Genomic DNA, 57,671 nt, shown 5'->3' on the forward strand with positions numbered 1-57,671 from the left:
TCGGACCGAGGATCCCAGTTCCGGTCGCGCAAATTCGTGCAGACGCTGAACCGTCATCACCTCATCGGGTCGATGGGGAAAGTCGGTGCCGCCGGCGACAATGCGGCGATGGAGTCCTTCTTCGCCCTGCTGCAGAAGAACGTCCTGGACCGGAAGCGGTGGCGGACCCGCGACGAGCTGCGGATCGCGATCGTCACCTGGATCGAACGCAAGTATCACCGCCGCCGTCGACAGGCCCGTCTGGGTCGATTGACCCCCATCGAATACGAGACCATCATGAACCCCGCCGTGAGCCTCGCGGCCTAACACCCCAACTGTCACCTAACGGTGCGGCAGTCCCTCATCTCCGGAGCGGGTGTCACCGGTCTACGGAGACCTACATGGAACTGCTTTCAACCATCAGCAACTGGGTGTGGACGCCGATGGCGTACTTCGCCCTCGGCCTCGGTTTGTTCTTCACCTGGCTCACGCGGGGAGTTCAGTTCCGGCGACTGCCGGACATGATCAAACAGCTGCGTACGGGCAAGGCAGAGGAGGGCGGTCTGTCCTCCTTCCAGACGCTGGCGCTCACGCTCTCCAGTCGCGTCGGCGTGGGCAGCGTCGCCGGTGTCGCGACAGCCATCGCCGCCGGCGGGCCCGGCGCGTTGTTCTGGATGGCCGTCACCGGTCTGCTCTGCTCCACCGCGGCTTATGCCGAGGCCGTTCTGGCCCAGACGTACAAGCGGCGCGTTCGCGGTGAGGACCGCGGCGGCATGCCGTACTACGTCAAGTACGGCCTCAAGGCCCCCTGGCTGGCGGTGATTCTCGCGACGCTGGCCCTCGTCGGCTACGGATTCGTGTTCCCCGGTATCCAGGCCAACAACATCGCCTCCAGTGCCCAGCTCGCCTTCGGCCTGGACCCCTGGATCACCGGCGCGGCGATCACCGCCCTGCTGGCCGTGGTCATCCTCGGCGGCACGAAGCGGATCGTCAACGTGGCCCAGGCCGTGGTGCCCTTCATGGCCATCGGCTACATGCTGACCGCCGTCGTGATCATCGTGGTGGACATCGAGGACGTCCCGGCCGCCCTCTGGACCATCGTCGCCTCCGGTATGGGCATCGACGCGGTCTTCGGCGGCCTCATCGGCTACGCCGTGGCCTGGGGCGTGCGCCGGGCCATCTTCGCCTCCGCCACGGGCCTGGGCGAGGGCACCTTCGCCGCTGCAGCCGCACGAGCCTCCCACCCGGGCAAGCAGGGCATCATCCAGGCGTTCAGCATCTACATCGACGTGCTCCTGGTCTGCATGGCGACGGGCCTGATGATCATCCTGACCAACAGCTACCACGTGATCGATCACATCCGCGGCGGGTTCCTGGTCGACCACGTTCCCGGCAGCGTCGCCGGCCCGAACTTCGTCCAGAACGCGATCGAGGTGACGCTGCCGGGCTGGGGTCCGACCTTCGTCGCGGTCGCCGTCTTCATGTTCGCCTTCACGTCCCAGATCTTCTTCTACGTCGCCACCACCAACCTCGTCTTCCTCCTGGGGGAGAAGTCCAACCGGTGGCTGGAGGGCCTGCTCAAGGTGGGTGCCCTGACCATCTCCTTCGTCGGCGCCATGATCAGCGCCGACATGATGTGGGCCATCGGCGATATCGGATACGGACTCATCGCCTGGGTCAACCTGTGCAGCGTGATGCTCCTGATCCCCGTCGTACGCAAGATCGTCCGCGACTACGACCGGCAGCGCGCACTCGGCGTGGACCCGACCTTCGATCCTCAGGAACTCGGTATCACCGGAGCGGATTGGTGGGAGGAGCGGATCCAGGAGGAACGGGTCAAGAAGGGGCAGGGCGAGAGGGTCGCCAGCCCCACGACCGAGCATTGACCTCTTCCGCCTCCTGCCCGCCACACCGCGAGAACTAGAGAAAGCGAAGACCCCACCATGGAGTCCGTATTGGTCGGTGTCGACCACAGTGAGCCCTCCCGCCGCGCTCTGCGATTCGCCCTGAAGCGCGCCCGGGTCAGCGACTGGCGCGTCCACGTCGTTCACGTCATCAACTGGTCACGGTGGTACGACGTACCGACGTTGCCCCAGCTCGAAGGGCGCCCCATCAAGATGAAAGAGGAGCAGGAGGCCACCGAGAAGACCCTGTTCAAGCCCCTGCTGGAGCTGATGGGCCGGGAGGATCTGCTGGAAGGCCTGGAGCTGACCACGTCGGTCCACTTCGGGCGCCCGTCGGAGGTGCTGAGCGGCATCGCCGGGGCGGAGGGGTTCGACATCGTCGTCGTGGCCCGTACCGGTGATTGGAACCTCAAGCAGGCGATCTTCGGGAGCACCGCGAGCCGTCTCGTGCAGCACGCTCCGGTCCCCGTCGTCGTGGTCCCCTGACCAACCCAAGGAGAGCAACCATGTTCCGACGAACTATGGCAGGACTCGCGACGGCGGTCCTTGCGACGGCGGCCCTCGTGGCCTGCAGCAATTACGATTCCGACTCCGTGGCCGAGGACTGCGTGCCCGAGCATGAGTTCGCGACCGACACCGACGGGATCCTGAAGGTCTCGACGTACTCCCTGCCTCCCTACTCGGAGGTCCTGGACCGGGAGCTGTCGGTCGACGGCACCGCCTTCACCGTCGGCGGCACGCTGACGGGGGTCGACGGCGACATCCTGGCCGATTTCGCGGCGACCGAGTGCCTGGAGATCGAGGTCCATTCCACGGCGGCAGGAGCGGTCCTCTCGACCGTCCAGGCCGGCGGGGCGGATGTCGGTGCCGGCAACTGGTACCGGACCACGGAGCGTGCCGAGATCCTGGACCTGACCGAGCCGATCTATGCGGATCAGGTGGCCATCATCTCTCCCGACGGGGTCTCCGACTTCGCCCAGCTGCAGGACAAGCGGGTGGGCACCGTGGTGGGTTATCAGTACGTCGCCGACCTGCGGGACTACTTCGCGGACGGCCTGGTGCTCTACAACTCGCCGCTGACGATGTTCCGTGCCCTGGAGGACGGGGACATCGACGCCGCGGTCGACACCGTGGGCGTCGGCCGGGAGTTCACGAAGGAGAACGACCTCGTGGTCGAGGCCGCGGAGCCCTTCGACCAGGTCTCCGCGTCGCTCGAGCCCGGGCAGTCCGCGTTCGTCGTGCAACAGGGCGACGACGATCTACTCGCCGCCCTGAACGCCACGGTCGACCGGCTGCGCGAGAGCGGACGTCTGGCCGAGATCCTGGAGGAGAACGGCCTGGATCCTTCGGCTGCCGAGCCCGGTGAACCCCGCCTGATCGACGGTTAGCACTACGGCCTGCCGGCTTGGCCGAGGTGCACCGGGCCGGGCCGCAGACCCCAGACAGCACGAAGGCCCCGTCCGGAGAACCGGACGGGGCCTTCGTGAACTGGTAACGCTCTGTTCCCAGCACTACCTCATACGTGCGCGAGGGGGGAGTTGAACCCCCACGCCCTCTCGGGCACACGGACCTGAACCGTGCGCGTCTGCCTATTCCGCCACTCGCGCGTGGTGTTCAACGGGGACGGATCCCCGCTGGGCAACGACGAACAGCATACCCGTCCCTCGTCTTCTGCGCCAATCGGGAGATCGCGGAGGTGCGGACGACCCGGATGGAGGGGCGGATGCTGATAGCGGCATGACATCTCACCGTGCTGCCGAGTTCACACCGTGCTGCTGAGATCTCACCGCAGAGCGTGTGAACTCAGCAGCACGGTGTGAACTCGCGCCCGGGCCGCTCGTACCGACGGCGCTCCCTAGACGCCGCTCTTGGGTCGCCACGGCAGCTGTGTATCGCACCCGGGCGTGACCCAGGCCTTGAGGAAGCCCGCGGTCTGGTAGCCGTACTCCCGCCAGGTCGAACGGCTGAGGATCGAATAGTCGTCGTGATAGTCGAAGGTCGGCCACTGCGTCGTGCCGTCGAAGCACCGGCCGACGATGAGCTGGGCGCGTGCCACGTGCGGGCGGTAGGTCAGCACGATCACGTTCTCCCACCCGCGTTCCTCGGCGAGCTCCCGCAGCTTGATCGCCTCCCCCTGGGTCGTGGAGGGGTCGGGGGCGAAGCAGATGATCTCGTACGGAAGGTCGTCGTCGCAGAACGGTCGCTCGCGCATGAACTCCGCATCCGACGGCCAGGTGCCCTCCACCGGATCGGGGGTGGCGACCACGACGGTCGGCGCAATGCCCGAATCCATGAGCCTGGCGGCCTCCTCCACGCGGGTGGAGTCCGCCGGCCCCAGGACGAACACCGCATCGGCGGGCTGCGGGTTCTCGGTGACCCGGGGATGCAGCAGCACACCCGTGCAGATCAGCACCCAGGCGCAGGCCAGCGCCACGGCGGAGCCGACGGCGGTCCAGATGACGCGCCGCGGGTACCTGACTAAAATCCTCATCCTCAACCTTCCCCGGTGGGTTCCCCCGTAGTCCGCGTAGTGTTTGCCAAGCTGGGTGCGAGGAACACACGCGTGGACGCCCGATGGGATCCAGCCCGAATCATAAGGAGAGTCAGGGGTCGATGACGATGCCGGACGCGCTAGATACTTCTCACACTCGTAACCCCCATGACCTGGGCGAAGGCCCGGGGACGGTGGTCGGCATCCCCATGCGGTGGGGCGATATGGATCCCTACGGCCACGTGAACAACGTCGAGGTCGTGCGCATCCTGGAAGAGGCCCGCATCGCCGCCTTCGGGATCCCGGTGGGCACGGGCGACCAGGTGGTTCCCCCGGCCGTGCCCCTTTTCGACACTCTCCCCGTGGGCACCCAGGCCCTGATCGCCGAGCATCGCATCAAATACCTGAAGGCGCTCGAATACCGCAACGTCCCGGCTCCCGTGAGGGTATGGGTGGTCAAGGCCGCGGGGGCCGCGCTGATCCTGGGCATCGAGGTCCACGACGCGGCCACCGGGGAGGTCTGCATCCGCGCCCATACCCAGCTGGCCCTCTACGATCCGGCCGAGCAGCGCGTTCTGCGGCTCACCGCGCAGCAGCGGGAGGTCCTGGAACCCTGGGGAGGCCCGCCGCTGTTCCGCTGAGGCGTCTTCGGCCTCCCGGGCGCCGGCGTCATCCGGCGACGACGGCGCCGCTCACGTGCGCGCCGACCGCAATCTGTACTGGGCCGCCAGGCGGACCGGGGCGTCCTCCGCTCCGAATCCGCGGTAGCCGCGGCGCTCGACCACTTCCATGAAGACGTCCCCGAGCGTGCGGGTGTAGAAGTGCAGGAACTCCCCGTGCTCGTCGCGGTCGTAGAGCAGATTCAGCTCGCGCAGCTCGGACACCGTCTCCTCGTCCAGGCCGAAGCGCGTGACCAGGTCCTCGTAGTAGTTCTCCGGGATCTCCAGGAACTCCAGTCCCCGGTGGATCGCCCGGCGGGCGACCTCCCGGACGTCCTCCGAGGCGAGCGCGATGTGCTCCGGATATGCCACACCCACGAACGAGCCCTGCTCGGCGGCCGTGGGGGCCAGGTTCAGGGGGAGCCGGACTGCGTCGTCCGGGCTGCGCATCACCTGCGAGCGCACCAGCCCTGAGGGCCCGGGAACGTCCTGGGCCGGGGTGGATCCGAGGCCGAGGACCGACGTGTAGAACAGGACGCCCTCGTCGTAGTGCTGCCACCTCTGCGCCACGTTGACGTGGTCGATGCCGGTGATCAGGTCGCTCGTCCCGAGGGCGTCCTCCTCGACCCCGAACTCGCTCAGCCACCCCGGGGCGCTGCCGTCCGGGGTGGGACCGAAGAAGATCTCCGTCCCGTCGGGAGCCCAGACGCCCCGGAGGGGAGCCTCGCCGGGCAGCTCATGGCGGGGGACCGGGGCGGACCCGAGAGCGGTGGACCGCTGGAAGGCGGCGCCGGGATCGGAGAGCTCGAAGCCCAGGCCCGAGACCTCGGCGACGGAATGGGCGTCGGTGCGCTCGCGGGGGTCGATGTGGGGCTCGCGCCGCGTGCTCCCGCCGGCCTCCGACACCACGATCCGCGCCGAGCCCTGCAGCCACACCTGGACCTCTTTGCTGCGGTGATGCCCGCCCAGCCGGAAGCCCAGGCGGTGCAGCAGGCGGGTGGTGTCGCCCAGGTCGGTGGTGCGCAGTTCCACGAAGTCCCATCCGGAGGGCGCGGAGATCGCCGGCAGCGGCTGCAGCTCGAGCCGGTCCCGGGTCCGTCCGGAGCCGATCTCCGGGGCGAGCGCCGCCCGGGTGCGGTCCTCGAGCCAGCGCAGGGATCGCAGGCCGTCGACGGCGGTTCGGTGCACGTCGGCCTGGCGGAACGAGTCGTTGAAGATCTCCAGCGAGATCGGTCCGGCGTAACCGGAGCGCACCAGGCGTGCCATCACGTCGACCAGGTCGAAGTCGCCTTCGCCGGGGAAGACCCGGTGGTGCCGGGACCAGGAGAGCGGATCCAGGTGCATCAAGGGGGCGTCGGCGAGCTGGACGAAGAAGATCCTCCCCGGATCCATCTCCTCGATCGAGGACGGATCGCCCCCCGCCGACAGGATGTGGAAGGAATCGAGGCACGTGCCCACGTGGGGGTGATCGGCGGCGAGCACCAGGCGATGGGCGTGGTCGTGCCCGTTGACGTGCGTGCCCCAGGCCAGGGCCTCGTAGGCCAGGCGGATGCCGTGCTCAGCGGCGACGTCGCCCATCCGATGCAGCTGCTCGGCCACCAGGTCGTCGTCCGCGACGGCGTCCGGGGAGACGTTGGAGCACACCAGGAGGGTCTCCGTACCCAGGCGGCCCATGAGATCGCCCGTGCGGTGCAGCCGGCGGAGGGCGTCGTCGAACGCGACCGGATCCAGCTCCACGCCGTTGCGGAACGGCTGGTAGAGGTCCAGGGACAGGCCGAGGTCGCCGGCGCGCTCGCGCAACTCCTCCGGGGCCGTGGGGGAGACCACGAGGTCCTGGGTGAATATCTCGACGCCGTCGAAACCTGCCGATGCCACCGCCTCGAGCTTCTCCTCCAGCGTGCCCGACAGGCAGACCGTGGCGATCGAGGTGTGCATGCGTCCTCCTCCAGCAGGCCGTGTGCCGGGCGCTACCGCCCGGCACACGCGACCCTAGCAGGGGGCGCGGTTCAGTCCCGGCCGGTTCAGCTGGCCCGGCTCAGCGTGGACCCGAAGGCCGCGAGCCAGACGGTGCTGGAGGTCTGGACCAGGCGGTTCGCGCCCGGCAGGATCCGCCACGACCGCCAGAGGATCTCGTCCTCCTGGTTGCCGAAGACGCACAGCCCGGCGTCGTCGGCCCGTGCGCGGCTGGTGCCGCCCGCTTTCTCGCCCGCCCTGACCAGCGAGCCGCTGGCGGAGGCGCAGGTGGCCAGGGCGCGTTCCCGCTGCCGGCGCAGGCCCCGGGGGGAGTGCTCGGTGATCGTGCAGCGCGCCTCGTACAACAGCGAGCCGCTGACCGGATCGTCGCGAAGCTGGCTGATCGGCGGATAGCAGTCCTGCGTGCCGACGTCGGTGAGGGTCTCCACCCACCGCTGGCCGTCGACGTGCAGGACGACTTGGTGCCCCGTCTCCAGGAGGCGCAGCTCGACGCTGATCTCCTGGCTCCCGGGCACTTCCACGGTGGCGGACTCTATGGCGGGCAGCAGGTCTGGGCCGGGTTCGAACGTCATGGCCTTGACGTCGCCGGTGGACTGCAGAGCGCTGGGTGGTGCCGGTAGCTCGCGGTCCAGGTGGAGGGTGTTCGCTGGCATAGGGGACAGCTCCCCGAATCGAGTGGTCAAGAATTCTCCTCTCCCTGTGCAGGGCGGCCCGGGGAGGTCAGCCTGATGGCGGTCGCCCGCACGTTGGTCATTTGCAAATTACGTGCGCAGGCGAGTCGTCTGCAAGGGAGTTGCCTGCAAGTTCATGGAACTATTCCATGTTCCCGCAGGTCAGAGGGCATTTTATAATGAGGCAACGATTGCGGCGGGCATGTCTTTTTATGCAACAGTCCGGACGGTCAGGGGACGTCGTGGCCGCGCGCGCTGTTGAGCAGGGAGTACCAGTGCTCGTGGGTCATCCGGGAGACCACCGCATCCGCCTGGGCGCATGCGCGGATCCGGGCGGGGTTCGTGGTGCCGATGACCGGGCGGATGCCCTGCGGAAGACGCATGAGCCAGGCGAGCACCACGGCCTCCGGGGAGCAGCCGAGCTCGTCGGCCAGGCGGTGGACCAGCGTTGCGGTGGCGGCGTCGGGGCCCTCCCCCGGCGGCCGGGTATAGCGGCCGCGGTCCAGGGAGCCCCACGCCTGGAGCTCGACGCCCGACGCTGCGCATTCGTCCAGGAGCTCTTCGCTGAAGTCCACCTCGGTGGCCTCCGGGTGATCCCACAGGATCTGCCGCTCCACGAAGTCCCGGTGCCCCAGGCTCAGCTGGGACTGGATCGCCTGGACCGGGTGCTGCAGATGGCGCTGGAGCACCCTGATCCTGTGCCACGACACGTTGGAGATGCCCACGCCCTGGGTCAGGCCATCGTCGATCAGCCCGTCCAGGACGGCGGCCACCTCCGCCGGATCCGCCAGGGGGTCCCAACGGTGCACCAGGAAGCGATCCACGGAGTCCACTCCCAGCCGTTCGAGCGAGCCCTCCAGCCCGCCGCGCAGGGCGGTCTCATCCAGCCGGTAGTGGACGGGAGACCCAGCGGGCGCGGTGTTCCCGGGAAGGCGGATCCCCGCCTTGGTCTGCAACCGGACCCGGTCGCGCAGACCCGGGTTCTCCTTCAGCCAGCGGCCCACCACGGTCTCGGATTTGCCCGCGGTGTAGATGTCCGCCAGGTCGATGTCCCGGAAACCCGCCTCCACGGCGGTGTCCAGCGCCTCCAGGCCCTGGCTCACCTCGGCATTGGTGACCGGGGAGCTATCCCAGGACCCGCCCAGGCCCATGGCACCGTAGATCAGGAGTGTGCCGGGGCTCTCCGTGCGCCCGGCGTCGTCGTCGGGGACAATGGTCTCAGGGAAATCCGGATCCGTATCCATGCCGCCATTATGGCGGAGGGCCGGGCCGTTGCATGACCCGTCCTTCATCGTCCCGCATCCGTCCAGGAGGAGACTGCATGCTCGCGTTCATGCGCCATGGGCAAACCGATTGGAACCAGGCCGCCCGACTGCAGGGCCGCGCCGATATCCCCTTGAACGAGGTGGGCCGAGAGCAGGCGCTGGAGGCGGCCCGTCTCCTGCGCGACGCCGACCCCGGCTGGGACCTGGTGGTCACCTCTCCGCTGGGCCGTGCCCGGGAGACCGGCCGGATCGTGGCCGAGGAACTGGGCATCGAACTGGGGCCGGCCTACGAGGACCTGGTCGAGCGCTCTTTCGGCGCCAACGAGGGGCAGAGCGTCGCTGGCATCTCCCTGGAGGACTACGAACGCCTTCTCACGGTGGCGGAGCCCGAGGACGAGGTGGTGGCCAGGGGCGTCGGCGGCCTGCGCGAGGTGCAGCGGGAGTTCCCGGGGCGCAACGTGCTGGTGGTGGCTCACGGGACCCTGATCAGGTTCACCGTGGCGTTCCTGCACGGTACCGAGCCGCGGCGGGTCCGCAACGCGGAGGTGGTGCCCCTGGACGAGGCGCTCGTGGGGGTGCCCAGCCACTCCTGAGACCGGTTCCGCGGCCGGGAGGGATCCGGAGGAAGACCGAGGTGGGCAGGCCCTTGGCAATCGCGGAGAGAGGGCTAGTGTGAGAGGGGTGCTCCCCTGAGCATCTCGAGCCGCTCGCGGCTCTCCCTCCACCTCACAATCCCTCACAAAGGCGTGATCGAGTAGTGACAGAAAACCAGTACCGTGCAGAGGTCACCGACCGGACCGATGTGCTGCCCGCCGTGGGCGATCTCCCGCGTTTCACCGGCGACGAGGCGTGGATCCAGGCCTATTACGCCACGGTGTCGGAGGAGGACCTCGCCGCGCGCTCGCAGGACTCCCTGGTCCACCGGGCCCGGCACCACCGAGAGGTCGCCGAGCGGCGGCAACCGCGCCAGACGATCATCGACGTCGACCGTGAGGCCGAGCGATCGGTGCTCTACGTGGTCACCGACGACGTCCCCTACGTGGTCTCCACCATCAACACGCAGATCGCCCAGAACTGGGGCGGTGCGCGGCTGGTGGTCCATCCGATCCTGCGCGTGACCCGCAGCGAGCAGGGCGTGCTGAAATCCGTGGACGAAGTGCCTGACTTCGCGGCGCATTCCAGCGGCGACACCCAGACCATCCCCACCGTCGGGGGGCTGGGGGAGAGCACGGCGGTGGAGTCCTGGGTCCAGGTGGTCCTGACCCGCGAACTCGAGGATCAGGACGGTCGCCGGCTGGCCGAGGCCCTCGAGCCCATCCTGGGGGACGTCGCCGTCGTCGCCCGGGACCAGGACGCCATGCGCGAGGCGGTCGAGGGGCTGGCGGTGTCCCTGGATGGGCTTGCAGGCGGCGGTGCCGCCCGTGCGCTCGATCCCGGTGAGGTCGAGGCTGCGCGGGACTTCCTGCGGTGGATGCTCGACGCGAACTTCGTGCTCATGGGGGTCAAGGAATACGACCTCAAGGGCCCAGACGACCAGCTCTATCTGGTCTCCCGGCCCGAGACCGGCCTGGGACTGCTCGTCGAGAAAGGGGACCGTCCCGGCCGCCGGCAGCTGACCCCGCAGGCCCAGGAGCATGCCAAGGACGCCGAGACCCTCTTCGTGACCAAGGCCAACACTCGGTCGAAGATCCACCGCAACGAGTTCCTGGACTACGTCGCCATCCGCCGTTTCGACGGCGACGGGCAGGTGATCGGCGAGCACCTGATCATCGGGTTGTTCGCCCGCAAGGCCTACGCGACCCCGGCGCGGGAGACGCCATGGGTCAGGGACAAGATCGACACCGTGGTCCAGGAGTTCGGCTTCAGGCCGGACTCCCACTCCGCCCGCGACCTCCTGAGCATCATGGAGGAGTATCCGCGCGAGGAGCTCCTGCACATGTCCGTGCAGGAGCTGTCCGAGGCCGCCCGTGGCGTGCTCGGACTGGATGAACGGCGCGTGACCAAGATCTTCGTGCGCCCGGACCTGTTCGGGCGGTTCGTCTCCGCCGTCGTGTACCTCCCCCGCGACCGGTACAACACCTCGGTCCGGCAGCGCGTGGCGGATGTCCTGGTGGACACGTACGGGGCGAGGGACGTGGACTTCCAGGTCAGGCTGTCGTCGTCCTCCCTGGCCCGGTTGTTCCTGCGCCTGCGGCTGCCCAGCGATACCCCGCCCTCGGTGGACCTGCACGCCCTGGAGTCGCGGGTGCGCGCAGCGGTGCGCTCGTGGCCGGATGCGCTGGTGCGAGCCATCGGAACGGAGTTCAGCCGCGAGCAGGCGCGCGAATACGCCTCGAACTGGGCCGAGGCCTTCCCGCCTGCCTATCGCGCCGACTACGAGATCGACGAGGCGGTGGCCGACCTGCAGCGCTGCGAACTGCTGTGGAGCGAGGGCCCGGAACAGGCCGCAGAGGTCCGCGTGGCCACCCTCGGGGAGGGCGACGCCGAGCAGGTCCGGCTCAACGTCTATCTGACCAGGCGCCTGACCCTGACCGAGATGCTGCCGATGGAGCAGAACCTCGGCATGACCGTGCTCGATCAGAAGCCCTATGAGATCTCCCCGGCGGACGGGCGCGAGTTCCAGCTCTACGACTTCGGGGTGGAGCTGCCCGCCGGCGTGGCGCCGGAAGGGCCGGAGGATGCCCGCACCGAGGACCTGATCGAGGAAGTGCTGTGCGCGGTCCTCGCCGGTCGGTCCGAGTCGGACGCCCTCGACCGGCTGGTGCTGGTGGAACGCCTGCACTGGCGCACCATCGCCGTCCTGCGCGCCTATGTGAAGTACCTGCAGCAGCTCGGCGTGCCGCACTCCTTCGACTTCATGGCGGCCACGTTGCTGGCCTACCCCGAAGTGACCCGCGAGGTCGTGGCGCTGTTCGAGACCTCCTTCGACCCCGACCGATTCGTGTCCGGTGACGGACAACCCGACGACCAGGCACGTGCCGCAGCGCGTGAGGAGGTCCACGAGAAGGTCGCGGCCGCCCTGGAGGACGTGCCCACCCTGGATGCGGACCGGTTCCTGCGCACCCTGGTGGAGGCGGTGGACGCCACCCTGCGCACCAACGCCTATCAGCCCGACCGGCCCGCGATCGCGCTCAAGCTGGACCCCCGGCGGATCTCCGCGGCGCCCCTGCCCCGGCCGCAGTTCGAGGTCTGGGTGTGGTCGCCCCGGGTGGAGGGAACCCACCTTCGCTTCGGCCCCGTGTCCCGCGGAGGCCTGCGGTGGTCCGACCGCCGGGAGGACTTCCGCACGGAGGTGCTGGGCCTCGTCAAGGCGCAGATGGTCAAGAACGTGGTCATCATCCCCAGCGGAGCCAAGGGGTGCTTCTACCCCAAGCGGCTGCCCGACCCCTCCGCGGACCGCGCGGCATGGGCGGCCGAGGGCGAGGAGGCCTACAAGGAGTTCGTGGGCGCGCTGCTGGACATCACCGACAACCTGGTCGTCGGGTCCGCATCGACCGATGACGGCGCCGCCGAGGGCTCCAGCTCCGGCGATCGCACCGTGACACCCGAGCGGACGGTGCGCCGGGACGGCGACGACTCCTATCTGGTAGTGGCCGCCGACAAGGGCACCGCCCGGTTCTCCGACACGGCCAACGCGATCAGCGTGGAGCGGGGCTTCTGGCTGGGCGACGCCTTCGCATCCGGCGGATCGGTCGGCTACGACCACAAGGCCATGGGCATCACCGCCCGCGGTGCCTGGGAGTCGGTCAAGCGCCACTTCTTCGAGATGGGCCACGACACCCAGACGCAGGACTTCACGGTGGTCGGCGTGGGCGACATGTCGGGCGACGTGTTCGGCAACGGGATGCTGCTCTCGGAGCACATCAAGCTGGTGGCGGCGTTCGACCATCGCGACATCTTCCTGGATCCCGACCCGGACCCGGCGGTCTCTTATGCCGAGCGGGAGCGCCTGTTCGGCCTGCCCCGCTCCTCCTGGCAGGACTACGACTCCGGCAAGATCTCGGAAGGCGGTGGCGTCTACTCCCGGCAGGCGAAATCCGTGCCGATCTCGGACCAGGTGCGCGGTCTCCTGGATCTGCCGCAGGGTACCAGCGCGCTGTCGCCGATCGAACTGATCCGGGCGATCCTGCGGGCTCCCGCGGACCTGTTCTACAACGGCGGGATCGGCACGTACGTCAAGGGGACGGACGAGTCCCACGCGGAGGTCGGGGACAAGGCCAACGACTCCATCCGCATCGACGGCCGGCAGCTGCGGGTCAAGGTGGTGGGTGAAGGCGGCAACCTGGGTGCGACCCAGCGCGGCCGGATCGAGGCCGCCCGGAACGGCGTGCTGATCAACACCGACGCCATCGACAACTCCGGCGGGGTGGAGTCCTCCGACCGCGAGGTCAATATCAAGATCCTGGTGGATCGCATGGTCACCGCGGGGCGCCTGGACCCGGAGGACCGGGCGGAGTTCATCGAGTCCATGACCGACGAGGTCGCCGATCTGGTCCTGCGCACGAACGTGGCCCAGAACGTGACCCTGACCGTGGACCGGTGGAAGGCCGAACGCTACATGGTCACCTACGAGCGGCTCATGGGCTGGCTCGAGGAGACGGCGGACCTGGATCGCGCGATCGAGGATCTGCCCGATACGGACGCCATGGAGGAGCGGATCGAAGCCGGGGATACGCTGACCTCCCCGGAGCTGTCCGTCCTGACGGCCTACGCCAAGATCCAGCTCTCCGCCGCGCTGATCGACTCGGACCTGGCCGACGACCCCTGGACCTCGCACGTCGTGGACACCTATTTCCCCGCGCCGGTCCTGGAGCGGTTCGGGGAGGACCTGCAGTCCCATCCGCTGCGCGGGGAGATCCTGTGCACGCTGGTCGCCAACCACATGGTCAACGTGGGGGGCGCATCATTCGCCTTCCGCGCCATGGACGAGACGGCGTGCACGGCCGGGGACCTGGCCAAGGCGTTCCTGGCGACCGTCGAGATCTTCGACATCGACCCCTACCTCTCGTCCATGTCCGCCCTGCCCGCGGAGATCCCCACGGAACTGTGGGTGCGGATGATCCAGGACGTGCGCCGGCTGGTCGACCGCGCCGTGCGGTGGCTGCTGAGCCGGGGGGAGACGGCCGGTTCCATCGGCCAGCTCGTGGAACGGTACGGGCCCATCTCGGAACTGCGCAGCAGCACCACGGTCCTGCTGGACCAGGAGTCCGCCACCCGGGACGACGAGCTGCTGCAGATCGCCCTCCGGCAGGGCGTCCCGCAGGACCTCGCACGCGAGTGGTCGTGGCTGCTGGACTCCTACCCGCTGCTCGACGTCGTCCGCCTGGGATCCCAGGGGGAGGACGACCTGGAGCTGGTGGGCCGCGTCTACTTCCTGCTCTACGACCGCTTCGGGATCGAGACGCTGCTCAAGCGCATCGGCGACCTTCCCCAGGCGACCCGGTGGGAGGCCCTGGCCAGGATCTCCCTGCGCGAGGACGTCTACTCGACCCTGGTCTCCATGGCGGCTCAGGCGCTGCAGGCCGGGGGCGCCACGCCCGATGAGCGCGTGACCGCCTGGGAGGAGGCCAACGAGTCCCGGCTCACGCGGCTGCGCTCCACCCTGGAGGACATCGAGGCCAGCGCAGCGGGAGATCCGGCGGCGGATCTGGCTGCGCTCTCCGTGGCCCTGCGCACCATGCGTGCCGCGATCCAGGAGTAGGCCAACGGCTTCTCAGCCGAAACCGGAGTCTGGTCGCCCCTCAGCAGCCGAGGGACGACCAGACTCCGGTCTCGGCAGAGAGCGACCGGCTCACGCCTGGGTGCAGACCTCCGCGTAACGGGTCGTGGACAGGCGGTTGATCTGCTCCACGTAGTTGCGGGTCTCCCGGTAGGCGGGAATCCCGCCGTTCTCCAGGACGACCGTGGGCCCGGCGTTGTACGCGGCCAGCACCAGGTCGAGTTCGGCCTGCTCGTCGGCGGGGTTCAGGGGAGCCATCATGCGCCGCAGATCGCGCAGGTAGTGACCCTGGGCGGCGATCGAGGCCTCGGGGTCGGTGCGTTCGCCCTGGCCGTACAGCTCCCAGGTGTCCGGCATGAACTGGGCCAGTCCCACGGCGCCCACCGGGCTCTCGGCGTCCGGGTCCCACCGGCTCTCCGTGTCGATCTGCGCGGCGACGACGGACGACGGGAAACCTGAGACGCGTGCGGCGGCGGCGACGTCGTCGGCCCAGTCCTCGGGGATGGCCTGGTCTCGATCGGCGCAGGTGGGGTCCATGTTCTGGACCACGGCACCGATCGCGCCGATCACCAGCAGCCCGACCGCCGCCAGGGCGATCCAGCTGTCCCGGAACGGTCCACCGGGCCTTCCGCGCCGCGCCGGGCCGCCGGCACCGCGATTCGGCCGGGAGGAACCGGCGGGTTTTCTCGCCGGTGAGCCAGAGGGCTTACGGCCCTTCGGGTTCCCGCGCGATTTGGCTGAGGAGGCAGTCATCCCGGCCAGAGTAGGCCATGGACCTGAGAGCCCGGGCGGGAGGACATGCTATTCGGCTGTCAATGGGAACGCCGAGCGGGACCGGGTTGCCCGGCGACTGCGGTGGTGCTGCACTACTGGTGGTGCCCGTAGCGCCTCGGTCCGGAGCGGGCGCTTCGTCGCGGGGACCGAGCCGGACCCGAGGAGAGCCCCCGCAGGGCGGTGGAGGAGCGAGACCGTGGCCACGGATGCCGTAGTGGTGGGAGCGGGACCCAACGGCCTGAGCGCTGCCTGCATGCTGGCCAGGGCCGGTGTGCGGGTCACCGTGCTCGAAGCCCAGGGCACCGTCGGGGGCGCCGCCCGCTCGGCCGCGCTCCTGGGGACCGGCACGGTGGTCGACCTGGGGGCGGCGTGCCACCCCTTCGGGGCGGTATCACCGGCTTTCAGAGCCCTCGAGCTCGAGTCCCACGGCCTGGAATGGGTACGTCCGGACATCGCGGCGGCCCATCCTCTGGACGGCGAGAGCCCGGGCTTGCTCCATCCCGGCCTGGAGCCCACCGCGGAGGGACTGGGCGCGGACGGCCCCGCCTGGAGAGCCCTGCACCGAGGGCCGTATGCCAACCACGCCGAGATCGTCCGGGATTCGCTGGGGCCCCTGCTGCGCATGCCCCGTCACCCGCTCGCCATGCTCGACCTGGGGCTGCGAGCGCCCTGGCCGGTCACCTGGACCACCAGGTTGTTCGGCTCCGAGCAGGCCAGGGGCCTCTTCGCCGGGTCGGCGGCCCATGCCGCCCTTCCCATGTCCGCCCCGCTGACCAGTGCTTTCGCGGTGATGTTCAACGTGCTCGGCTTCGTCAACGGGTGGCCCGTGGCCCGCGGCGGGACCCAGTCGATCGTCGACGCACTGGTGGCGGACCTCTCCGCCCACGGGGGACGGATCGAGACGGGGCGATGCGTCCAGGACGTCCGGGAGCTGGGGGCCCCGCAGATCACGATGCTCGACCTGACCCCGCGGCAGATCCTGCGCCTGCGAGGGCTGGAGCTGCCCCGGCGGTATCGGCGCGCACTGCGCACCTGGTCCTACGGAACAGCCGTGCACAAGGTGGACCTCCTGCTCGACGGGCCCGTGCCCTGGACGGACCCCAGGATCGGGACGGCCGGGACGGTGCACCTCGGGGGCACCGTCGCGCAGATCGACCGTGCCGAGAAGCTGGCCGCGCGGGGCCGGCTGCCGGAGCGGCCTTTCGTGATGGTCACGCAGCCGTCCGCCGTCGATCCCACCCGGGCGCCGGAGGGCCGGCACATCCTGTGGGCCTACGCCCATGTGCCGCACGGATACCGCGGCCCGGACGGCAACCCGCGTCTCGCGGGGGACCGGGTGATCGAGCAGATCGAGCGGTCCGCACCCGGGGTGCGCGATCGCATCCTGCAGCGGATCGACCACAGCCCGGCGGACCTGGAGACGATGGATGCCAACCTCGTCGGCGGGCATATCGGCGGCGGCTCGCTGGGAGGGCTGCAGCAGATCCTCCGCCCGGCCGCCGTGCTCAACCCCTACCGCACCGGCGGGCAAGGCGTCTATCTCTGCTCGTCGTCGACCCCTCCCGGCGGAGGGGTCCACGGCATGGGCGGTTATCACGCGGCGAACACGGCGCTCCAGGACCTGACCCGGTTCTGAACCGGCGGCCGGGTCGGGGACAATGGCTGCCATGACCCCTGAAATCATCGCCACCATCGTGACGGTCGTGCTCATCGTGGTGGGCACGATCGGCATCATCCTGCCGGTCCTGCCCGGATCCATCACGATCCTGATCGGGCTGATCATCTGGGCCGTGGTGGTGCAGTCGGTCGAGGGGTGGGTCGCCCTCGCCCTGGGCGGGATGCTGGCGATCGCCGGGATGTCGGCCTCATGGGTGCTGACGGGGCAACGCCTGAAGAAGCGCGCGATCCCCAACAGGTCCCTGCTGTTCGGAGTCGTCGGCGCCGTGGTGGGCCTGTTCGTGATCCCCGTCCTCGGGCTGTTCATCGGCTTCATCGTGGGCCTGCTGGGCTCCGAGACCTACCGCCAGAAGAACTTCAACGCAGCCCTGGAGTCCTCCTGGGTGGCCGCCAAGGCCATGGGGATCGGCATCCTGATCGAACTGACCTGCGCGCTCGCAGCGGCCTCCGCCTTCGTGGTCTGCGCGGTGGTCTTCTTCGTCACCGCCTGAGCCCGGTCGCGGACCCGGCCGCCGTCACAGCCAGGGCAGCGGGACGGCGACGACGGTCCCGCCCCTCGGCACGCCGTCCGCCGGGATCACCAGGAGCACGTTGGCCTGGGAGAATCCGCGCAGCATGCTGGCGCCCGCATAGGCGAGGGCCGTGGCGGAGGGCAGCGGGGAGCCGGCCCACGGGTGCGCTGCGAGCGGGTCGGCTCCGAGCGCGGCGGAGGACATGGCGGCGAGCCCGGGCACGAGCCGCACGGCCTTGAAGGGATCGACGGCATCGGTGAGGGACACGGTCGTCGTCGGGGGCAGCGCCGCCCCGCCGAACCCCGCCAGCAGCGGACCGCCCAGCAGCATCAGCGCCGTCATGGCGGCCAGGGGATTGCCGGGCAACCCGAGCACGAAGGGGCCGTCCTCGGGCATGCGGGCCAGCAGGGCCGGGTGGCCCGGGCGCAGAGCCAGCTCGTCCACGATCAGGTGCGCCCCGGAGTCGGCGAGGGCCCTGCGGAGATGGTCGACCGACGAGCTGCCCGTCCCCCCGGTGGTGATGATCAGCTGGGCCCGGGAATCCAGGATCGAGTCCGCGCCGGTCTCCGGCACCGTCAGCCGCTCCGTGAGGACCTCCAGGTCGTCGCCGAGCCGGTGCACGGCATCCACGTGCCCTCCCAGGAGGTGGACGAACTGCGGAAGCTGCGGGCCGAAGGCATCGCGCACCCGGCCCGGCTCCGGGACCCCGGCCTCGTCCACCTCATCGCCGGTGAGCAGCAGCGTCACCCGGGGGCGGCGTCGAACGGGCAGCATGTCCTGCCCGGCGACCGCCGCGAAGGCGATGTGCGCGGGATTGAGCCGGGAGCCGGCGGACAGCAGCACGTCGCCCGCCGCGGCCTCCTCCCCGGCCCGGCGGATGTGGTCACCCGGGGCCGGAGCACCTGCGGGGGCCGCGTCGCCGAGCCGGAGCCGGCCCTCGGATTCCTTCCCCCATTCGCTGCGCAGCACCGCGGTGGTCCCTTCCGGCACCAGCCCTCCGGTCACGATCGCCGTGGCCTGGTGATCGCCCAGGGACTTCACCCGCCCCAGGGGCTCGTCCCCGGTGCGCGCCCAGGTGAGACGGGGGTCCTCCTCCTCGGGCTGCGGTGTGACGATCTCCCACGGGCCGTCGCCGCGCACGGCCCAGCCGTCCATGGCGGAGGAGGAGTAGTGCGGTACCGGTGCCATCGCGGTGACGGCCTCGGCCAGGGTCTCGCCCACGGTCTCGTGCAGCGGAAGCCATTGCGGCGGCAGGGGCCTGGCCGCCGCATGGGCGGCATACCGGGCCTGGTCCCAGGCGGCGTGCTTGACGGTGGTGTCTCCCGCGGGGTCGGGGAGAGGCGTCTGCGAGGGGTCGGTCATCGTCGCTCGGCTCCTTCGGGTCGTGGATGGCGGTCTCAGGGATGGGCCCCCGGGATCAATCCGAACCTCTCGACATCGTCCCACGTGTCCACGTCGTCGGTGGCCCCGGAGAGCTCGAGTTGCCGGTCCCACAGCGCTCCTACCAGCGATCGCACCGACCGGTCGACGGTGGCCTGCCCTTCTACAGCGGTCTCGAGCTCCGGGGTGCGGTAGATGCCCGCCAGCGGTTGCAGACGGCCGTCGTCGTTGACCACGATGCCCCTGGTGCCGGGCTCTGCCCCGGAGGCCGCCGCGAGCAGGGCGGAGACGGCCTCCCGAGCCCCCGGCATGTCGCACGCCAGGAGCAGTGTCCACGGAGCGGACGCCCCCGCATCCGCCAGGCTCGCCAGACCCGCTGCGATCCCCGCCGCGGGTCCCGAGAACGGCGGTTGCTCCCTGGTCACGCGGACCGGCATCCTCGGCAGGGAGGGCGGGCCGACGACGACGACCTCCCCGGCGTCCACTCCCAGGGACAGCAGGTCGTTCACGGCGGCTTCCACCAGGGTCGGCGCGCCGGCACCGGCGCGGAAGAGTGCCTTGGGCGTTCCGCCCAGCCGCGAGGACCGGCCGCCGGCCAGCACGATCGCACGCGCGGCAACCGGAACCGTCATCCAATCACCCGCCCGCGAACGGGGGGAGGATGTCCAGGGTGGCGCCATCGTGGATCTCCGCTTCCGGGGTGGGGCAGGACTGCCCGTCGAGCAGGAACGAGCAGCGCGCCAGCACCTCGACCAGCGGCGGTTCGCCGGCGGGAGGATCGGGGTGCCACTCGATCAGGAGGTTCTCCACGGACCCCCGGGTCGGGGGACCGTCCAGCTGGTTCAGGTCGATCTGCTCCATGGCCTTTCCCGTCGCGGCCTTGGCTGCCGCGAAGAACCGAATGGTCAGCATGCTCACCCTCCGATCGCTGACATCGAACGTTCCGGCTGGACGAAGTCCGTGGAATCCAGACCCGCGTGGTCCATGCCGTGGGCCGCGGGCTTGATCCACATGGCTGCCCGCCACCGGTCCGCGATCCGGTGATCGCGGTCGGTCTCTGATTCCCCCGTCTCCAGGGGGTCCCGTAGAAGATCGCGGAGCCCGAACTCCTCATGGGAGAACAGGCACGAGCGGACCTCGCCCTCGGCGGTGATGCGGGTGCGCTTGCAGTCACCGCAGAAGGGCTCGGTGACGGAGGCGATGATGCCCACCGTGCCCAGAGGGCGATCGTCCGAGCCGGAGAGGCCGCGACCGGAGGGCGTTCCCGGTCCCGCGCGGACATCCCACAGCTCTGCCGGGGCGCCATCGCGCTCGGCCGGGTGCGGCGACAGGGTGAACCTGGTGCTCAGCATCTCGCGGATCTCCTGGGCCGTGACCATGCCGTCGCGGGTCCAGCCGTGGTCGGCATCCAGGGGCATCTGCTCGATGAACCGCAGGGAGAGCCCGCGCTCGAGCGCCCAGGTGAGCAGGCCGGGGGCCTCGGCGTCGTTGATCCCCCGCATCAGCACCGCATTGAGCTTGACCGGCCCCAGCCCGGCGGCCACGGCGCCCTCGATCCCTTCGATGACGTCTCCCAGCCGGTCGCGGCGGGCCAGGTGCCGGAACGTCTCGGGGTCCAGCGAGTCCAGGGAGACGTTCACCCTGCTCAGCCCGGCGTCTTTCAGGCCCCGTGCGCGCCTGTCCAGTCCGATGGCGTTCGTGGTGATCGATATCGGCAGGCCGGGGTGCTGACGGCGGACCCCCCGGACGATCTCTTCCAGATCGGGGCGGATGAGTGGCTCTCCGCCGGTGAGCCGGAGCTCGCGGACCCCCAGCTGCTCGACGCCGACGCGGACCAGGCGGTGGATCTCCGCGGCCGTGAGCAGGTCCGGCTGGGGCAGCCACTGCATGCCCGCGGCGGGCATGCAGTAGGTGCAGCGCAGATTGCACTTGTCGGTGAGCGAGATCCGCAGGTCCGTGGCACGGCGCCCGAAACGGTCCACCAGCCCACGGGACGGGGCCGCTGGTGAGGGCTCCAGCCGCGTGCGGAGGGCGGGCATCCCCAGGGCGGTGGGCACCACGATCACCTCTCCTCATGGATCTGGCTGATAAATCCGTGACCGGCCGTATCCGGCATGCGCCGGTACCGACAGTCTACGAGCCAACTACTCTGGCCTCCATGACACCGCCTCATCCCCATCATCCGCAAGCGAGCGCCGGAACAACTGGCAAGGGGCGCCCCCGGACCGGGGGCCGCTCACATGGCGCAGCGGCGCGTTCCATCGAGGACCACGCCGGAGCCGTCGCGGATCTCCTGCGGCGCGGCCCGTGGCCGGAGAGGGAGGCCCAGTGGATTCCGCTCGAGCGCGCGACGGGCCGGGTCCTGGCACGGCAGGTCGTGGCCGAGGTCGACCTGCCGCCGTTCACCAATTCGCAGATGGACGGATACGCGGTGAGCGCCGCGGCCACGGCCGCCGATGCGGGGGCGACGGTGGTGCTGCGCGCGGGCGCCCCGGCCCCTGCCGGGCACGTCCCCGCGCAGCTCGAACCGGGTCAGGCGGTCCCCGTCATGACCGGTGCCCCCATGCCGCCGGGCGCGGATGCCGTGGTGCCGGTCGAGGAGTGCGAACCGGGAGGATTCCAGCCGGCGGGCCGCCCGGTGCGGATCCCCGCCGGGCAGAGCGCGGGACGGTTCGTCCGTCCGGCAGGCGAGGACGTCCGGGCGGGCGCGTCCGTCCTGGCGGAGGGAACCGAGCTGACCGCGCAGGCGGTGGGTGTCTGCGCGTCCCTGGGCCTGCGGGAGGTGCTCGTGCGTCCCGCGCTGCGCGTGGGCATCCTGACCACCGGCGACGAGGTGGTCCCGCCGGGGGCGGCCCGAGGCCCCGCGCAGATCTTCGACGCCAACGCCGCGATTCTGCGCGCTGCGCTGGCCTGCGCTCCGGTCGAGGTCGTCGGATCCTTTCACGTTCCCGATGACGACGCCGCACTGCGATCCCTCCTCCGCGAGCGGGTCCGCGCCGGCGAACGCGCTGCCGACCTGTGGGTCACCTCGGGAGGGATCTCGGAAGGGGCCTTCGAGGTGGTCCGCAAGGTGCTCTCGGACCCCGGGGCGGCGGAGTTCAGCGAGTTCCTGCATGTCGCGATGCAGCCCGGCGGACCGCAGGGGCTGGCCATGGTGGAGGGCATCCCCTTCGTGTGCCTGCCCGGCAACCCGGTATCCACGTGGGTCTCGGCCGAGATGTTCCTCCATCCAGCACTGAACACGGTCCTCGGGGGCCCGCCGCCGCGCGTCGTGATCCGGGTGCCGTCCGCCGATGACCTGCATCCGCTGCCCGGGCGGACCCGGGTGGTACGAGCTCACTGGGACGGCTCGGCGGTCCGCAGGGTCGGCGGTTACGGCTCGCATCTGCTGGCGGCCGCCGCCCGGGCGAATGCGCTGATCATCCTGCCGCCCGGTGCCGACCCCGTGCCCGCGGGGTCCGAGGTGGCCGTCCGGCTGCTGCCCTGACCCTCCACAAGGCCCGCCGAAACCGGAGTCCGGTCGGCCATGGGAGCTGATGGCCGACCGGACTCCGGTTTCGGCGAGTAGCTAGACAGGCTGGCTAGATAGAGGCACTATGTAGTCATGCACGAACGAGCCCCCAAGAGCGAATGGCTGCGCGGCGTCCTGGAGATGTGCGTCCTGCAGACCATGGTCGACGAGCCCACCTACGGGTACGCCATCACCACCCGCCTCGCCCGCGCCGGATTCGGCGAGCTCAAGGGCGGAACGCTCTATCCCCTGCTCGCACGCCTCGAGAAGAAGGGCCTGGTCTCCGTCGAATGGCGCGCCGGGGAAGGCGGTCCGGGGCGGAAGTACTTCGCGCTCACCCATGACGGGCGACTCGAGCTGGAGACGGCCCGCCGGCAATGGGGCGACTTCGTCGGAATCGTCTCGGACCACGTCGGGCAGGCCGAACGCACCCGATCGACTCAGGAGGTTTCACCGTGAACACGACGCGCGATACCCGGCAGGCCGATGACGGGGCGGGAGTCCCGCAGGAGGCCTGGGACCGGGGGTTCGTCCAGGTGCACCGCGCATGGTGCGATGAGCTGATCGTCGAACTGCGCCTGGCCGATGTGCCGGGTGCGGTGATCGGCGACCGCCTGGCCGAGGTGGAGACCCATTGCATCGAGTCCGGTGAGACGCCCGCCGAGGCCTTCGGCGACGCGGCCGACTATGCGCGTGATGTCGCCGCGGAGTCGGAGCGGGAGCGACCGGGCGAGGTCTGGACCGTGGCGGCGCTGAGCGTCGCGCAGGTCATGGCGCTCCTGGTGGGGACCTCCGCTGTGCCCCGATGGGCTCGGGGCCTGCCGTGGGAGTACAACGCGATCCAGGTCGTGTGCATGCTTCTGGCGGGCGGGATGCTGGTGATGCTGCCGGTCCTGGTGGGCCCGATCGTCAGGCGCCCCTGGGTCGTGGGGGCGCCCTATGCCATGGTTTTCACCGCCTTGGCTGTGGGGGCCGCCTTCGCCGGACAGTGGGAGCTGCCGGTGCTGCTGAGCTTGCCGGCCTCGGTGGTGGCCGTGGGACTGTTCGCGATCATCCTGGTCCTGAGCGTCCTGGAGTTCCTCGCCTTGCGCCGCGACGATCCCGTGACAACACCCCTCGGCGGCCCGGTTCGTGGGTCTGGGGGGCGGCCGGGCCGGAATGCCGGACCGTACATCGCGCTGGTCCTGCCCGTCGCCTACGTCCTCCTGGGAGTTTTCGGCTGGCTTGCGGCCTGAGGCGGCGGTGCCGCCTAGACTTGGGGGCCGGGTCCGCCGCACCCGGATCCGGCCCGTACCGCAAGCCGCACCGAACAGCCGCACCGAACAGCCGCAGGAGAAGTTCCGCATGAAGTCCGCTATTGCACCGGTTCTGCTCGCCGCCGCCGCGGTGGTCCAGGCGCTGGGGCGGTTCGTCTACCACCAGGACGCCATCGTGGTGACGGGCGAACTCTTCTTCCCGATCTTCCTGGCGGGCCTGAGCATCTTCTACGGGCTGCGCTCCAGGGGGGGCGCGTTCAGCACCGTCAAACTGGGGCTGGGCCTGCTCGCCGTCGTCGTGGCGCTGCTGACGGCATGGGGCTGGGGGATGGCGATGTTCTGGTTCTATCCGTCCATCTGGCTCTACTACGCGGCCTTCCTCCTCCTGGTGGCCCAGGCCGTGATCGCCGTGGTCTCGAGCCCGTCGGGCAAGGAACTGCGTGCTCAGCGAGCGCTCGATCGGGATCGGGAGGCGCAGGCCGAGGCCGCTCCGGAGGAGCCCGGCGACGGATGGCGCACCACCCGCCGATGATTGCCGAAAGGCCCGGCGGAATACGTCAGGAAAACGTTCGCGAATTGCCCTCCAGAATAAAACCGGTATAAAATCCCCGAATCGGGCCCGGTAATTCCCCTGGATTCTGCAATTCCTGGCAACTCGGCTTTTTCCCTTTAGTCGGCCGGATATCCCGTGGATAGCCTCGGGGGCATGACTACTTCTACGCCGAGAGGCGAAAGGCAGGAGTCTGCCCGCCTCGATGGCCCTGCCTCCAATGCCCTGCTGAACCTGGATCCACCGATGAGGGTGCCGGTGTGAGCGTGGCGTAGAACGAGAATGCCCTTGCTGGGCGGAAGAATCGGGCTTGCTGAAGGACCGATCTGACACTGAGCAAGGGACACCTCGTAAGTGAAAGCCTCTCACATGATCCGGCCTGTTTTCGATGATCCGAACGTGGTGTCGGACGCTGGCTTGGTGCCGGTGCTGCGGCTAGCGGAATCTGCCGGCCTGCACGATCTCCTCGATGACCAGTTGGGGGTTGCCTCGGCCAACGCGACAGTGAAGGCGACCAGCGTGGTGGCCGGGATGCTCGCCGGCGCGGACAGCATCGATGACCTCGACGTGTTGCGACACGGCGGGATGCCGCGACTGTTCTCCGGGACCCGGGCACCCTCGACGTTGGGAACGTTCCTGCGCTCGTTCACCCACGGACACGTGCAGCAACTCGACGCGATCGGCGGAGATCTCCTCGCGGGCCTGACCGGCCGGGTGCCCGGCCTCATCGCTGGCGGCGAGGCCGCCGACGGGTTCGCGTGCATCGACGTCGATGACACCATCGGCGAGGTCCACGGGTATGCCAAGCAGGCCGCGGCCTACGGCTACAGCGGCGTGCGGGGACTGAACATCCAGCTCGCCAGCATCTCCACACCCCTGGCCGCGCCCGTGATCGCCCGAGCCAGACTCCGCAAGGGAAGCACAGCCTCGGCCAAGGGCGCAGGCAGGTTGCTGGCCCAAGCCATCGGCACCGCCCGGGCGGCCGGGGTGACCGGTCAGATCCTGTGCCGGGCCGACTCGGCCTACTACGGATGGGCGTTCGTGGGGACCGCGATCCGGAAGAGGGCGTGGTTCTCCGTCACCGCCCGGATGACCAAGACCGTCACCGCTGCGATCACCAGCATCGACCCAGGCGCGTGGAAGGCGATCGAGTACCCCAACGCCATGTGGGAGGAGGCCGAGCAACGCTGGGTCAGCGACGCCGAGGTCGCCGAAGTCCCTTTCGTCGCGTTCACCGCACGCCGCAAGAGCCAGCAGGTGAGATGCCGGCTGATCGTGCGGCGCGTGAAGCGACTCCAACCACTGGCATCTGATGGCATCGAGCAGGGCGAGCTGTTCGCGACCTACCGCCATCACGCGTTCATCACCAACTCCGGGTTCGCGATGGTTGAGGCCGATCGGCGTCACCGTGAGCACGCGATCGTCGAGCAGGTCATCGCCGAGTTGAAGGACAACGCGCTGGCCCACCTACCCTCGGGCAAGTACACGGCCAACGCAGCCTGGGTCTCATGCGCCATGATCGCGTTCAACCTGGCCCGCGCCGCCGCCGTTGCCGCCGGCCTGGCCAAGGCACGATGGGCCAGCCTGCGACGCAAGATCATCCACGTCGCCGCACGGATCGCCTCCACCAGCCGACGACTCGACCTCCACCTACCGACCCACTGGCCCTGGGCCCAGAGCTGGCAGACCCTGCACGCCGTCGCGACCGGACCACCGCCTACCTCGACAACCTGACCACCCAGCCCCAGCGGGCGCGACCGAGGACCATGAAGTGGACGAGCCGGGCCAGCCGGCAGCCCAGCCACGCCCACGAGCCGGACCCCATCACGATCCACCAAACCCACCCATCAGGAATCAACCGTGGTGGATCCGGGCTGAAGGTGGGGAAATTCTTCTCCCGGTGGGACGAGACCGAGGACGGACGAGCCGTCTTCCGCGAAGGCGGTCGGTCGGGGGATTCCTTCTATCGCAGCCGCTGGAGCCATGACAAAGTGGTCCGCTCCACCCACGGCGTGAATTGCACGGGCTCGTGCTCATGGAAGGTCTACGTCAAGGACGGGATCATCACGTGGGAGGCGCAGGAGACGGACTACCCCTCGGTCGGTCCGGACCGGCCGGAGTACGAGCCGCGCGGCTGCCCCCGCGGTGCCGCGTTCTCCTGGTACACCTATTCGCCCACCCGCGTGCGCTATCCGTACATCAGGGGGGTCCTCCTGGAGATGTACCGCGACGCCAAGCGCGAGGCCGGCGGGGACCCGGTGGCGGCCTGGGCCTCGATCGTGGACGACGACGAGAAGCGCCGCGCCTTCCAGCAGGCGCGGGGCAAGGGCGGCCTGGTCCGCGCCTCCTGGCAGGAGGCGGTCGAGATGACGGCGGCCGCCCACGTCCACACCATCGCGCGGTACGGTCCCGACCGCTGCATCGGCTTCTCCCCGATCCCCGCCATGTCCATGGTCTCCCATGCCGCGGGAGCCCGGTTCATCAACCTCATCGGCGGGGTGATGAACAGTTTCTACGACTGGTACGCGGACCTTCCCGTGGCCTCCCCGCAGGTCTTCGGCGATCAGACCGACGTCCCGGAGTCCGGGGACTGGTGGGATGCCACCTATCTGATGATGTGGGGCTCCAACATCCCGGTGACCCGCACGCCGGACGCCCACTGGATGGCCGAGGTGCGGTACCGGGGCACCAAGGTGGTCTCCGTGTCACCGGACTACGCGGACAACACCAAGTTCGCCGACGAGTGGCTGCCCGCCCAGGCCGGGTCGGACGCCGCCCTGGCCATGGGGATGGGGCACGTGGTGCTCAAGGAGCACTTCGTGGACCAGCGCACCCCGTTCTTCGAGGACTACGTCCGGCAGTTCACGGATCTGCCGTTCCTGATCTCCCTCGATGCCCGAGAGGACGGCACCGTGGTGCCGGGCAAGTTCCTGACGGCGGCGGACCTGGGCGCAGCGGATCAGGCGGACGCGGAGTTCAAGACGGTGCTGCTCGATCGCGAGACGGGGGAGGAGTTCATCCCGCAGGGCTCGATGGGCTTCCGCTACAACGAGCAGGACGAGGGCCGCTGGAACCTCGACCTCCAGGGCCGGGTGCCGTCGCTGTCCATCGCCGACACCGCCGGATACGACGGAGCGGTGTCCCCCGTCTCCCTTCCCGCCTTCGTGGACGACGACGGCACGGGCTCCGTGCTGCACCGCGGCGTGCCGGTGACCCGGGTGGCGGGCAAGACCGTCACCACCGTGCTCGATCTCATGCTCGCCCAGTACGGCGTCGGCCGGGAGGGGCTGCCGGGCGACTGGGCGGAAGGCTACGACGACGTCTCGATCCCGTACACGCCGGCCTGGCAGGAGGCGGTGACCTCGGTACCCGCCGAAGCCGTGATCCGCGTGGCCCGCGAGTTCTCGCGCAACGCGGAGGTCTCCAACGGCCGTTCGATGATCATCCTGGGGGCCGGGATCTGCCAGTGGTACCACGGCGACGCCACGTACCGGGCCATCCTGGCGCTGCTCATGCTGTGCGGCTGCCAGGGCCGTAACGGCGGCGGCTGGGCGCATTACGTCGGCCAGGAGAAGGCCCGCCCCATCACCGGCTGGGCCACCATGGCCTCGGCCGGCGACTGGTCGCGTCCTCCGCGCTTCATGATCGGCACCGCGTTCTGGTACATGCACACCGACCAGTTCCGCCAGGACGGTCACTCCTCGGCGTCGCTGCGGTCCCCGCTGGCCGAGGGGCACCTGGACGGCATGCACACCGCGGATGTGGTCGCCAAGTCCACGCGTCTGGGCTGGATGCCGTTCTACCCCCAGTTCTTCGACAACCCCCTCGACGTCGCGGATCGGGCGACGGCCGCGGTCGCCGCCGGCGAGGCTGACTCCGAGGGCCAGTGGATCGCGGCCCGGCTCAAGGACGGCACGCTGCGCTTCGCGGTCGAGGACCCCGACGACGCCCGCAACTGGCCCCGCACCCTGGTGCTGTGGCGCTCCAACCTGCTGGGCTCCTCGGCCAAGGGCGAGGAGTACTTCCTCAAGCACCTGCTCGGCACCCATCACAACGTCATGGGCGAGGACCACGTGCATTCCAAGCCCCGGGACGTCGCCTGGCACGAGCGGGCGCCGGAGGGGAAGCTGGACCTGCTGGTCTCCGCGGACTTCCGCATGACCTCCTCGACCCTGCTCTCCGACATCGTGTTCCCGGCCGCGACCTGGTACGAGAAGCACGACCTGTCCTCGACCGACATGCACCCGTACGTGCACGCCTTCACCCCGGCGATCAATCCGCCGTGGGAGGCCAAGACGGACTGGGAGATGTTCCGGCTGCTCGCGGACGAGGTCTCGCGGCTGTCTCCGGAGCACCTGGGCACCCGCAAGGACGTGGTCGCCACGGCGCTGACGCACGACACCCCCGGTGAGATCGGGCAGCCCGGAGGCCACGCGCCGGACTGGAAGAGCACCGACCTGGCCGCCGTCCCGGGGAAGAACCTTCCGGCGTTCAAGGTGGTCGAGCGGGATTACACGGCGATCGGGCAGAAGTTCGTCGCGGTGGGCCCGCTCGCGGACGAACTGGGGCTGACCACCAAGAACATCACCTTCGACGTCGGGCACGAGACCGAGCGCCTGGCGCGCCAGCACGGCGTGTACGACTCGGGAGCCGCTGCGGGGCGTCCGGCGATCGACACCGACTCCCGCATGGCCGAGGCCATCCTCGCGCTGTCGGGAACCACCAACGGGGAACTGGCCGTGCAGGGCTTCAAGAAGCTCGAGAAGCGGGTGGGCAAGCACCTGCACGACCTCGCGCTGGGCTCCGAGGAGAAGCGGATCACCTTCAAGGACACCCAGGCGGCGCCCGTGCCCGTGATCACCTCACCGGAATGGTCCGGTTCGGAGACCGGCGGCCGCCGCTACGCCCCTTTCACGGTCAACATCGAACGCCTCAAGCCGTTCCACACGCTGACCGGACGGATGCACTTCTTCCTGGACCACGACTGGATGAAGGACATGGGGGAGATGCTGCCCACCTACCGGCCGCCGCTGAACATGAACGCGCTGTTCGGCGAACCCCGGCTGGGGGAGCGCGGTGAGCTGTCGGTGGCCGTGCGCTACCTGACCCCGCACAACAAGTGGTCGATCCATTCGGAGTACCAGGACAACCTGTTCATGCTCTCGCTCTCCCGCGGCGGCACGAGCGTCTGGATGTCGCCGAAGGACGCCGAGCTGATCGAGGCCCGGGACAACGACTGGGTGGAGTGCGTGAACACCAACGGGGTGTTCGTGGGGCGCGCCATCGTCTCGCATCGCATGCCGGCCGGCGTCGTCTACGTCCACCACGCCCAGGAGCGCACGATCGACGTCCCGAAGTCGGAGGCCACGGGGCGCCGCGGCGGCATCCACAACTCGGTGACCCGGATCCTGCTCAAGCCCACCCACATGATCGGGGGCTACGCCCAGCAGTCCTGGGCATTCAACTACCACGGTCCCACGGGCAACCAGCGCGACATCGTCTCCGTGGTCCGCAAACGCTCCCAGGAGGTTCAGTACTGATGCGAGTCATGGCCCAGGTCGCCATGGTGATGACCCTCGACAAGTGCATCGGGTGTCACACCTGTTCGGTGACGTGCAAGCAAGCCTGGACCAACCGTGCCGGCACCGAGTACGTGTGGTTCAACAACGTCGAGACCCGGCCCGGCCAGGGCTACCCGCGCCGTTACGAGGACCAGGAGAAGTGGCGGGGCGGGTGGACCCTGAACCGCCGGGGGAACCTGCAGCTGAAGTCGGGCAACCGCCTGCAAAAGCTGTTCGGCATCTTCGCCTCGCCGGTCCAGCCCGAGCTCGACGACTACTACGAGCCCTGGACCTACGACTACGAGAACCTGGTCTCCGCGCCGGCCTCGGACGACTTCCCGGTCGCCAGGCCCAAGTCCCTCATCACGGGCAAGGACACCAAGGTCGAATGGTCGGCGAACTGGGACGACGACCTGGGCGGCACCGCCGCCACCGAGGAACAGGACCCGGTCCTGCAGAAGATCCGCTCGGATTCGGAGGAGCAGATCCGGCTCGAGTTCGAGAAGACGTTCATGTTCTACCTGCCGCGGATCTGCGAGCACTGCCTGAACCCGTCCTGCATGGCCTCCTGCCCGTCGGGCGCGATCTACAAGCGGGCGGAGGACGGGATCGTCCTGGTGGACCAGGACCGCTGCCGCGGGTGGCGGCAGTGCATCACGGGCTGCCCGTACAAGAAGATCTACTACAACCACAAGTCGGGCAAGGCCGAGAAGTGCACCTTCTGCTACCCACGGGTGGAGGTCGGCATCCCCACGGTGTGCGCCGAGACCTGCGTGGGCCGCATGCGGTACATCGGCATCTTCCTCTACGACGCCGACCGCGTCACCGAGGCCGCCGCCACCCCGGACGAGAAGGACCTCTACGAAGCCCAGCTGGAGCTCATGCTGGATCCCCGGGATCCCGAGGTCCAGCGGCAGGCGCTGGCGGATGGCGTCCCGGAGGACTGGCTGGAGGCCGCCAGGAGGTCCCCGGTCTACGCCCTGGCCAAGGACCTGAAGGTGGCCCTCCCGCTGCACCCCGAGTACCGCACCATGCCGATGGTCTGGTACGTCCCGCCGCTGTCGCCGATCGTGGACCTCCTGCGCGACCAGGGCCACGACGGCGAGGACGCCGACGTCCTCTTCGGCGCGATCGAGTCGCTGCGCATCCCCGTCGAGTACCTGGCGGAGCTCTTCACCGCGGGGGACACGGAGATCGTCACCGCTGTGCTGCGCAAACTGGCTGCCATGCGCTCCTACATGCGTGACATCACCCTGGGCCAGGACCCGGACGAGTCCATCGCCGAGTCCGTCGGCATGACCGGAAGCCAGATCCAGCAGATGTACCGGCTGATGGCCATCGCCAAGTACGACGAGCGGTACGTCATCCCCACCGCCCACCTCGAGGAGGCGCACGGGCTGGAGGAGATGGGCTGTTCCCTGGACGTCGACGGCGGACCGGGCATGGGGCAGATGGGCGGACTGGGAGAGGCCTCCGGGCGCCCCACGCCCGTGGCGATCGAGAACTTCAACGCACTGCGGATCCGGCAGACCTCCGACGATCCCACGGGCAACACCCAGCTGGCCGGGCGGGTCAACCTGCTCAACTGGGACGGCCAGGGCAACCCGGAGGGCTTGTTCCCCGCGCGGGAGAGCGAAAAGGGCGGGACCCGATGAGCCGCCTCGCACGCCTCTTCGGCCTGGCGGGCAAGGGCACGGTCGACACCGGGTCGTGGGAGGACACGACCCCGCGGCGTTCAGCGGTCATCCGCCAGTCGGCGGCGCTGCTGCTGGGTTACCCGGACGACGAGCTCATCCGCCGGCTTCCGTCCATCCGGGAAGCGCTCGTCGAGGTCGGAGCCGACACCGGGGCCATCGGGCCGCTGGTCTCGTGGCTCACGGAGCGTCCCCTGGCCGAGGTCCAGGGCGACTACGTCCAGGAGTTCGACCTCTCCCGCCGCCATCCGCTGCACCTGACCTACTGGACGGACGGGGACACCCGGCGGCGCGGCGAGGCCCTGCTGGCCTTCAAGCAGATGTACCGGGAGAACGGCCGTGAGCTCGACGACTCGGAGCTGCCGGACCATCTTCCCGTGGTCCTGGAGTTCGCCGCCCTGATCAACCCGGAGGACGGGGCGCAGCTGCTGCAGCGCTACCGGCCGTCCCTGGAGCTGCTGCGGCTCGCCCTGCGCGACGACGCCCTGCCCCAGCTGGGGGTGATCGAACTGGTCTGCTCCACGCTGCCGGGACCGTCGCCGGAGGACCGCGACGCCGTCATGAAGATGGCCGGTTACGGGCCGCCCGTCGAGACCGTGGGCCTCCAGCCGTTCGACCCGCGCCTCCTTCCGGTGGTCGACGGGCCCCGGACCCAGGAGCCCGCCACGGCACTCTCGTCAGCACCGCATCCACGCGGGGCCGTGGCCTCGCCGAGCACAAGGGGATCCGCATGAGTTCCGTCGCCGACATCCTGCTGTGGGGCGTGCTGCCCTACGTGGTGCTGCTGGTCGTGATCGGCGGCACCGTCTGGCGGTACAAGTACGACCAGTTCGGCTGGACCACCCGGTCCTCGCAGCTCTACGAGTCCCGCATGCTGCGCATCGCCTCCCCGCTGTTCCACTTCGGCATCCTGGCCGTGCTCGTGGGGCACATCGTCGGCCTGGTGATCCCCAAGTCGTGGACCGACGCCGCCGGGGTCACGGAGCACATGTATCACGTGCTCGCCCTGTCCATCGGCATCTTCGCGGGGGTCGGCACGTTCCTGGGACTGGCCCTGCTGATCTACCGCCGTCGTACGACCGGGCCCGTCTTCATGGCCACCACGACCAACGACAAGATCATGTACGTGCTGCTGGTGGCCACCTTGACCGCCGGGCTGGCCACCACGGTCCTGTCCCTGTGGGACACCAGCGAGACCAGCTACCGGGACACCGTCTCGCCCTGGTTCCGTTCCATCTGGATCCTGCAGCCGGACGTCGGTGCGATGGCCGAGGCCGGGCTGTCGTTCAAGGTGCACGTCCTCTTCGCCTTCGTGCTGTTCATGGCCTGGCCGTTCACCCGCCTGGTGCACGCCTTCACGGCGCCGGTGCACTACCTGTTCCGGCCCTACATCGTCTACCGCTCGCGCGACGGCGCATCCCGGTCCGGCTCGGTCCCCGTGCGGCGCGGCTGGGACCCGGTGGGCACCCGGGACCGGGACGGCACCGGACGCCGGCAGGGTGGGTCCTCTCGCCGGGAGAAGTCCTCCTCCGGCCGCTAGCCGTCCCCGCCGCCTCACGCGCCCGAGCGGAAACCCTTCAAAGGAGCACTACGAGCATGTCCGCATCACAGACCGACTCCGCCCTGGCCGCGGAGCTCAAGGCCGGCCAGACCCGCAACCTCCTGCTGGCCACCCTGGCATCGACCATGGGCTTCTGGGCCTGGACCATCATCGGCCCGCTCGCCAAGACCTACTCGGCCGACATGGATCTGGGGGCGGGCCAGACCTCCATCCTGGTGGCCATGCCGATCCTGGTGGGAGCCGTGGCGCGCGTGCCGGTCGGCGCGCTCACCGATCGCTACGGCGGACGGGTCATGTTCACGGCGATCCTCGGCATCACGGCACCGTTGGTGCTGCTCACGGCGTTCGTGGGCCAGATGGACAACTTCGGGCTCCTGGTGCTCGTCTCCTTCTTCCTGGGCATCGCGGGCACGGTCTTCGCCATCGGCATCCCGTTCTGCTCGTCCTGGTACGAAGCGCATCGCAAGGGCTTCGCCACCGGCGTCTTCGGCGCGGGCATGGTGGGCACCGCGGTCTCCGCGTTCTTCACCCCGCGCCTGGTCAACGCCATGGGCTACATGGGTGCCCACGTCCTGATCGCGGTGCTCGTGGCGGCCATGGCCGTCATCTGCTGGCTGATGCTGCGCGAGTCGCCCTCGCGCCGGGGCGTGGAACCCGCTCCCATGCTGCCCAAGCTCAAGGACGCCTTCTCCCTGAAGGAGACCTGGCTGCTGTGCTTCATGTACGCCATCGTGTTCGGGGCGTTCGTGGCCTTCTCGAACTACCTGCCCACCTACCTGGGCAACGTGTACGACTTCGACGCCACGGGCGCCGGGACGCGCACCGCGGGGTTCGCGGCCGCAGCCGTGGTCGCCCGCCCGATCGGCGGCACCCTGGCCGACAAGGTCGGCCCCAAGCTGGTGTCCATCGTCTCCTACGCGGGGGCCGGCATCCTGGCCGTCGTCGTCGCCCTCCAGCCCTCGGCCGAGCAGGTCTACGGCCCGGTCTTCGTTCTCATGGCGATGTTCCTGGGGCTGGGAACCGGTGGCGTGTTCGCCTGGGTGGCCCGCGCCTCCCAGCCGCGCACCGTCGGCACGGTGTCGGGCATCATCGCCGCGGCCGGCGGCCTGGGCGGCTATTTCCCGCCCTTGGTCATGGGAGCGACCTACAACGAGGCCCAGAACTCGTACTTCGTGGGGCTGAGCCTGCTGGCCATGTTCTGCCTCCTGGGCCTGATCACCTGTTTCATCCTCCGCAACGGCGGCCGGGTGGACGAGCGCACTGCGGCGGCCGCTTAGCGCGGCGTTCTAGGCTGGGGGACGGGCGTTCGGTCACCGGCCGCTCGTCCCGACTCATATAGTCCTTCCCGTCCCCTGACGATTTCCCTGACGACGCCGACACCCCGGGAGAGCACGTGGCATCTCGATCCCCAGACCCCGACCCGGCAGGCCTGACCCATGTGCGCCCCGACGGTTCGGCGCACATGGTCGACGTCTCCGGCAAGGAGGAGACGGTCCGGCAGGCCACGGCCGTGGCCGTGCTGAGGACCCGCCCGGAGGTCGTGGGAATGATCTTCTCGGCGGACCTGCCCAAGGGCGATGCCCTGCCCGTGGCCCGGGTCGCGGGCATCATGGCCGCCAAGAAGACCCCCGAGCTGATCCCGCTGTGCCATCCCCTTCCGATCAGCAAGGTCACCGTGGATTTCGTCCGCCGTGATGCCGCGGTCGAGGTCACCGCAGTCGTCAGGACTCGCGGGGTGACCGGCGTGGAGATGGAGGCGCTGACAGCGGTCTCCGTGGCCGCGCTGAGCCTGTACGACATGATCAAGGCGGTGGACAAGTTCGCGGAGATCGACGGCACCAGGGTGCTGGCGAAATCCGGGGGTAAATCCGGGGACTGGCAGCGGGAGGACGCATGAGCGACCAGCCCTTCGACCAGACTCGGCAGCCGGCCACCGCCGGGGGGAGCGACGAGTCCCACGAGACGCGGGCTCACGCCGAGCGGACGGGCACGTACCACGCGGTGGTGCTCGTGGCCTCCACCCGTGCCGCGGCCGGGGTGTATCCGGACAAGTCGGGGCCCACCGCCGTCCAGATGATCCGCGAGGCCGGTCATGAATGCCCGGATCCGATCGTGGTGGCTGACGGGGAGCCGGTGAGGGCGCAGGTGCATCACCATCTGCGCGAGCTCCCCGCTGCGCAGCGCCCCGACCTGATGGTGATCTCCGGGGGGACCGGGCTGATGCCGGACGATCTCACCCCGGAGATCACCCGCGAGTACCTCGACCGCGAGCTGCCCGGCGTCATGCACGCGATCTGGGCCGAAGGACTCAAGAAGCTTCACACTGCGGTGCTCTCGCGAGGGGCGGCGGGCGTAGCGGGCAAGACCCTGGTGGTCGACCTGCCGGGCTCGCGAGGCGGCGTCAAGGACGGTCTCAGCGTCGTGCTGCCCCTCCTGGACCACGTCACCCAGCAGCTCGACGGGCACCGTGACGCGGGGCATCGGGCGCCCACCGCTGATCCCGTCGGCCTTCCGTCTGCGCCCCAGGCGCCGAGCGCCGGCTACCAGCCGCACGGCGTCCACGGAGACCATCCGGTCGACACCGCGCCGTCCGTGGTGGTCACCGCACGGGTCACGGAACGGCGGCTGGACGCCGCCGAGATTCAGGCGGCCGCGTCCTCCCGGACGACGGGCGCCGTCGTGGCCTTCAGCGGCATCATCCGGGACCACGACGGCGGCCGGCCCGTCACCCAGCTCGACTACACCGCCCATCCCACTGCGCAGAACGTGCTGCTGAGGGTCTGCGACGAGGTCGCGCAGGAGTTCACCGGGGTGAGGATCGTCGCCGAGCACCGCACCGGGCGCCTGCTCGTGGGGGACTCGGCCCTGGAAGTGGCCGTGGCTGCCTCCCACCGCAAGCGGGCGTTCGAGGTCTGCGACGCGCTGGTGGACCGCATCAAGGAGAAGGTGCCGATCTGGAAGGAACAGCACCTGGGCGACGGCACGCGCGAATGGGTGAACCTGTGAGCCTGCCGGCGCTGGTCGAACCGGGCCCGCCGCTGGCCGCCCGGGCGCGAGGCGGACTCTCTGACGGGCTCCGGTCGGCGGGCCCTGCATCTGGAGGGCGGCATCGCCTCATGGCAGCGGTGAAACGGCCTCGTATTTCTCCGGCCCGGTGATCGGCCGCATCCGCATGGAATATGAATTGCGATGTTAAGAAGGCGTGGGCTGTGAAAGCTGGGAAGCAATCACCTTTGAGCGGCCTCAGCAGAATGTTCAGTCAGAGAGGACTGAATGAGGTATTTTTTAACATTCCGTACATATAGCTTATTGTCAATGCGCTTAGAGTCCCGCTACTGTTTCTCAAAACCAGAGATGAGTAACGTCCGGGGAACACTGCCTGGTCGCTTTGTTAGAGGGCCCTGGCCCCACCGACGATGACGGTCGCCACCGGGCGACGGCGTCGGCCGACTCGCTCCAGAAGGAGTTCTGATGTCCCTCGCGCACCAGCTCATGCGGCGAAAGCCCATCACCCCGCCGGCGGCGGCGCCCGGCGGTCTCGAACGCCGGATCGGCACGTTCCAGCTGGCGATGTTCGGCGTCGGCGCGACCGTCGGTACGGGCGTCTTCTTCGTCATGCACGAGGCCACCCCTCTGGCCGGACCCGCCGTCGTGCTCTCGTTCATCCTGGCCGGCCTGGCGGCGGGGCTCTCCGCCCTCTGCTACGCGGAGATGGCCTCCGCCGTGCCCGTCTCGGGATCCACCTACTCCTATGCGTACGCCACGCTCGGGGAGGTCGTGGCCATGGGCGTGGCCGCCTGCCTGCTGCTGGAGTACGGCGTCTCCACGTCAGCGGTCTCCGTCGGCTGGAGCGACTATCTGAGTCGGCTGCTCATGGACCTCTTCGGGTGGCAGATTCCCGCGATGATCACGGCGGGACCCTTCGAGGGCGGGATCATCAACCTCCCCGCCGTCGTCCTGGTAAGCCTCTGCGCCCTGCTGCTGATCCGCGGAACGAGCGAGTCGGCGGTCGTGAACGCGATCATGGTGCTCATCAAGCTCGGCGTGCTGATCATGTTCGGCGCGATCGCCTTCACCGCGTTCAACGCTGACAATTTCGCGGACTTCGCCCCGATGGGGGCTTCGGGCGTCACGGCCGCGGCCGGCACCATCTTCTTCACCTTCATCGGGCTGGACGCCGTATCGACAGCGGGCGACGAGGTGAAGAACCCGCAGAAGACGCTGCCGCGCGCGTTGATCGTGGCTCTGATCACCGTGGTCGCGGTCTACCTGTTCGTCGCCATCGCGGCACTCGGCACTCAGCCGTGGCAGTCATTCTCGGATCCGGACCAGAGCCACGCCGGGCTGGCGGTCATCATCGAACGGGTCGTGGGCTCCACCTGGCCCGCCGTGATCCTCGCGGCCGGCGCCGTGATCTCGATCTTCTCGGTGACGCTCGTCGTCATGTACGGCCAGACCCGCATCCTGTTCGCGATCGGACGGGACGGCCTGCTTCCCAAGGCCTTCGCCAAGGTCTCGCCGAAGACCCAGACGCCGGTCTTCAATACGATCGTCGTCGCAGCGGTGATCGCCCTGCTGGCCGGATTCGTCCCCCTGTCCAGTCTGTGGGACCTGGTCTCGATCGGCACCCTGGTCGCATTCATCGTCGTCGCCGTCGGCGTCATCGTGCTCCGGGTCAAGCACCCGGACCTGCCGCGCGGGTTCAAGGTTCCGCTCTACCCCGTGCTGCCGCTGCTGTCGATCGCCACCTGCGTCTACATCCTCTCGGGACTGCAGTGGACCACGTACGTGTGGTTCCTGGCCTGGCTCTGCGTCGTGCTCGCGTTCTACTTCTTCTGGGGCCGCAAGCACAGCAAGCTGAACACACCTGCCGAGGAGAGGCCGAAGGAGGCCGAGCTGTGACGGTTCTGGCCGGATACGCACCGGGGCATCGTCTGTCGGGGGTCCTGGAACTCGCGTCGGCCGTCGCCACGGCCCTCGACGAGAACCTCCTGGTCGCCACGGTCACGCCTCCCCGTTGGAACGTGCCGTCACTGGCCCGGGTGGACGCCGAGTTCGCCCAATGGGCCGAGCAGCAGGGCGACGAGACCCTCGCGGAGGCCCGGTCCGCCCTCGAGCGCCTCGCCCCCGAGCTGCCGGTCTCCTATCGCCGGGTCGATCACCGTTCCGCATCCTCCGCGCTCCTGTCGATCGCCGAGGAGACCTCGGCGTCGGTCGTCGTCGTGGGTTCCTGCGAGGACGGCCGGCGCGGATGGGTCGAGCTGGGATCGACCAGCGATTCGCTCGTCCACTCCGCCCGGCTCCCCGTGGCGATCGCACCGCGCGGTTACGAGGGGCCGGGGCCGGGCCAGGGGTTCTCCAGCATCACCTGTGCCGTGACGGAGCACGACGCCGAGGCGGACGCCGCGATCATCGCGATGGCCGCCTACCTGGCCGGCCGTGCGGGGGTGCCGCTGAGGCTCGTGACCTTCGCCGTGCGGCTCGGCACGATGTATCCGTCTTACGTGGGCTACGGCGTCGAGGACGAGCTCGCCGATGCGGCGCGCGAACACGCCGAGACCCTGTTCGCCAGATGGCGCGGGGCCGGCGTGATCGCCGACGACGTGGAGACCGTCGTCGGGCTCGGTCACGGCTGGCGCGCGGCCATGGATTCCATCGCCTGGGACGACGCCGGCCTTCTGATCCTCGGGTCGAAACCCCACGGAACGCTGTCCCAGGTGTTCCTCGGCTCGAGCGCGACGAAGATCGTGCGGCATTCCCCGATCCCCGTGCTGGTGCTGCCCGCCGGCTGAGTCACTGGGCGTTGGCGGAGCTGAGCAGGATGCTCGTCTCACTGTCGCGGATGCCCGTGATCCCGCGGATCACGCCGAGGGCGTTGTCGAAGGCGGCGAGGTTCTCGCAGCTGATCTCCGCGATCAGGTCCCACCGGCCGTTCGTCGTGTGCAACGCGGCGATCTCGGGCACGCCCCGCAGGGCGCGGATCACCTCACCGGTATTGCGCCCTTCGACGGCGACCAGCATGATCGCCCGGACCGCGGAGACGTCGGCCGGGTCGCGGACGCGGACCGAGAACCCGACGATGACGCCGCTGTCGATGAGCCGGTCCAGGCGCGCGTTGACGGTCGCGCGAGTGACTCCCAGCCTCTTGGCCAGGTTGACGACCGACTCCCGTCCGTTGGCGCGCAGGAGGGAGATCAGCTGGCGGTCCAGGTCATCAATGCTCATAGTGACCAGATTGTATATTTATGAAGAGCATAAAAGCTAGGTTCAGATAAAAATGCTCTGTCTTGCTTATTGAATCTGAACTCGGGCGGTCCGTACCGTGGGGTTCTCAGTCACCGAGCACTCATTGAGGAGGAGTCGCCATGGTCCGGTTCGTCGATGTTCCACGGATGCGTCACTGGGTCGAGGAGAGGGGCGTCGAGACGGTCATACGCGGTATCGCCGAGAGGATCGAGAGCGACTTCCGCCGCTGGCCCGAATTCGACACCCAGGCCCGCGTGGCCAGTCATTCGCCCGGGGGAGTCGTCGAGCTCATGCCCGTCAGCGACTCCCGCCGGTACTCCTTCAAGTTCGTCAACGGGCACCCCGGCAACCCCGCCGCCGGCCTGCAGACCGTCACCGCCTTCGGCGTCCTCGCCGACGTCGCCAGCGGCTATCCGGTGCTGTGGAGCGAGATGACCATCCTGACGGCGCTGCGGACCGCCGCGACGTCGGCGCTCATCGCCCGCACCCTGGCCCGGCCCGACTCTCAGGTCATGGCCCTCATCGGAACGGGCAGCCAGGCCGAGTTCCAGGCGCTGGCCTTCCGCGCGCTGCTCGGGATCGACAGCGTGCGCATCTGGGACACCGATCCCCGCGCGATGGACACGTTCGAGCGCAACATGCGGCCGCTGGGGTTCTCCGTCCACCGCGCGTCGGACGGGGCCGAGGCCTGCGACGGCGCCGACATCGTCACCACCTGCACCGCGGACAAGGCCTATGCCACCGTGCTGACCGACGACATGGTCCGGCCGGGGATGCACGTCAACGCGATCGGCGGCGACTGCCCGGGCAAGACCGAGCTGGAGGCGGCCATCCTGCACCGGGCGGACGTGTTCGTCGAATACCCCGAGCAGACGCGTATCGAAGGCGAGATCCAGCAGCTGCCCGAGGACTTCCCCGTGACCGAGCTGTGGCGGGTCCTGCGAGGCGAGGAGCCGGGCAGGACCTCGGCGGAGCAGATCACGGTCTTCGACTCCGTGGGATTCGCCATCGAGGACTACTCGGCCCTGTGCTACCTCGACAGCGACCTGGGCGAAGGGGAGGCGGCCGACGTCGATCTGATCGCCGAACCGGCCGACCCCAAGGACCTCTTCGCACTCGTCGCCGCGGGAGCGAACTCGACGGTTCGACTGGGGTGACCCGGGTGTCGGTTCAGGCGCCGAACGCGGTGGTGCTGGTCCGGCCGCACCGCTTCCACCCCAATCCGCAGACCGCGGCGGACAACGCCTTCCAGCGGACGGCGCCGAGCAGCGTGGCGGTGGCCGCGTACCAGGCCTCGACGGAACTCGCCCGGCGCCTGTCCGAGGCTGGGGTCCTGGTGCACCTGTTCGAGGACGACACGGGGGCCCACCCGGACAGCGTCTTCCCGAACAACTGGTTCAGCACGCACCACGGCGGGCGGATCGCCGTCTACCCGATGTTCGCCGCCAACCGCCGCGGCGAGCGCCGTGCGGACGTGATCGACTTCCTCAAGCACTCCTACAGGGTGCAGGAGGTCGTGGACTACTCGGGATTCGAGCCGGAGCGGCTCTACCTCGAGGGCACCGGGGCCATGGTCCTCGACCACAGCGCCCGGGTGGCCTATGCCGCCCGGTCGCTGCGGTCCGACCCGCTCCTGCTCGAACGCTTCTGCACGACGTTCGGGTATGAGTCCGAGCTCTTCGACGCCCTCGACTCCGAGGGCCGGCCGATCTACCACACCAACGTCATGATGTGCATCGCGACCGACTTCGCGCTCGTGTGCCTGGAGTCGATCGTCGATCCCGTCCGCCGCGCGGACATCACCCATCGCCTCGAGGCGAGCGGGCGGACGGTGCTGCCCCTGACGCTCACGCAGGTCCGGGAGTTCGCGGGCAACGCGATCGAGCTGCGAGGCCGCGGACCGCGGCGCCTGCTGGCGATCTCCGCCCGGGCCGCCGCGAGCCTGAGCCCCTCGCAGCTGGCCGTGATCGAGTCCTCGTGCGATCTGCTGACCGTCGACATCGCCCCGATCGAGCTCGCCGGCGGCTCGGTGCGCTGTATGATCGCCGGCATCCACCTCGATCCGCGGTCCGTGCCGACCACCAACCCCGCACCCGCCCTGAATACAGCCGACGACGTAGCTGTCGTCCCTTCCTGAAGAAAGACGAGGCAGATCATGACGTCCGCTCAGAATCCCGCCCCCTCGTTCGGTGTCCACTCGGAGGTCGGCCAGCTGCGCCGGGTGCTGGTGTGCGAGCCGAGCCTGGCGCACCACCGGCTGACGCCGAGCAACAGCCACGAACTCTTGTTCGACGACGTCCTCTGGGTCGCTCGCGCCCGGGAGGACCACCGGGCGTTCGTCGCCCACCTGATGGCCGAGGGTGTCGAGGTGTGCGAACTGCACGATGTGCTCGCGGCGACCCTGGCCGAGCCCGGAGCGCGGGATTGGGTGCTCGACCGCAAGGTCACCCCCGACGACGTCGGGCTGCTGCTCGTCGACGAGGTGCGGGGCTTCCTCGAGGGGCTCGACGACCGGACGCTCGCCGAGCATCTCATCGGTGGCCTGGCCGTGCACGATCTGCCCGAGTCGGCCTGGACCCTCTCGCTCGATCGGGCGACGCCGGCGGGGGCGCCCACCTCGTACGTGATGCCGCCCCTGCCCAACATGCTCTACACCCGGGACACGACGACCTGGGTGGGCGAGGCGCTCACTCTCAACCCGCTGTACTGGCCCGCGCGGCGCAACGAGACGCTGCTCATGAAGGCGGTCTACGAGTTCCATCCGCAGTTCATGCAGGCGAGCCGGAACATCGTCTGGGGGGACCCCGAGCGCGACTGGGGCCCGGCGACGGTCGAGGGCGGCGACGTCCTGGTGCTCGGCGGCGGCGTGGTCGTCATCGGCATGAGCGAGCGGACCTCCCAGCAGGCGATCACGCAGGTGGCCGCGCGGCTGTTCGACACCGGACAGGCCGAGCGGGTGATCGTGGCCGGCATGCCGCGGATGAGGGCCGCCATGCACCTCGACACGATCCTCACCTTCGCAGACCGGGACGTGGTCACCGTCTACCGCTCGATCGTCGACGACATCCGGCCGTTCACGCTGCGGCCGGGCCTGCAGAACGGGCTGCACGTGACCGCCGAGTCGGAGCCGCTGCTGGATGTCATCGCCAGGGCGATCGGCACCGACCAGCTGCGCGTGGTCGACACGGGAGGCGACGCCTACTCCACGGAGCGCCAGCAGTGGGACAGCGCCAACAACGTCGTCGCGCTGCGGCCGGGAGAGGTCTTCGCCTACGACCGCAACACGGTGACCAACGACCTGCTCACCCAGGCTGGGATCACGGTGCATACGATCGCGGGAGCCGAACTCGGCCGCGGCCGGGGCGGCGGGCACTGCATGACGGGGCCGCTGCTGCGCGACCCGGTGAGCTGACGGAGCCGCACTCCCTCCGCCGTGCGGCCATGCCGCTGACCGCCTCATGACAGAGGGGGGTCTCAGCGCTCCGGGCCGGACCCGGGGGCTTCCGCCCCGGTGCGGCCCAGCGCGGAGATCGCCCGCAGCGAGGAGACCGCCCAGAGCACATCGCGCCTGGAACCGCCGAAGTCCAGCAGGATCGTTCGCGGAGCGGGTGCGCTGGAGACCTCGTACCGGTATTCCGGCCCATCGTTCAGCTGCCGGATCGTGACGAACGAGCCGTAGCTGCGCATGCCCGGAAGCTTGCGCAGGACCAGAACGCCGTCACCGGGGTCTATGCTCTCAACGGCATATTCGAGGGAGGTCGCGTCCAGGATCTGCGCCGCCGCCGGCAGCTCCTGCGCGGACAGGCCCGCGATGGTCCCGGACCAGGTGGAGCGGGCCGCACTGCTGCGCACCTCACGGGCGATAGGCCGATCCGTCGGTGCTGTCCGGGGAGAGCGCGAGCCGATCCAGCGCACCGCGGCCAGCACCAGGCCGGCGAGGACGACCGCCGCGCTGACCCGCCCCAGGATCTCGGGGACCGGTATCCATTCCCAGATCACCGCGATCAGCACCAGCATCGTCAGGATCATGGCGAGCCAGGGGGAGTAACGGTGACCGCGGACAGCCGGTGGGTCCGCGGCATGCCGGTCTTCTGGACGTTCCGATCCTGCTGGTCTTCGCGGCGATCGGTCATGGTGACAGCACCCCTGTTCGCGAGTCCGTTCCTTTCACGCTTTCACACGGTCGTTCCACGGTATCGACCACCGGATGCCATGGCGAGCCGTGTGACGCGACTTTCCCGTCCGCCGTCGTCGTGGGGCCCCTCGGACCGGACCGCCGCGGGTAGCCTGTGGGGGACCCGGAACGCGGGTCTCCCCCTGACTCATCCCTGATGGACCACCGCAGGAGGCCCGTTTGCCCTCGTCCGTTCGCTCGCCCCAGTCCGACGGCGCGTTCACCGACCGCTGGCTGGTGCCGTATGCCCCGGGCACCGGGCCCCGATGGGCGCAGGCCCTGGCGTATCTGACCCTGGCCGCGGTGCTGGTGTGGTCGGTCAAGCTGGTCTTCGAGGGCTCCCTGGACCTCATGGTCTACGACATGGGGGCGCAGTGGGTGGCCAACCCCAATATCCGCCAGGAGCCGCTCTACGACCTGGACTTCCCGGTGCCGTGGAGCGACGACACCCTCCCCTTCACCTATCCGCCCTTCGCGGCGCTGCTCTTCGGGCTGCTCACCTGGATCCCGTTCGACGTCATGCGCTACCTGGTGCTGGTGGGCGACCTGGCGGTGGCCGTCCCCCTGGCCGGTGCCCTGATCGCCTACGCGACGCGCAAGGGCCGGTCGATCCCGCTGACCGGATACCTCGGCAGCCGCGCCATGTTCGCCCTGGTCCTGGCCGTGATCCTGTTCAGCGGCCCCTGGATCCGGACGATCTCCCTGGGGCAGGTCAATATCCTGCTCTTCGGCCTGATCTTCCTGGATCTGGTGCGGCGCACGGACGGGACCGGCAGCGGTCTGGAGAGGGCGACGGCGTTCATCCCCCGCGGGGTGCTGATCGGCATCGCGGCGGGCATCAAGCTGACCCCGCTGGCCTTCGGCCTGATCTTCCTGATGCAGAAGAACTTCCGCGCCATCGTCTCCATGGGCGTGACCTTCGCGATCACCGTGGCGCTGGGGTTCATGGTCCTTTACAACGACTCCGTGCAGTTCTGGACCGATTCCGTCTCCTCCTCGGACCGTGTGGGAACCCTCTACGACCAGGACAACACCGCGATCACCGGCATCCTGATCAAGAACGGGGTGCCGGAGCATCTGCTGGACCCCCTCCACTACGCGATGGCGGGGGGCATGATCCTGCTGGTCGCGGTGGCGCTCGTCCAGCTGACCCGCCGGGGCATGCTCCTGTCGGCGATCTCCATGAACGCCCTGGTCATGCTCTTCATGTCACCCATCTCGTGGTCCCACCACCACGTGTACTACCCCGTCATCGCGCTGGCGCTCTGGCTCGAGGCCTTCCCCCGGCTGTTCCGCGGAGCCGTCCGCTGGGCGGCGGGTGCGATGGCGTGGATCTGGCTGATCGGGGCGTACATCGGGCCCATGCGGGGCCTGTGGCTCACGAATCCCTTCGGGCTGGGGACGGAGGCCTCCGCAGCGTTCTGGGTCTTTCCCTACCTGGTGCTGTTCCTACTCCTGCTGCTGTGGGCCGTCGTCGCCATTGTGGAGGGGCGACGACGAGCCGTTGAGGCCGCCTGAGCCGCTCCGCCTTCCGGTTTCGACACGGATAAATGCATTCCACGGCGCGTTCCATGCACTTATCCGTGTTCAAACGCCCCCAGCCCTTTTTCTCAGGCTCCTCAGCGCGAGGAACGCCCACACGAGTGCGACGGTCCTTCCAGGTGACGAGTGGGCGGAGAACTCGCCTATCAGCGCGGATGGGCGATGGGATCGACCGGTCGCGGCGGTTGAGCTACCGCAGTGACCGCTCGGCTGGATCGCTCGGCAGAAAGAGTGCCGGGACCGGCAGCAGGGCCTGCCGAGACCGGAGCGAAACAGGTGAAACGAAGGGCCGGACCCGCGCAGCGCGGGTCCGGCCCTTCGCACCCGCGCTGTCAAGCAGTACGGGTAAGCCTCATGGCGAGGTCACTCGGCGTCCAGGTCCTTCTCGACCAGGGCGGCGATCTTCTCGACGGCGTCGGCGTTGTCGGAGCTGACCTCGACCTCGGTGCCCTTCTCGGCGCCCAGGGCCATGATCAGCAGGGAGGAGGAAGCGTCAGCGGGCTCCTCGTCGGGATCGTTGACCAGGCCGATCAGGATCTCGTCGTCGAACTCACCAGCTGCTTCCGCGATGATCGCTGCGGGGCGAGCGTGCAGACCGACGGCGGAGCCGACGACAACCTTCTTGCTGGGCATACTTCCTCCTGTGGATTGATGCGGACGGAGCAGAACCGTCAGTGCGGCTGAGACTACCGCCAGGGGCTGAGTGGCCTCCGTAACAGTCTGTCAGCCTCAGCGTACAAGATCACCTTTGTGGCCGGATCGTCTCACCGCGCGGTGATGGCACGGGAGGGCCCCGGCGATCCGGGTGGATCACCGGGGCCCTCCGTGGTGAGAGCGGCTATCCGCTCGTTCTCCGCGGAGCCCGACCTCAGGCGTTGGCGGTCGCAGCGGTGGGTGCGTCAGCGCCCTCCGCCTCGGCCTTGGCCGCGGCCATGAGCGACTTCTGCCGTTGCGCCTTGAGGATGGTCACGATCGTCGCGGAGACCACGACGCCGGCGACCAGGGCGATCAGGAAGCCGAACGGGTTGGTCATGGACGGCACCACGAAGATGCCGCCGTGCGGGGCGTTCAGGCCCACTCCGAGCGCCATGGTCAGACCGCCCGTGATGGCGCCGCCGACCATCATCGAGGGGATCACGCGCAGCGGGTCGGCCGCTGCGAACGGGATGGCGCCCTCGGAGATGAACGATGCGCCCAGCAGCCACGCCGACCGGCCGTTCTCGCGCTCGGCCTCGGAGTAGAGGTTGCCGCGAACCGTGGTGGACAGCGCCAGCGCCAGCGGGGGCACCATGCCGCCCGCCATTACGGCGGCCATGATCATCATGGCCGCATCGGTGCCCTGGGCCAGGCCGGCGGTGGCGAAGAGGTACGCGGCCTTGTTGACCGGGCCACCCAGGTCGAAGCACATCATGAGACCGAGGATGACGCCCAGGAGCACGGCGGAGGTGCCGGTCATGGAGTTCAGGCCGTCCTGCAGGACCTCCATCAGAGCGGCCAGCGGCCTGCCGAGCAGCAGGTACATGAGCAGGCCCACGAGCAAGGTGGTGACCAGCGGAATGATCACCACGGGCATCAGGCCGGCGAGCCATCGTGGCACCTTGATCGAGGCGATCCACATGGCGATCACGCCGGCCACCAGGCCGGTGACCAGACCGCCGATGAAGCCCGCGTCCACGGCGATGGCGATCGCGCCGCCCACGAAGCCCGGGGCGATGCCGGGCCGGCCCGCCAGGGCATAGGCGATGTAGCCGGACAGCGCCGGGACCAGGAAGCTCATGGCGAAGCCGCCCACGGTGAAGAAGATCGCACCCAGGTACAGGGCCAGTCCGCCGTCCGCGGGCAGGTTGAACAGGGTGTTCTCCCCGACGACGGTGGGGCCGACCTCGGCGACGCGCTCGGCGCCGCCCAGTGCGAAGCCCAGGGCGGTCAGCAGACCACCCGCGGCCACGAACGGGATCATGTAGGAGACACCGGTCATCAGCGCCTGCTGGAGACGACGACCCCAGGACTGGCCCTCGCCCGATCCGCCGGCGGATTCACCGCTGCCGGACCCGCCGCCACCGGCGATGCGGTGTCCGTTCGGGTCGTCGGCTGCGGCCAGCGCCTTGGTGATCAGGCCGGAGGGGTCGGAGACGCCCACGTTCACGCCCGCCTCGACGCCGGGCTTGCCGCCGAAGCGCTCGCGGTCGCGAACACCCACGCCGACGGCGAAGACGACGGCGTCCGCCGCGTCGATCTGCTCCTGGGTCAGGGCGGTGCCGCCCGAGGAGCCCTGGGTCTCGACGGTCAGCTCGTGACCCATCTCCTTGGCGGCCTGCTCGAGGGCCTCGGCGGCCATGTAGGTGTGGGCGATGCCGGTGGGGCACGAGGTGACCGCGACGAGGCGGCGCGCTCCGCCGCCCTGCCCCGTAGCCTCCGCACCCGCTCCTGCAGCCCCGGCCGCCGCGGCACCCTCCCCGGCGCCGGCGGACTGGGCGGCTGCGCCATCACCGGCGGCCGGCTCCGTCTTCTTGGGGGCCAGCACCTCCTCGACGATGGCCACCACTTCTTCGGCGGTCGTGGCCTCACGGAGCGAGGCCAGGAAGGTCTTGCGGGCCATGGCGCGCGCGAGCTTGGCCAGGAGCTTGAGGTGCTCCTTGCCCTCTCCGTCGGCCGCGGCGATCAGGAAGATGAGGTCCGCCGGGCCGTCCTTGGCGCCGAAGTCCACGGGCTCGGCCAGACGGGCGAAGCCCAGCGAGGTGGTGTTGACGTGCGTGGACCGGCAGTGCGGGATGCCGATGCCGCCGGGCTGGCCGGTGGGCGCCTGGCCCTCGCGGGCCAGGGCGTCCTCGGCCAGGCCCTCGGCGGAATCAGCGCGCCCTGTCGCGGCGACGACGCCCGACAGGTGGGTGATCACATCGTTCTTGTGACCGCCCAGATTCTGGTCGAGGACGACCAGCTCCGGGACGATCAGAGGTAGCTCTGACATTGATGGGTCCTTGCTATAGGGGTAATGGATGGGTCTTGCCAGGTGTGCGGATCAGCCCAGCGGAAGCTCGGTGATCTTGGTCCGGTCGAGATCGACCTGGTCCGGGCTCGGCACGCCGGTGCCTGCCAGCGCGGTGGCGCCAGAGCCGTACGCAACGGCGTGACGCAGGCATTCGGCGGGATCCAGGTTCTGGGTCAGGGCCAGCAGCAAGCCGGCCAGGGACGAATCTCCCGCGCCCACGGTGGATACGGGAGTGATGGGGGGCGGGTTGCCCACCCAGGCGCCGTCGGCGGTGACCAGTACCGCACCGGCGGCGCCCAGCGTGGCCAGCACGGCGGTCACGCCGCGGTCCACGAGCTTGCGAGCGGCATGGGCCGCGGGGAGGAAGTCGCCGTTCTCGGCGGCAGCCTCGATGGCGGGACCGTCGACCCCGACCAGCTGCCCCAGCTCGAGGCCGTTGGGCTTGAGGATGTTCGGAGCGGCGTCCTCCAGGTGCTTGGCCAGGGCCACCAGCGGCGCATCCGAGGTGTCCACGGCGATCTGCAGACCGGCCTGCTTGAACTCGGCGACCATCCGGGCGTACCAGTCCTCAGAGGGGCCCGGGGGCAGAGAACCGCACAGGGCCACCCAGTCGCCGGGTTTCGCGGCTTCGAGCAGCGCATCGAGGCAGGCCCGCTGGGCGTCGTCGTCCAGCGGGGAACCCGGTTCGTTGATCTTGGTGGTGGTGCCGTCCGGTTCCGTGACCGTGAGGTTGGTGCGGGCGCGGACATCGCGCTCGACCAGGGTGAACGGGACGTTCGCCTCCTTGACGGCTTGGACCAGGGGGTCGCCGGCGGGTGCCGGGAAGACCGCGGAGGTCTCCGCGCCGGCCAGGACCAGGGCGCGTGAGACGTTGATCCCCTTACCGCCCGGGCCGTCGTCGACGGAGACGATCCGGTTCACTCCGCCGCGCTCCAGGGCGACGGAGAGATCTGCGGTGCGGTCGATGCTCGGGTTGGCGGTGAACGTGATGATCATGAGATGACGACCTCGATTTCGTGGGCTTCCAGTGCTTCGGCTAGGCGGCTGGGTGGCTGGGCATCGGTGATGAGTACGTCGATCTGGTCCAAGTCGGCAAAGGTGCACAGGTAGTCGGAGTCGAACTTGGAGGCGTCGGCCAGCAGGATGGAGCGCTGGGAGCGGGTGGCCATCACGCGCTTGATCGCGGCTTCCTCGACGTCGGGTGTCGTCAGACCGTACTTCGCGGACAGCCCGTTCGTGCCCAGAAAAGCCACATCCGCGGCAATGTTTCCCAGCATGTTCAGGGCGGTGGCGCCCACCACGGTCTCGGTGACCTCACGGATCACGCCGCCGAGCAGGTGGACGGAGAGGTTCCGGGCGGTGGAGAGCTCCAAGCCGGTGCGCACCGAGTTGGTGATCACCGTCAGGGGGCCGGCAATGGGCTCCTGCTCGGACTTGAGGATGATCTCGGAGGCCAGGGCGCCGGTGGTGGTGCCCCCGTCGAGGATGATGCTGCCGTGCACGTCGGGCAGATAGGCCAGCGCCGCACGCGCGATGGCCGCCTTGGCCTCCCCGCGCGTGGTCCGGCGCTCGCGGGCAGAGGACTCGCTGGTGCCGAAGGAGGACCGCGGGATGGCACCGCCGTGCACGCGGTCCACCAGTCCCGAGCGCACCAGGACGTCGAGGTCGCGGCGGATGGTCTCAGGGGCGACGTCGAACTGGGCCGCGAGGTCGGCGACGGACACGCGCCCCCGCGCGGAGGCCAGCCGGACGATGGCGTGACGGCGTTCCTCCGCATACATCGGAGGGGTTGCTGCCTGGCTCTCCCCGGTGGGTGGTCCGGCGCCGGGAGAGGTGACATCAGCGTCGGACGTGACCTCTGTTACGCCCATATGTGAATGATCGTGCCCGAATTTGTTGCTTGTCAACCTATGTTGTCGCTGGTTCCATAGGGCACGTATTCTGATGGCTCCGCCACCCCAACGTGCGCCGGAGATCTCGATGGCGAGGAGCACTCCAAATGTCTGTTGATGCCCGTTTCAACCCGGCTAATCCTTCCGGTGGGCCCGCTGATTCCAAGAAGGAAGTCCTGCAGGGAATCGGTGTTGTTGCTGGAATCGCGGCTAGTCATGCCCTGTGGGCGAGACCGCGACCGCAGCTGCCCACCGACGGTCCGGAAGTCCCGGAGGCCGAGCGTGACGAGCACAAGGAGCGCTTCGACACCGCTGCCGCCACCGTGGCCGGGCGCCTCCGGGGCCGTTCGGAACGGGCCATCGGCCACGCCGCCGAGGTGCTCGAGGCGACCGCCGCGCTGGTGACCGACAGGGGCTGGCGGCGTGCTGTCGCCAAGCAGATCGACTCGGGCGCCACGGCCGTCGTCGCCACGGTCAGGGCCACGGAGGCATTTGTTGCCAAATTCGAGAAGGTCGGCGGGCTCATGGCTGAGCGCACCACCGACCTCAAGGACATCCGCGACCGCGTGGTCGCCGAGCTGCGCGGCGAGCCCGAGCCGGGCGTTCCCTCGCCCGACGAGCCCGTGATCCTCCTGGCCGAGGACCTGGCGCCGGCGGACACCGCGGGGCTCGATCCCGATTTCGTGCGCGGCATCGCCACCCAGCTGGGCGGCAAGACCAGCCACACCGCGATCATCGCCCGCCAGTTCGGCATCCCCTGCGTCGTCGGCGTGGGCTGGGCGCTGTCGGACGTCCAGGACGGCTCGCTGATCCTGATCGACGGCGAAGCCGGCGAGATCGAGACCGCGCCGGACCCCCTCAAGGCCGAGGCGCGGGCCAAGGAGTCCGCGGAGATGCAGGCCAAGATCCGTTCCTGGACCGGGCCGGCCGTCACCGCCGACGGCACCGCCGTGCAGCTTCTGGCCAACGTCCAGGACGGGGCGGGCGCGCGCGCCGCCGCGGCTACCGGCCTGCCCGAGGGCGTGGGCCTGTTCCGCACCGAGCTCTGCTTCCTCTCGGCTCAGTCCGAGCCCTCGGTCGAGACCCAGGCCGGGATCTACCGCGAGGTCTTCGAGGCCTTCCCGCAGCAGAAGGTCGTGGTCCGGACCCTGGACGCCGGCTCCGACAAGCCCCTGGCCTTCGCGACCATGCCGGACGAGCCCAACCCGTCGCTCGGCGTGCGCGGCGTCCGTATCGCCTTCGACGAGCCGGGTGTCCTGGAGCGCCAGCTCGACGCGGTCGCCGAGGCCGCGAGCGGCACCGGTGCCGAGCCCTGGGTGATGGCGCCCATGATCGCCACGGTGGACGAGGCCGAGTGGTACGGCAAGCTGTGCCGGGACCGCGGCCTGATCCCCGGCGTGATGATCGAGGTCCCCTCGGCGGCACTGCTGGGCGATGAGCTGCTCAAGCACGTCGAGTTCTTCTCGATCGGCACCAACGACCTCACCCAGTACGCCATGGCGGCTGACCGCATGGCCTCGCAGCTCTCCGAGCTCACCGACCCGTGGCAGCCCGCCGTGCTCAAGCTGATCAAGATGGCGGCGGATGCCGGTCAGCGTGCGGACAAGCCCGTGGGCGTCTGCGGCGAGGCAGCTGCCGACCCGCTGCTGGCCTGCGTGCTGGTGGGCCTGGGGGTCACCTCCCTTTCGGCCGCCGCGCCCGCGCTGGCGGCCGTCGGCGTGCAGCTGGGGCAGACCACGGACGAGCAGATCGAGCGCGCGGCCCAGGCCGCCGTGTCCGCTCCCACCGCGCAGGCCGCACAGGACGCGGCCTTCGACATCATCAAGGGCGGCAAGTAGGCCATCGCCGCGGTCTCACCGTGACACGGTCCACCCAGCGGCGGCGGGTGCAGCGCATCCGCACGGACGAGCAAGGGTGTCTGCGCGAGGACTTCCGCGCGGACACCCTGGCCGGTGAGGAGCCGCTGGAGATCCGCCTCGACGGCGAGTCGTTCACGGTGACCATGCGCACGCCCGGCCACGATTTCGCGATGGTGGCCGGGTTCCTGGTCTCCGAGGGCGTGGTCGGCTCCCGGTCCGAGATCCTGCGCATGGACTACCGCTCGGGGATCAACTCCGACGGGCTGCGCGACTACAACGTGGTCGACGTGCTCCTGGAACCTCGGGCCGCTGCTCGGGCGGATCCCGGGCGCAGGGCGGTCTACACCTCGTCCTCCTGCGGGGTCTGCGGCACCGCGTCCATGGAGTCCGTGATCAAGGTGTCCCCGTACGAGCCCCTCACCGACCCGCTCGTCGTGGAGCTCGCGACCGTGCTCGGTCTCCCCGAGGCCCTGCGCGCCGGGCAGCGGCTGTTCTCGGCGACCGGCGGGGTGCATGCGGCGGCGCTGTTCCGGATCCACGACGGCGGTCCGCCCGGTGACGACCGCAGCCCCGAGCTGCTGTGCCTCCGAGAGGACGTGGGGCGGCACAACGCCGTGGACAAGGTCGTCGGGTGGGCGCTGGAGCAGGATCTCCTGCCTCTCACCGGAACGGTGCTGCAGGTCTCGGCACGGGCCTCGTTCGAGCTGGTGCAGAAAGCCGTGATGGCGGGAATCCCCGTCCTGTCGGCGGTCTCCGCGCCCTCGGCCCTCGCGGTGGACGTGGCGGACCGGACCGGGCTCACCCTGGTGGGCTTCAACCGGGGGACCGGGGCCAACGTCTACTCCGGCGGCCAGCGGATCCGCGTCGGGCCCGCGGCGGGCCCGACGGGACAGTTGCCCGGCTGACAGCGGTCCGCCCGCCAGGCCGACCACGCCAGGCCGACCACGCCGGGACCTATCGCCGGAGATGCATCCGCCGGGGCCATCCAGATCAAACCAGGACCACTCAGATTAAGGTGTGCGCATGCTGCCATTCCTGCTCGTCTCCACGCGGCCCGAGGACGTCGTCGCGGACGAGGAGTACGAGACCATGTACCGCTTCAGCGGGCTCCGCCCCCGGGACCTGCACCGTATCCGGCTGGAACAGAGCGAGGAGGCCTCCAGCGAGCTGGCCTCGGTGGACCTGGCCGGCTACTCAGGGGTGATGGTCGGGGGGTCGCCGTTCAACACCTCCATGCCCCAGGAAGAGAAGACGCCCACGCAGGTGCGCGTCGAACTGTCCCTCGGGAAGATGCTGGACCGGGTCATGGCCGACCGGATCCCGTTCCTGGGGGCGTGCTACGGGGTGGGCACCCTGGGCATCCACCAGGGCGGCGTCGTCGACGACACGTACGGCGAGGAGGTGGGCGCCGTCGAGGTCGCCGTGACCGAGGAGGGCGCCCGGGACCCGCTGCTGGCCGATCTGCCCGGCTCGTTCCACGCCTATGTGGGGCACAAGGAGGCCATGCGCAGGCTCCCGCCCGATGCCGTCCTGCTGGCATCGGGGCAGCAGTGCCCGATCCAGATGTTCCGCGTCGGCACGCACGCCTACGCCACCCAGTTCCACCCCGAGCTGGACGAGACCGCCCTGCTGAGCCGCATCGAGGCCTACAAGTACCACGGCTACTTCCTCCCCGAGGACGCCGAGGCGGTCAAGCAGCGCGTCAAGGACGGACCGGCCGTGGAGATGCCCTCGCGGATCCTGAGCGCCTTCGTCAGCACCTTCGCCCGCTGATCCTTCCTTTGGGTGATCCGCGGGGTCCATGACTTGGATACGGTGAGGGCATGACGATTCAGACCGGGCCGATGCGCCCTGCGACCCCCGCCACCCCCTGGGGAAACACACCCGGTCCCGTGCCGCCTCCGCCCCCCGAGCTCGACCCGGAGACGGGTCTGCCCGCGGGTGCGCACCATCGGAACCTCGCCTACCACCGGCTGGCGCTGTCCGATCCCAGGCACCGCCGGTGGTCGCCGCTGGCGGAGGGCGGGGTCCTGGCCGCCGGGATCATCCTGGTCTCGATCGTCTTCTTCATCGTTTTCTTCATCGTCGCGATGATCGTGGGCGCCGACTCCTTCATGGCGGAGATGAACACCGCGGACGTCGAGTCCCTGGACATAACGAATCCATGGATCTTCTTCTTCATGTTCGGCTCGATCGCCATCTGGCTTCCGGTCGTCTTCCTGACCCGCTGGCTCTTCCGGCCCAGGCCCCTGGGGCTGATCTGGTCGGTGACCGGCAGGATCCGCTGGAAGTGGCTCCTGCTGACCATGGGGCTGGCCACTGCGGTCTTCGTGGCGATCTACGGCGGCGTCACCCTGGTCGAAGTCCTCTTCGCCTCGCCAGCCGACGCCGGCCAGGTGAACCTGGCCGAGCGGCACCCGTGGTGGTGGCTGACCCTGGCGATGATGCTGGTCGTCGTGCCGCTGCAGTGCACGGCGGAGGAGCTGGTCTTCCGCGGCTACATGGCCCAGGCGCTGGGCCGCTGGCTGAAGAACCCCGCATGGGTCATCCTGCTGCCGGCTCCGCTGTTCATGCTGGGCCACCTCTACGACGTCTGGGGGCAGCTCTCGGTCCTGTGGATGGCCATCGTGACCGGCTTCCTGACCTGGAAGACCGGCGGGCTTGAGGCGGCCATCAGCCTGCACGTGGTCAACAACCTGATCGTGACCATCACGAGCCTGCTCTGGCCGGTCGAGGTCGACGAGGGGGTCTCCTCCTCCGTCGGCCTGCTCGGTTTCGGCGTGATCTTCGTGATCGAGCTCGTCTACGCGGTGATCGTGCTGCTGCTCGTCAAGCGCGCCGGCATCGCCGTGAGCCGCCGCGCCGTGGTGTGGCCCAAGAAGGACCAGGACCGCTGGTACGACCGGGTCCGCGCCTCCTACGGCCCCGCCGGATATCAGCAGCCCGCCCGGCCCGCCCCGCCGATGCGGCATCCCGGCGCCGCTCCCCGCCGTGAGCCGGTCCTGGTCCCGGTCACGATCCCGGCATCCATGGCGTATGTGGATGCCTCCCGGGTCAACGACGACGGCAGCCTCCGCCTGGTCCCGGCCGACGGTCTCATCGCCTACGCAGCGCCCGAGCAGCAGCAGATCCCTGGAACCGACCCGCCGGTCTACGCCCACCCCGTGGTGTGGATGGCGAAAGAACAGCACGAGCACGAGGGGGCCCACCAGTGAGCGCAGAACGCCCGAACGCCGTGGCGCAGATGCCGGCGGACGCGGTCGAGCACGCCGAGGACCTGGGCCGGTTCGTGATGGACTCGCCCAGCTCCTACCACGCCGTGGAGGCGGCCGCGCAACGGCTGGAGGCGGCGGGATTCGACCGGATCTCCGAATCGCAGCCCTGGCGGACCGCCCAGGAGGACGGGCCGGGAGCCAGACGCCGGTACGTCATCCGCGACGGGGCCCTGATCGCCTGGGTGGTTCCGGAGGCGGGCGCCGACGTCACCGGCTTCCGCATCCTGGGCGCCCACACGGATTCGCCGTCGTTCAAGCTCAAGCCGCGTCCCAGCACGGGCTCGAACACGTGGTGGCAGGCCGGCGTCGAGGTCTACGGCGGCCCCCTGCTGAACTCCTGGCTGGACCGCGAACTACGGCTGGCCGGGCGCCTCACCGTGCGCAGCGGCGACGGCGTGGCCACCCGCCTGGTGGCGACCCCTCCGGTCGCGAGGATCCCGCAGCTGGCCATCCACCTGGACCGCGGGGCGAACAAGGGCCTGACCCTGGACCCGCAGCAGCACGTCCAGCCCGTCTGGGGCTGCGGGGCCGGACCGGGCGACCTCCTGGAGTACCTGGGGACCCAGGTGGAGGGCGCCCCGGTGGGACCGTCGGAGATCCTGGGGTGGGACGTGGTGCTGGCCGACGGCCAGCAGCCCCGGCGTTTCGGCGCCCACGGGGAGTTCCTGGCCTCCGGCCGCCTGGACAACCTGAGCTCCGTCCACGCCGGGATCGTGGCGATGCTCGACCGCAGGGAGGAGCTGGAAGCAGCGCAGACCGTCTCCGTGCTGGCGGCCTTCGACCACGAGGAGGTGGGTTCCCGCACCCGGTCCGGGGCGGCCGGCCCCTTCCTCAAGGACGTCCTGACCCGCATCGGTGCCGGCCTCGGCTGGTCGGAGGACCGGCGGCGGGCGGCCTGGGCGTCGTCGTGCCTGTCCTCGGACGCCGGTCACCTGGTGCACCCGAACTACCAGGGTCACCACGATCCCGCCAACCGCCCGGTTCCCGGCAACGGGCCGCTCCTGAAGATCAACGCGGATCAGCACTACACCACCGATGCCGAGGGCGCCGCCCAGTGGTACCTGGCCTGCGAGGCCGCCGGGGTGCCGACGCAGGAGTTCGTGTCCAACAACGGCGTTCCGTGCGGGTCCACGATCGGTCCCATCACAGCGACCAGGCTGGGGATCCGCACGCTCGACGTCGGCGTGGGCCTGCTGTCCATGCACTCGGCGCGGGAGATGGCGCACGTGCGCGATCTGCGGGCCTTGAAGCTGGCCGTCGGCCAGTGGTGGCTGGGCTGAGCGGAACGGTCAATCAGCGTCATCACGCGGGAGAAGCCGTATCGCCGGTGCTACTGTGTGCACCATGCTGACTGTCATCGGGGAAGCCCTTATCGATGTCGTTTCGCGGCCGGACCGGGAGCCCGTACGGCACCCTGGTGGCAGCCCGATGAACGTGGCGCTGGGACTGGCCCGTCTGGGTCATCCCGTGCGTTTCCTGGGTGCCTGGGGCGATGACGACGACGGCCGCCTGATCGCCCAGCATCTCGGCGCCGAAGGCATCGAGCTCCCCCTGCCGACCCACGACGGCTCGACCTCCGTGGCCAAGGCGGTCATCGCCGATGACGGCTCGGCCGACTACTACTTCGACATGACCTGGGAGCTGCCCGTCGCGCAGTCCGAGCTCGAGGGCATCGTGGCCGATTCCACCGCGTTGCACGTCGGGTCGATCGCCACGGTCCTGGAACCCGGGGCCGCCAACGTGGTGGAGGCCGTCAAGGCTGCGGCCGGCAAGGTGCTGGTCTCCTACGACCCCAACTGCCGCCCCCAGATCACCACGGACGTCGACGAGGTGCGGGCCCGGGCCGAGCTGCTGGTGGCCAGTGCGGACCTCGTCAAGGCCTCCGACGAGGACCTCCAGTGGCTCTACCCCGGCTCGACCCTCCAGGAGTCGGCCCGCGCCTGGCACCGTCTGGGCGCGAAGATGGTGGTGGTGACCCGCGGGCACCTGGGGCCGTGGGCGATCAACGAGGCCACCGGGCCCGAAGGCATCGAGGTCCCGGCCCGGCCGACGGACGTGGTCGACACGGTCGGCGCCGGAGACACGTTCATGGCCGCGCTCATCAGCGACCTCACGGACCGCGGTATCGGTGGTCCGGGCGCCGGGGAGCGGCTGGCGGTGATGACCGAGGAAGACCTCACGGCGGTGCTGCGCCGCGCAGCCGATGCTGCCGCGATCACGGTCTCCCGTGCCGGGGCGGATCTGCCCCGGCGGGACGAACTCGATGCACTGGCGGAGATCTCCGGCTAGGCTCGACGGCCCGGCCGGAATCGGCCGCGACTGGCACAGCAAGATCGAGGAGGAACCATGCTCGACCGTGCTCTCATCACCGGTGCGCCCGAGGGGCGAGCAGACTGAGTCCGCTTCCGGCTGCCGATCTCCAGGCGATGGTCCGCGACGTCCGCCTGGTGGCGAGCGACCTGGACGGCACGCTCATCGGCCACGACTTCCGCTTCCGCCCCCGCACCCTCGAGGCCCTGGCCGCTCTCGAGGATTCGGGGGTTCCGGTCGTCTTCG

Annotated in this window: 49 protein-coding genes and 1 tRNA gene (1 of these 50 running past the window's edge); 34 read left to right on the forward strand and 16 right to left on the reverse strand. The window is 69.6% G+C overall.

The genetic code is table 11. The annotated features are described in order from the left end of the window. The 4 genes from FCK90_RS07965 to FCK90_RS07980 all read left to right on the forward strand — a co-directional run. On the forward strand, positions 1-306 hold a 306-nt coding region (locus FCK90_RS07965), incomplete at its 5' end, for an integrase core domain-containing protein (protein WP_158033782.1). 74 nt (positions 307-380) lie between these two features. Further along, the gene (locus FCK90_RS07970) at positions 381-1,865 is read left to right on the forward strand and encodes an alanine/glycine:cation symporter family protein (protein ID WP_158033783.1); all 1,485 of its coding nucleotides are present in this window, start codon (positions 381-383) and stop codon (positions 1,863-1,865) included. Between the two features lie 57 nt (positions 1,866-1,922). Then, positions 1,923-2,369, forward strand: coding sequence for a universal stress protein (locus FCK90_RS07975; RefSeq protein ID WP_158033784.1), 447 nt, complete (start codon positions 1,923-1,925; stop codon positions 2,367-2,369). Between the two features lie 20 nt (positions 2,370-2,389). Continuing rightward, positions 2,390-3,271, forward strand: coding sequence for a substrate-binding periplasmic protein (locus tag FCK90_RS07980; protein WP_158033785.1), 882 nt, complete (start codon positions 2,390-2,392; stop codon positions 3,269-3,271). Positions 3,272-3,406: 135 nt separating this feature from the next. On the opposite strand, the gene FCK90_RS07985 is transcribed toward FCK90_RS07980, so the two are convergent. After that, positions 3,407-3,490 (reverse strand) — tRNA-Leu (locus tag FCK90_RS07985). Positions 3,491-3,738: 248 nt separating this feature from the next. After that, the gene (locus FCK90_RS07990; protein WP_158033786.1) at positions 3,739-4,374 is read right to left on the reverse strand and encodes a YdcF family protein; all 636 of its coding nucleotides are present in this window, start codon (positions 4,372-4,374) and stop codon (positions 3,739-3,741) included. Between the two features lie 209 nt (positions 4,375-4,583). Here FCK90_RS07990 and FCK90_RS07995 point away from each other — a divergent pair, with 209 nt between their 5' ends. Next, positions 4,584-5,015, forward strand: coding sequence for an acyl-CoA thioesterase (locus FCK90_RS07995; RefSeq protein WP_158033906.1), 432 nt, complete (start codon positions 4,584-4,586; stop codon positions 5,013-5,015). Between the two features lie 51 nt (positions 5,016-5,066). On the opposite strand, the gene FCK90_RS08000 is transcribed toward FCK90_RS07995, so the two are convergent. The 3 genes from FCK90_RS08000 to FCK90_RS08010 all read right to left on the reverse strand — a co-directional run bounded on the left by FCK90_RS08000 (position 5,067) and on the right by FCK90_RS08010 (position 8,922). Beyond that, a complete protein-coding gene (locus FCK90_RS08000; protein ID WP_158033787.1) occupies positions 5,067-6,968 on the reverse strand; it encodes a bifunctional sugar phosphate isomerase/epimerase/4-hydroxyphenylpyruvate dioxygenase family protein in 1,902 nt (633 codons plus the stop codon). A gap of 86 nt (positions 6,969-7,054) precedes the next feature. Beyond that, entirely contained in the window at positions 7,055-7,660 is a 606-nt protein-coding gene (locus FCK90_RS08005; protein ID WP_220433307.1) for a DUF2617 family protein, read from the reverse strand. Positions 7,661-7,908: 248 nt separating this feature from the next. Continuing rightward, on the reverse strand, positions 7,909-8,922 hold the full coding sequence (locus tag FCK90_RS08010; RefSeq protein ID WP_246180090.1) for an aldo/keto reductase: 1,014 nt from the start codon (positions 8,920-8,922) through the stop codon (positions 7,909-7,911). An 89-nt stretch (positions 8,923-9,011) separates the two neighbouring features. On the opposite strand from FCK90_RS08010, the gene FCK90_RS08015 reads away from it, so the two are divergent. Next, positions 9,012-9,536 carry a histidine phosphatase family protein gene (locus FCK90_RS08015; protein ID WP_246180092.1) on the forward strand — a complete coding sequence of 175 codons (525 nt, stop codon included), beginning with the start codon at positions 9,012-9,014 and terminating at the stop codon, positions 9,534-9,536. Positions 9,537-9,700: 164 nt separating this feature from the next. Next, the gene (locus tag FCK90_RS08020; RefSeq protein ID WP_181954242.1) at positions 9,701-14,644 is read left to right on the forward strand and encodes an NAD-glutamate dehydrogenase; all 4,944 of its coding nucleotides are present in this window, start codon (positions 9,701-9,703) and stop codon (positions 14,642-14,644) included. 90 nt (positions 14,645-14,734) lie between these two features. Here the strand turns inward: FCK90_RS08020 and FCK90_RS08025 are convergent, their stop codons facing one another. Then, complete coding sequence (locus FCK90_RS08025) at positions 14,735-15,415, reverse strand: transglycosylase SLT domain-containing protein (RefSeq protein ID WP_246180093.1); 681 nt, start codon at positions 15,413-15,415, stop codon at positions 14,735-14,737. A gap of 217 nt (positions 15,416-15,632) precedes the next feature. Between FCK90_RS08025 and FCK90_RS08030 the strand changes: the two genes are divergently transcribed. Beyond that, positions 15,633-17,072 (forward strand): phytoene desaturase family protein, encoded by a 1,440-nt coding sequence (locus FCK90_RS08030; RefSeq protein WP_246180095.1) that lies wholly within the window; start codon positions 15,633-15,635, stop codon positions 17,070-17,072. Between the two features lie 31 nt (positions 17,073-17,103). Next, a complete protein-coding gene (locus FCK90_RS08035) occupies positions 17,104-17,604 on the forward strand; it encodes a DUF456 domain-containing protein (RefSeq protein WP_158033791.1) in 501 nt (166 codons plus the stop codon). A 24-nt stretch (positions 17,605-17,628) separates the two neighbouring features. On the opposite strand, the gene FCK90_RS08040 is transcribed toward FCK90_RS08035, so the two are convergent. Genes FCK90_RS08040 through moaA form a run of 4 tightly spaced genes read right to left on the reverse strand, consistent with a single transcriptional unit; the run spans position 17,629 to position 21,044 of the window. Continuing rightward, a complete protein-coding gene (locus FCK90_RS08040; protein ID WP_158033792.1) occupies positions 17,629-18,987 on the reverse strand; it encodes a molybdopterin molybdotransferase MoeA in 1,359 nt (452 codons plus the stop codon). Positions 18,988-19,022: 35 nt separating this feature from the next. After that, positions 19,023-19,637, reverse strand: a complete 615-nt coding sequence (gene mobA, locus FCK90_RS08045) for a molybdenum cofactor guanylyltransferase (protein WP_158033793.1) — start codon at positions 19,635-19,637, stop codon at positions 19,023-19,025. 4 nt (positions 19,638-19,641) lie between these two features. Continuing rightward, positions 19,642-19,917, reverse strand: a complete 276-nt coding sequence (locus FCK90_RS08050; RefSeq protein ID WP_158033794.1) for a ubiquitin family protein — start codon at positions 19,915-19,917, stop codon at positions 19,642-19,644. A 2-nt stretch (positions 19,918-19,919) separates the two neighbouring features. Further along, the gene (moaA, locus tag FCK90_RS08055; protein WP_158033910.1) at positions 19,920-21,044 is read right to left on the reverse strand and encodes a GTP 3',8-cyclase MoaA; all 1,125 of its coding nucleotides are present in this window, start codon (positions 21,042-21,044) and stop codon (positions 19,920-19,922) included. 119 nt (positions 21,045-21,163) lie between these two features. Between moaA and FCK90_RS08060 the strand changes: the two genes are divergently transcribed. The 14 genes from FCK90_RS08060 to FCK90_RS08125 all read left to right on the forward strand — a co-directional run bounded on the left by FCK90_RS08060 (position 21,164) and on the right by FCK90_RS08125 (position 38,930). Further along, on the forward strand, positions 21,164-22,492 hold the full coding sequence (locus FCK90_RS08060) for a molybdopterin molybdotransferase MoeA (protein ID WP_181954243.1): 1,329 nt from the start codon (positions 21,164-21,166) through the stop codon (positions 22,490-22,492). A 117-nt stretch (positions 22,493-22,609) separates the two neighbouring features. After that, positions 22,610-22,975: a PadR family transcriptional regulator gene (locus tag FCK90_RS08065; RefSeq protein WP_158033796.1), complete on the forward strand. Its 366-nt coding sequence runs from the start codon at positions 22,610-22,612 to the stop codon at positions 22,973-22,975. Further along, positions 22,972-23,751 carry a hypothetical protein gene (locus tag FCK90_RS08070; RefSeq protein WP_158033797.1) on the forward strand — a complete coding sequence of 260 codons (780 nt, stop codon included), beginning with the start codon at positions 22,972-22,974 and terminating at the stop codon, positions 23,749-23,751. The genes FCK90_RS08065 and FCK90_RS08070 overlap by 4 nt, the downstream gene beginning before the upstream one ends. A 109-nt stretch (positions 23,752-23,860) precedes the next feature. Then, entirely contained in the window at positions 23,861-24,304 is a 444-nt protein-coding gene (locus FCK90_RS08075) for a hypothetical protein (protein WP_158033798.1), read from the forward strand. Between the two features lie 387 nt (positions 24,305-24,691). Further along, on the forward strand, positions 24,692-26,056 hold the full coding sequence (locus tag FCK90_RS08080) for an IS1380 family transposase (RefSeq protein WP_158033799.1): 1,365 nt from the start codon (positions 24,692-24,694) through the stop codon (positions 26,054-26,056). A 32-nt stretch (positions 26,057-26,088) separates the two neighbouring features. Continuing rightward, positions 26,089-29,862, forward strand: coding sequence for a nitrate reductase subunit alpha (locus FCK90_RS08085; RefSeq protein ID WP_158033800.1), 3,774 nt, complete (start codon positions 26,089-26,091; stop codon positions 29,860-29,862). Beyond that, positions 29,862-31,538 carry a nitrate reductase subunit beta gene (gene narH / locus FCK90_RS08090; protein WP_158033801.1) on the forward strand — a complete coding sequence of 559 codons (1,677 nt, stop codon included), beginning with the start codon at positions 29,862-29,864 and terminating at the stop codon, positions 31,536-31,538. Before FCK90_RS08085 ends, narH begins: the two co-directional genes overlap by 1 nt. Beyond that, positions 31,535-32,311, forward strand: coding sequence for a nitrate reductase molybdenum cofactor assembly chaperone (gene narJ / locus FCK90_RS08095; RefSeq protein ID WP_158033802.1), 777 nt, complete (start codon positions 31,535-31,537; stop codon positions 32,309-32,311). Before narH ends, narJ begins: the two co-directional genes overlap by 4 nt. Continuing rightward, positions 32,308-33,117 carry a respiratory nitrate reductase subunit gamma gene (gene narI / locus FCK90_RS08100; protein ID WP_158033803.1) on the forward strand — a complete coding sequence of 270 codons (810 nt, stop codon included), beginning with the start codon at positions 32,308-32,310 and terminating at the stop codon, positions 33,115-33,117. Before narJ ends, narI begins: the two co-directional genes overlap by 4 nt. Positions 33,118-33,173: 56 nt before the next feature. After that, positions 33,174-34,415, forward strand: a complete 1,242-nt coding sequence (locus tag FCK90_RS08105) for an MFS transporter (RefSeq protein WP_158033804.1) — start codon at positions 33,174-33,176, stop codon at positions 34,413-34,415. Between the two features lie 116 nt (positions 34,416-34,531). Further along, the gene (gene moaC, locus FCK90_RS08110; protein WP_158033805.1) at positions 34,532-35,035 is read left to right on the forward strand and encodes a cyclic pyranopterin monophosphate synthase MoaC; all 504 of its coding nucleotides are present in this window, start codon (positions 34,532-34,534) and stop codon (positions 35,033-35,035) included. Then, a complete protein-coding gene (locus FCK90_RS08115; protein WP_158033806.1) occupies positions 35,032-36,144 on the forward strand; it encodes a molybdenum cofactor biosynthesis protein MoaE in 1,113 nt (370 codons plus the stop codon). Before moaC ends, FCK90_RS08115 begins: the two co-directional genes overlap by 4 nt. Before the next feature lie 465 nt (positions 36,145-36,609). Further along, entirely contained in the window at positions 36,610-38,040 is a 1,431-nt protein-coding gene (locus tag FCK90_RS08120; RefSeq protein WP_158033807.1) for an amino acid permease, read from the forward strand. After that, entirely contained in the window at positions 38,037-38,930 is an 894-nt protein-coding gene (locus tag FCK90_RS08125) for a universal stress protein (RefSeq protein ID WP_181954244.1), read from the forward strand. The genes FCK90_RS08120 and FCK90_RS08125 overlap by 4 nt, the downstream gene beginning before the upstream one ends. A gap of 1 nt (position 38,931) precedes the next feature. Here the strand turns inward: FCK90_RS08125 and FCK90_RS08130 are convergent, their stop codons facing one another. Continuing rightward, positions 38,932-39,363 carry an Lrp/AsnC family transcriptional regulator gene (locus FCK90_RS08130; protein WP_158033809.1) on the reverse strand — a complete coding sequence of 144 codons (432 nt, stop codon included), beginning with the start codon at positions 39,361-39,363 and terminating at the stop codon, positions 38,932-38,934. A 140-nt stretch (positions 39,364-39,503) separates the two neighbouring features. Between FCK90_RS08130 and FCK90_RS08135 the strand changes: the two genes are divergently transcribed. From FCK90_RS08135 to FCK90_RS08145, 3 genes are read left to right on the forward strand one after another with little or no spacing between them, the layout of a single operon-like run. Further along, the gene (locus FCK90_RS08135; protein ID WP_158033810.1) at positions 39,504-40,541 is read left to right on the forward strand and encodes an ornithine cyclodeaminase; all 1,038 of its coding nucleotides are present in this window, start codon (positions 39,504-39,506) and stop codon (positions 40,539-40,541) included. Positions 40,542-40,546: 5 nt separating this feature from the next. Further along, positions 40,547-41,521: a citrulline utilization hydrolase CtlX gene (gene ctlX / locus FCK90_RS08140; protein ID WP_158033811.1), complete on the forward strand. Its 975-nt coding sequence runs from the start codon at positions 40,547-40,549 to the stop codon at positions 41,519-41,521. A gap of 18 nt (positions 41,522-41,539) precedes the next feature. Continuing rightward, positions 41,540-42,796: an arginine deiminase gene (locus FCK90_RS08145; RefSeq protein ID WP_158033812.1), complete on the forward strand. Its 1,257-nt coding sequence runs from the start codon at positions 41,540-41,542 to the stop codon at positions 42,794-42,796. A 62-nt stretch (positions 42,797-42,858) separates the two neighbouring features. Here the strand turns inward: FCK90_RS08145 and FCK90_RS08150 are convergent, their stop codons facing one another. After that, the gene (locus tag FCK90_RS08150; RefSeq protein ID WP_158033813.1) at positions 42,859-43,401 is read right to left on the reverse strand and encodes a hypothetical protein; all 543 of its coding nucleotides are present in this window, start codon (positions 43,399-43,401) and stop codon (positions 42,859-42,861) included. 337 nt (positions 43,402-43,738) lie between these two features. On the opposite strand from FCK90_RS08150, the gene FCK90_RS08155 reads away from it, so the two are divergent. Beyond that, positions 43,739-45,076 (forward strand): glycosyltransferase 87 family protein, encoded by a 1,338-nt coding sequence (locus FCK90_RS08155; protein WP_158033814.1) that lies wholly within the window; start codon positions 43,739-43,741, stop codon positions 45,074-45,076. A 387-nt stretch (positions 45,077-45,463) separates the two neighbouring features. On the opposite strand, the gene FCK90_RS08160 is transcribed toward FCK90_RS08155, so the two are convergent. The 4 genes from FCK90_RS08160 to FCK90_RS08175 all read right to left on the reverse strand — a co-directional run bounded on the left by FCK90_RS08160 (position 45,464) and on the right by FCK90_RS08175 (position 49,960). Continuing rightward, complete coding sequence (locus FCK90_RS08160) at positions 45,464-45,733, reverse strand: HPr family phosphocarrier protein (protein WP_158033815.1); 270 nt, start codon at positions 45,731-45,733, stop codon at positions 45,464-45,466. 235 nt (positions 45,734-45,968) lie between these two features. Further along, positions 45,969-48,068, reverse strand: coding sequence for a PTS fructose transporter subunit IIABC (locus FCK90_RS08165; RefSeq protein WP_158033816.1), 2,100 nt, complete (start codon positions 48,066-48,068; stop codon positions 45,969-45,971). A gap of 51 nt (positions 48,069-48,119) precedes the next feature. After that, complete coding sequence (locus FCK90_RS08170; protein ID WP_158033817.1) at positions 48,120-49,085, reverse strand: 1-phosphofructokinase family hexose kinase; 966 nt, start codon at positions 49,083-49,085, stop codon at positions 48,120-48,122. Further along, positions 49,082-49,960 (reverse strand): DeoR/GlpR family DNA-binding transcription regulator, encoded by an 879-nt coding sequence (locus tag FCK90_RS08175; protein WP_220433308.1) that lies wholly within the window; start codon positions 49,958-49,960, stop codon positions 49,082-49,084. Before FCK90_RS08175 ends, FCK90_RS08170 begins: the two co-directional genes overlap by 4 nt. Before the next feature lie 128 nt (positions 49,961-50,088). On the opposite strand from FCK90_RS08175, the gene ptsP reads away from it, so the two are divergent. The 7 genes from ptsP to FCK90_RS08210 all read left to right on the forward strand — a co-directional run. Beyond that, a complete protein-coding gene (gene ptsP / locus FCK90_RS08180; RefSeq protein ID WP_158033818.1) occupies positions 50,089-51,819 on the forward strand; it encodes a phosphoenolpyruvate--protein phosphotransferase in 1,731 nt (576 codons plus the stop codon). A gap of 20 nt (positions 51,820-51,839) precedes the next feature. Next, the gene (gene fdhD / locus FCK90_RS08185) at positions 51,840-52,745 is read left to right on the forward strand and encodes a formate dehydrogenase accessory sulfurtransferase FdhD (RefSeq protein ID WP_158033819.1); all 906 of its coding nucleotides are present in this window, start codon (positions 51,840-51,842) and stop codon (positions 52,743-52,745) included. Between the two features lie 118 nt (positions 52,746-52,863). Next, positions 52,864-53,613 carry a glutamine amidotransferase gene (locus FCK90_RS08190; RefSeq protein ID WP_158033820.1) on the forward strand — a complete coding sequence of 250 codons (750 nt, stop codon included), beginning with the start codon at positions 52,864-52,866 and terminating at the stop codon, positions 53,611-53,613. A 50-nt stretch (positions 53,614-53,663) separates the two neighbouring features. Then, the gene (locus FCK90_RS08195) at positions 53,664-55,055 is read left to right on the forward strand and encodes a CPBP family intramembrane glutamic endopeptidase (protein WP_158033821.1); all 1,392 of its coding nucleotides are present in this window, start codon (positions 53,664-53,666) and stop codon (positions 55,053-55,055) included. Positions 55,056-55,084: 29 nt separating this feature from the next. Then, positions 55,085-56,395, forward strand: a complete 1,311-nt coding sequence (locus FCK90_RS08200; RefSeq protein ID WP_158033912.1) for a M18 family aminopeptidase — start codon at positions 55,085-55,087, stop codon at positions 56,393-56,395. 64 nt (positions 56,396-56,459) lie between these two features. After that, positions 56,460-57,404, forward strand: coding sequence for a carbohydrate kinase family protein (locus tag FCK90_RS08205; RefSeq protein ID WP_158033822.1), 945 nt, complete (start codon positions 56,460-56,462; stop codon positions 57,402-57,404). A 137-nt stretch (positions 57,405-57,541) separates the two neighbouring features. After that, on the forward strand, positions 57,542-57,671 hold the 5' end (the start) of the coding sequence (locus FCK90_RS08210) for an HAD family hydrolase (RefSeq protein WP_158033823.1). The gene runs 716 nt beyond the window's last position; 130 of the gene's 846 nt are visible here — the first part of the coding sequence; the start codon lies at positions 57,542-57,544; the stop codon falls past the right edge of the window.

The organism is Kocuria coralli, assembly GCF_008831305.1.
GTDB classification, from domain to species: domain Bacteria; phylum Actinomycetota; class Actinomycetes; order Actinomycetales; family Micrococcaceae; genus Kocuria; species Kocuria coralli.

Coding starts and splice junctions, on each gene's coding strand:
- FCK90_RS07970 (WP_158033783.1), top strand. CDS start 381: ATGGAACTGCTTTCAACCATCAGCAACTGGGTGTGGACGCCGATGGCG.
- FCK90_RS07975 (WP_158033784.1), top strand. CDS start 1,923: ATGGAGTCCGTATTGGTCGGTGTCGACCACAGTGAGCCCTCCCGCCGC.
- FCK90_RS07980 (WP_158033785.1), top strand. CDS start 2,390: ATGTTCCGACGAACTATGGCAGGACTCGCGACGGCGGTCCTTGCGACG.
- FCK90_RS07990 (WP_158033786.1), bottom strand. CDS start 4,374: ATGAGGATTTTAGTCAGGTACCCGCGGCGCGTCATCTGGACCGCCGTC.
- FCK90_RS07995 (WP_158033906.1), top strand. CDS start 4,584: ATGCGGTGGGGCGATATGGATCCCTACGGCCACGTGAACAACGTCGAG.
- FCK90_RS08000 (WP_158033787.1), bottom strand. CDS start 6,968: ATGCACACCTCGATCGCCACGGTCTGCCTGTCGGGCACGCTGGAGGAG.
- FCK90_RS08005 (WP_220433307.1), bottom strand. CDS start 7,660: ATGCCAGCGAACACCCTCCACCTGGACCGCGAGCTACCGGCACCACCC.
- FCK90_RS08010 (WP_246180090.1), bottom strand. CDS start 8,922: ATGGATACGGATCCGGATTTCCCTGAGACCATTGTCCCCGACGACGAC.
- FCK90_RS08015 (WP_246180092.1), top strand. CDS start 9,012: ATGCGCCATGGGCAAACCGATTGGAACCAGGCCGCCCGACTGCAGGGC.
- FCK90_RS08025 (WP_246180093.1), bottom strand. CDS start 15,415: ATGACTGCCTCCTCAGCCAAATCGCGCGGGAACCCGAAGGGCCGTAAG.
- FCK90_RS08035 (WP_158033791.1), top strand. CDS start 17,104: ATGACCCCTGAAATCATCGCCACCATCGTGACGGTCGTGCTCATCGTG.
- FCK90_RS08040 (WP_158033792.1), bottom strand. CDS start 18,987: ATGACCGACCCCTCGCAGACGCCTCTCCCCGACCCCGCGGGAGACACC.
- mobA (WP_158033793.1), bottom strand. CDS start 19,637: ATGACGGTTCCGGTTGCCGCGCGTGCGATCGTGCTGGCCGGCGGCCGG.
- FCK90_RS08050 (WP_158033794.1), bottom strand. CDS start 19,917: ATGCTGACCATTCGGTTCTTCGCGGCAGCCAAGGCCGCGACGGGAAAG.
- moaA (WP_158033910.1), bottom strand. CDS start 21,044: ATGCCCGCCCTCCGCACGCGGCTGGAGCCCTCACCAGCGGCCCCGTCC.
- FCK90_RS08060 (WP_181954243.1), top strand. CDS start 21,164: ATGACACCGCCTCATCCCCATCATCCGCAAGCGAGCGCCGGAACAACT.
- FCK90_RS08065 (WP_158033796.1), top strand. CDS start 22,610: ATGCACGAACGAGCCCCCAAGAGCGAATGGCTGCGCGGCGTCCTGGAG.
- FCK90_RS08075 (WP_158033798.1), top strand. CDS start 23,861: ATGAAGTCCGCTATTGCACCGGTTCTGCTCGCCGCCGCCGCGGTGGTC.
- FCK90_RS08080 (WP_158033799.1), top strand. CDS start 24,692: ATGATCCGGCCTGTTTTCGATGATCCGAACGTGGTGTCGGACGCTGGC.
- FCK90_RS08085 (WP_158033800.1), top strand. CDS start 26,089: ATGAAGTGGACGAGCCGGGCCAGCCGGCAGCCCAGCCACGCCCACGAG.
- narH (WP_158033801.1), top strand. CDS start 29,862: ATGCGAGTCATGGCCCAGGTCGCCATGGTGATGACCCTCGACAAGTGC.
- narJ (WP_158033802.1), top strand. CDS start 31,535: ATGAGCCGCCTCGCACGCCTCTTCGGCCTGGCGGGCAAGGGCACGGTC.
- narI (WP_158033803.1), top strand. CDS start 32,308: ATGAGTTCCGTCGCCGACATCCTGCTGTGGGGCGTGCTGCCCTACGTG.
- FCK90_RS08105 (WP_158033804.1), top strand. CDS start 33,174: ATGTCCGCATCACAGACCGACTCCGCCCTGGCCGCGGAGCTCAAGGCC.
- FCK90_RS08115 (WP_158033806.1), top strand. CDS start 35,032: ATGAGCGACCAGCCCTTCGACCAGACTCGGCAGCCGGCCACCGCCGGG.
- FCK90_RS08120 (WP_158033807.1), top strand. CDS start 36,610: ATGTCCCTCGCGCACCAGCTCATGCGGCGAAAGCCCATCACCCCGCCG.
- FCK90_RS08130 (WP_158033809.1), bottom strand. CDS start 39,363: ATGAGCATTGATGACCTGGACCGCCAGCTGATCTCCCTCCTGCGCGCC.
- FCK90_RS08135 (WP_158033810.1), top strand. CDS start 39,504: ATGGTCCGGTTCGTCGATGTTCCACGGATGCGTCACTGGGTCGAGGAG.
- FCK90_RS08145 (WP_158033812.1), top strand. CDS start 41,540: ATGACGTCCGCTCAGAATCCCGCCCCCTCGTTCGGTGTCCACTCGGAG.
- FCK90_RS08150 (WP_158033813.1), bottom strand. CDS start 43,401: ATGCTGGTGCTGATCGCGGTGATCTGGGAATGGATACCGGTCCCCGAG.
- FCK90_RS08160 (WP_158033815.1), bottom strand. CDS start 45,733: ATGCCCAGCAAGAAGGTTGTCGTCGGCTCCGCCGTCGGTCTGCACGCT.
- FCK90_RS08165 (WP_158033816.1), bottom strand. CDS start 48,068: ATGTCAGAGCTACCTCTGATCGTCCCGGAGCTGGTCGTCCTCGACCAG.
- FCK90_RS08170 (WP_158033817.1), bottom strand. CDS start 49,085: ATGATCATCACGTTCACCGCCAACCCGAGCATCGACCGCACCGCAGAT.
- FCK90_RS08175 (WP_220433308.1), bottom strand. CDS start 49,960: ATGGGCGTAACAGAGGTCACGTCCGACGCTGATGTCACCTCTCCCGGC.
- ptsP (WP_158033818.1), top strand. CDS start 50,089: ATGTCTGTTGATGCCCGTTTCAACCCGGCTAATCCTTCCGGTGGGCCC.
- FCK90_RS08190 (WP_158033820.1), top strand. CDS start 52,864: ATGCTGCCATTCCTGCTCGTCTCCACGCGGCCCGAGGACGTCGTCGCG.
- FCK90_RS08195 (WP_158033821.1), top strand. CDS start 53,664: ATGACGATTCAGACCGGGCCGATGCGCCCTGCGACCCCCGCCACCCCC.
- FCK90_RS08200 (WP_158033912.1), top strand. CDS start 55,085: ATGCCGGCGGACGCGGTCGAGCACGCCGAGGACCTGGGCCGGTTCGTG.
- FCK90_RS08205 (WP_158033822.1), top strand. CDS start 56,460: ATGCTGACTGTCATCGGGGAAGCCCTTATCGATGTCGTTTCGCGGCCG.